The organism is Methylobacterium sp. 174MFSha1.1, assembly GCF_900116815.1.
GTDB lineage: Bacteria > Pseudomonadota > Alphaproteobacteria > Rhizobiales > Beijerinckiaceae > Methylobacterium.
In genome coordinates this window covers 112552-170222 of record NZ_FPCB01000012.1, presented here as the reverse complement: position 1 = coordinate 170222, position 57671 = coordinate 112552, and the positions used below count along the sequence as shown (strand labels likewise).

39 protein-coding genes (2 of these 39 only partly in view) are annotated in these 57671 nt (G+C 70.5%); 17 read left to right on the top strand and 22 right to left on the bottom strand.

Going from position 1 to position 57671, the window contains the following annotated elements:
- The 4 genes from BM430_RS11650 to BM430_RS11635 form a co-directional block, all read right to left on the bottom strand.
- Positions 1-224: the 5' portion of a hypothetical protein gene (locus tag BM430_RS11650; protein ID WP_093567421.1), read on the bottom strand. The gene continues 403 nt to the left of window position 1, outside the view; 224 of the gene's 627 nt are visible here — the first part of the coding sequence; the start codon lies at positions 222-224; its stop codon lies beyond the left edge, outside the window.
- Positions 202-726, bottom strand: a complete 525-nt coding sequence (locus BM430_RS11645) for a c-type cytochrome (protein WP_093567420.1) — start codon at positions 724-726, stop codon at positions 202-204. Before BM430_RS11645 ends, BM430_RS11650 begins: the two co-directional genes overlap by 23 nt.
- Positions 727-801: 75 nt before the next feature.
- The gene (locus BM430_RS11640) at positions 802-2571 is read right to left on the bottom strand and encodes a PQQ-dependent dehydrogenase, methanol/ethanol family (protein WP_093567419.1); all 1770 of its coding nucleotides are present in this window, start codon (positions 2569-2571) and stop codon (positions 802-804) included.
- A gap of 100 nt (positions 2572-2671) precedes the next feature.
- Positions 2672-3025: a copper chaperone PCu(A)C gene (locus BM430_RS11635; protein ID WP_177303023.1), complete on the bottom strand. Its 354-nt coding sequence runs from the start codon at positions 3023-3025 to the stop codon at positions 2672-2674.
- Between the two features lie 352 nt (positions 3026-3377).
- Between BM430_RS11635 and BM430_RS11630 the strand changes: the two genes are divergently transcribed.
- The 3 genes from BM430_RS11630 (at position 3378) to BM430_RS11620 (ending at position 6966) form a co-directional block, all read left to right on the top strand.
- Positions 3378-3824, top strand: a complete 447-nt coding sequence (locus BM430_RS11630; protein ID WP_093567417.1) for a cupin domain-containing protein — start codon at positions 3378-3380, stop codon at positions 3822-3824.
- Between the two features lie 68 nt (positions 3825-3892).
- Positions 3893-4678 carry an SDR family NAD(P)-dependent oxidoreductase gene (locus tag BM430_RS11625; protein ID WP_093567416.1) on the top strand — a complete coding sequence of 262 codons (786 nt, stop codon included), beginning with the start codon at positions 3893-3895 and terminating at the stop codon, positions 4676-4678.
- Positions 4679-4827: 149 nt separating this feature from the next.
- On the top strand, positions 4828-6966 hold the full coding sequence (locus tag BM430_RS11620; RefSeq protein WP_093567415.1) for a TonB-dependent receptor: 2139 nt from the start codon (positions 4828-4830) through the stop codon (positions 6964-6966).
- A gap of 241 nt (positions 6967-7207) precedes the next feature.
- Here the strand turns inward: BM430_RS11620 and BM430_RS11615 are convergent, their stop codons facing one another.
- The 8 genes from BM430_RS11615 to BM430_RS11575 form a co-directional block, all read right to left on the bottom strand.
- Positions 7208-7450 carry a hypothetical protein gene (locus tag BM430_RS11615; protein WP_093567414.1) on the bottom strand — a complete coding sequence of 81 codons (243 nt, stop codon included), beginning with the start codon at positions 7448-7450 and terminating at the stop codon, positions 7208-7210.
- Between the two features lie 111 nt (positions 7451-7561).
- Positions 7562-8206 carry a TetR/AcrR family transcriptional regulator gene (locus tag BM430_RS11610; protein ID WP_093567413.1) on the bottom strand — a complete coding sequence of 215 codons (645 nt, stop codon included), beginning with the start codon at positions 8204-8206 and terminating at the stop codon, positions 7562-7564.
- Positions 8207-8271: 65 nt separating this feature from the next.
- Positions 8272-9453, bottom strand: coding sequence for a bifunctional 3-oxoadipate enol-lactonase/4-carboxymuconolactone decarboxylase PcaDC (pcaD, locus tag BM430_RS11605; RefSeq protein ID WP_093567412.1), 1182 nt, complete (start codon positions 9451-9453; stop codon positions 8272-8274).
- 14 nt (positions 9454-9467) lie between these two features.
- A complete protein-coding gene (locus BM430_RS11600; protein WP_093567411.1) occupies positions 9468-10826 on the bottom strand; it encodes a class-II fumarase/aspartase family protein in 1359 nt (452 codons plus the stop codon).
- Positions 10827-10830: 4 nt separating this feature from the next.
- The gene (locus tag BM430_RS11595) at positions 10831-11664 is read right to left on the bottom strand and encodes a 3-oxoadipate:acetyl-CoA acetyltransferase (RefSeq protein WP_093567410.1); all 834 of its coding nucleotides are present in this window, start codon (positions 11662-11664) and stop codon (positions 10831-10833) included.
- Positions 11665-11911: 247 nt separating this feature from the next.
- Positions 11912-12547 carry a protocatechuate 3,4-dioxygenase subunit alpha gene (pcaG, locus tag BM430_RS11585; RefSeq protein ID WP_093567408.1) on the bottom strand — a complete coding sequence of 212 codons (636 nt, stop codon included), beginning with the start codon at positions 12545-12547 and terminating at the stop codon, positions 11912-11914.
- A gap of 2 nt (positions 12548-12549) precedes the next feature.
- A complete protein-coding gene (gene pcaH, locus BM430_RS11580; protein WP_093567407.1) occupies positions 12550-13278 on the bottom strand; it encodes a protocatechuate 3,4-dioxygenase subunit beta in 729 nt (242 codons plus the stop codon).
- Positions 13279-13424: 146 nt separating this feature from the next.
- The gene (locus BM430_RS11575; RefSeq protein ID WP_093567406.1) at positions 13425-14237 is read right to left on the bottom strand and encodes an IclR family transcriptional regulator; all 813 of its coding nucleotides are present in this window, start codon (positions 14235-14237) and stop codon (positions 13425-13427) included.
- Positions 14238-14342: 105 nt separating this feature from the next.
- On the opposite strand from BM430_RS11575, the gene BM430_RS11570 reads away from it, so the two are divergent.
- A complete protein-coding gene (locus BM430_RS11570) occupies positions 14343-15278 on the top strand; it encodes a DMT family transporter (RefSeq protein WP_093567405.1) in 936 nt (311 codons plus the stop codon).
- 415 nt (positions 15279-15693) lie between these two features.
- Here BM430_RS11570 and BM430_RS11565 read toward each other — a convergent pair whose 3' ends face one another.
- From BM430_RS11565 to gltB, 4 genes are all read right to left on the bottom strand, one after another.
- Complete coding sequence (locus BM430_RS11565) at positions 15694-17736, bottom strand: TonB-dependent siderophore receptor (protein WP_244539450.1); 2043 nt, start codon at positions 17734-17736, stop codon at positions 15694-15696.
- Positions 17737-18274: 538 nt separating this feature from the next.
- Entirely contained in the window at positions 18275-19699 is a 1425-nt protein-coding gene (locus BM430_RS11560) for a glutamate synthase subunit beta (RefSeq protein ID WP_093567404.1), read from the bottom strand.
- Between the two features lie 45 nt (positions 19700-19744).
- Positions 19745-20347: a glutathione S-transferase family protein gene (locus tag BM430_RS11555; protein ID WP_093567403.1), complete on the bottom strand. Its 603-nt coding sequence runs from the start codon at positions 20345-20347 to the stop codon at positions 19745-19747.
- Between the two features lie 252 nt (positions 20348-20599).
- Positions 20600-25291 carry a glutamate synthase large subunit gene (gene gltB, locus BM430_RS11550; RefSeq protein WP_093567402.1) on the bottom strand — a complete coding sequence of 1564 codons (4692 nt, stop codon included), beginning with the start codon at positions 25289-25291 and terminating at the stop codon, positions 20600-20602.
- A gap of 707 nt (positions 25292-25998) precedes the next feature.
- Between gltB and BM430_RS11545 the strand changes: the two genes are divergently transcribed.
- Positions 25999-27063 (top strand): threonine aldolase family protein, encoded by a 1065-nt coding sequence (locus BM430_RS11545; protein ID WP_093567471.1) that lies wholly within the window; start codon positions 25999-26001, stop codon positions 27061-27063.
- Between the two features lie 343 nt (positions 27064-27406).
- Here BM430_RS11545 and parE read toward each other — a convergent pair whose 3' ends face one another.
- Positions 27407-29479 carry a DNA topoisomerase IV subunit B gene (parE, locus tag BM430_RS11540; RefSeq protein WP_093567401.1) on the bottom strand — a complete coding sequence of 691 codons (2073 nt, stop codon included), beginning with the start codon at positions 29477-29479 and terminating at the stop codon, positions 27407-27409.
- Between the two features lie 303 nt (positions 29480-29782).
- On the opposite strand from parE, the gene BM430_RS11535 reads away from it, so the two are divergent.
- The 7 genes from BM430_RS11535 (at position 29783) to BM430_RS11505 (ending at position 47705) form a co-directional block, all read left to right on the top strand.
- The gene (locus tag BM430_RS11535; RefSeq protein ID WP_093567400.1) at positions 29783-29971 is read left to right on the top strand and encodes a hypothetical protein; all 189 of its coding nucleotides are present in this window, start codon (positions 29783-29785) and stop codon (positions 29969-29971) included.
- A 194-nt stretch (positions 29972-30165) separates the two neighbouring features.
- Entirely contained in the window at positions 30166-31986 is a 1821-nt protein-coding gene (treZ, locus tag BM430_RS11530) for a malto-oligosyltrehalose trehalohydrolase (RefSeq protein ID WP_093567399.1), read from the top strand.
- A 1-nt stretch (position 31987) separates the two neighbouring features.
- Positions 31988-36922, top strand: a complete 4935-nt coding sequence (locus tag BM430_RS11525; RefSeq protein ID WP_093567398.1) for a malto-oligosyltrehalose synthase — start codon at positions 31988-31990, stop codon at positions 36920-36922.
- An 80-nt stretch (positions 36923-37002) separates the two neighbouring features.
- Positions 37003-40410, top strand: coding sequence for a maltotransferase domain-containing protein (locus BM430_RS11520; RefSeq protein ID WP_093567397.1), 3408 nt, complete (start codon positions 37003-37005; stop codon positions 40408-40410).
- Between the two features lie 147 nt (positions 40411-40557).
- Complete coding sequence (gene treS / locus BM430_RS11515) at positions 40558-43821, top strand: maltose alpha-D-glucosyltransferase (protein WP_093567396.1); 3264 nt, start codon at positions 40558-40560, stop codon at positions 43819-43821.
- Between the two features lie 372 nt (positions 43822-44193).
- On the top strand, positions 44194-46347 hold the full coding sequence (gene glgB / locus BM430_RS11510; protein WP_244539449.1) for a 1,4-alpha-glucan branching protein GlgB: 2154 nt from the start codon (positions 44194-44196) through the stop codon (positions 46345-46347).
- A gap of 149 nt (positions 46348-46496) precedes the next feature.
- Positions 46497-47705, top strand: a complete 1209-nt coding sequence (locus BM430_RS11505) for a pyridoxal phosphate-dependent aminotransferase (protein ID WP_093567395.1) — start codon at positions 46497-46499, stop codon at positions 47703-47705.
- 220 nt (positions 47706-47925) lie between these two features.
- Here BM430_RS11505 and BM430_RS11500 read toward each other — a convergent pair whose 3' ends face one another.
- Entirely contained in the window at positions 47926-48222 is a 297-nt protein-coding gene (locus BM430_RS11500; RefSeq protein WP_093567394.1) for an alkylphosphonate utilization protein, read from the bottom strand.
- Between the two features lie 67 nt (positions 48223-48289).
- Entirely contained in the window at positions 48290-49177 is an 888-nt protein-coding gene (locus BM430_RS11495) for a cation diffusion facilitator family transporter (protein ID WP_093567393.1), read from the bottom strand.
- Positions 49178-49347: 170 nt separating this feature from the next.
- On the opposite strand from BM430_RS11495, the gene greA reads away from it, so the two are divergent.
- Positions 49348-49809 carry a transcription elongation factor GreA gene (gene greA / locus BM430_RS11490; RefSeq protein ID WP_093567392.1) on the top strand — a complete coding sequence of 154 codons (462 nt, stop codon included), beginning with the start codon at positions 49348-49350 and terminating at the stop codon, positions 49807-49809.
- Here the strand turns inward: greA and BM430_RS11485 are convergent.
- Positions 49779-50696, bottom strand: a complete 918-nt coding sequence (locus BM430_RS11485; protein ID WP_093567391.1) for a LysR family transcriptional regulator — start codon at positions 50694-50696, stop codon at positions 49779-49781. The genes greA and BM430_RS11485 overlap by 31 nt on opposite strands.
- 112 nt (positions 50697-50808) lie before the next feature.
- On the opposite strand from BM430_RS11485, the gene wrbA reads away from it, so the two are divergent.
- Positions 50809-51408, top strand: a complete 600-nt coding sequence (wrbA, locus tag BM430_RS11480) for an NAD(P)H:quinone oxidoreductase (protein WP_093567390.1) — start codon at positions 50809-50811, stop codon at positions 51406-51408.
- Between the two features lie 435 nt (positions 51409-51843).
- Here the strand turns inward: wrbA and BM430_RS11475 are convergent, their stop codons facing one another.
- Complete coding sequence (locus tag BM430_RS11475; protein WP_093567389.1) at positions 51844-52857, bottom strand: L-threonylcarbamoyladenylate synthase; 1014 nt, start codon at positions 52855-52857, stop codon at positions 51844-51846.
- A gap of 107 nt (positions 52858-52964) precedes the next feature.
- Between BM430_RS11475 and BM430_RS11470 the strand changes: the two genes are divergently transcribed.
- The 3 genes from BM430_RS11470 (at position 52965) to BM430_RS11460 (ending at position 56609) form a co-directional block, all read left to right on the top strand.
- Positions 52965-54734: an acyl-CoA dehydrogenase family protein gene (locus BM430_RS11470; RefSeq protein ID WP_093567388.1), complete on the top strand. Its 1770-nt coding sequence runs from the start codon at positions 52965-52967 to the stop codon at positions 54732-54734.
- A 265-nt stretch (positions 54735-54999) separates the two neighbouring features.
- On the top strand, positions 55000-55758 hold the full coding sequence (locus BM430_RS11465; RefSeq protein ID WP_093567387.1) for an enoyl-CoA hydratase-related protein: 759 nt from the start codon (positions 55000-55002) through the stop codon (positions 55756-55758).
- The gene (locus BM430_RS11460) at positions 55755-56609 is read left to right on the top strand and encodes an SDR family NAD(P)-dependent oxidoreductase (RefSeq protein ID WP_093567386.1); all 855 of its coding nucleotides are present in this window, start codon (positions 55755-55757) and stop codon (positions 56607-56609) included. Before BM430_RS11465 ends, BM430_RS11460 begins: the two co-directional genes overlap by 4 nt.
- Before the next feature lie 172 nt (positions 56610-56781).
- On the opposite strand, the gene BM430_RS11455 is transcribed toward BM430_RS11460, so the two are convergent.
- On the bottom strand, positions 56782-57671 hold the 3' portion of the coding sequence (locus BM430_RS11455) for a sensor domain-containing diguanylate cyclase (protein WP_093567385.1). The gene runs 640 nt beyond the window's last position; 890 of the gene's 1530 nt are visible here — the last part of the coding sequence; its start codon lies off the right edge, out of view; it ends in the stop codon at positions 56782-56784.

Sequence of the window (57671 nt, the reverse complement as noted above, 5' to 3'; positions counted from 1 at the left end):
GAGGCGTCCGCCGGGCAGGCGCGCCAGTCGCTCCAGGCCGCCAGCGTACGGGGCGGGCCCTCGCGGCAGGCGAGGTCGCCGTAGCCGTGGGCGGCGATCTCCGAGACCGGCATTCCGACCCGGAGGTCGCGCAGGTCCGCGACCTCGGGGCCGGCGGCGAGCGCCGGCCCGGCGCAGAGGAGAGCGGCGAGAACCGCAAGTTCAATGCGAGACGGCCGGGGCATCGGAGCCCTCCTTCTTGCGGTAGATGTCGCAGGCCCGGGACGTCGCACCGAAGAAGGCGGTGCATTCCTCGATCGTCGGGTCGCCCTTGCCCTTGAGCTGGGTGGTGACGTAGGTGGCGACCGCGTCGATCTCCGCCGGGCGCAGGAACACCGCGGTTTCGGGCGGCATGCTGCTGCCCATGTCGGCCTTGAGCGAATCGTAGCACTTCACCGAATCGTAGGCGCCGCGCAGGTGGTAGGGCATCCCGGTCCCGGGCCGGCCGCAGCGCACCACCTCGGCGACCTGCTCCTTGTCGAGCTGCGTCTTGCGCAGGGACAGGGCCTCGCCGCCATAGCCGCCCCCGCCGCCGCCGTGCCACTTGTGGCAGCCCGAGCAGGCCTTCTTGAACACCGCGAGATCGCCCTCGGCCGCGCCGGTCCGGGCCGATTGGGCCCAGGCCGAATTCAGCGACGCCGCACCCGAGGCGAGCGCGAGGCCGGCGACCAGCGCCGGCAACACCATTTTACGCATCCGCATCCGCATGAACCCCGTGAGCGGCGGGGCGCGTCGAGCGCCCCGCCTTGCAAGGACGCCCGGTCAGAGCGCGAAGACGTAGAGCATCGAGCCGGTCTGGATGTTCTTCAGCTCCGGGGTCGAATCGATGAACCACTTGTCCCAGGCGCCGCCGAGGCCGACCAGGATCGCGAGGTACTGCTTGCCGTCGACCGTGAAGGTCATCGGGGGCGCATTGACGCCGCCGCCGGTGCGGAACTCCCACATCTTGTCGAGGGTCTTGGCGTCGAGGGCCATCACGCCGCCCGAGGGCTCGCCGGTGAAGACGAGGTCCGGCGTCGCCAGCATGCCGCCGAGCAGCGGGAACTGGGTCTCGTGCTTGCCGGCGACCTTGCCGGTCTTCACGTCGATCGCCGTCACGCTGCCGGTGATCCGGAACGGCTGGCTCGGTCCGCCGCCGGTGAAGAACTCCCGCGGCTTCAGGTTGGCCTGCGTCATCGCCTCGTGGGTGACGCGGTTGCAGCTCTCGATGACCGGGATGTACCAGTATTGCAGGTTCGGGTTGTAGGCGGTCGGCGGCCAGTTCTTGCCGCCCATGTTGCCCGGGCAGAAATCGGCGTTCTTGTTCTCGGCGCTCGGCGTCGCCGCCGGGTTGTAGCGCTGCACGTCCTTGTTCGGATCGTACTCGAACGGCTTGCCGGTATCGGGGTTGATGCCCTTGGTCCAGGTCACCTTCTTGACGAAAGGCGTCGCCCAGACGAACTGGCCGGTGGTGCGGTCGACGGCGTAGCCGAAGCCGTTGCGGTCGGCCTCGATCGCGAGCTTGCGCCCGCCGACATCGACCAGGAGGTTCTCCGACACGCTGTCATAATCGTAGGGATCGTTCGGCGTGTGCTGGAAGTGCCACTTGATCTTGCCGGTCTTGGCGTCGAGGCCGAGCGTCGAGTCGGTGTAGAGGTTGTCGCCCGGGCGGTAGGCGTTGTCCCAGTCCGGGCCCGGATTGCCGACGCCCCACACGATCGTGTCGGTGTCGGGGTCGTAGGTGCCGGTGACCCAGGTCGAGCCGCCGCCGCTGACGGCCGCGTTGTTGTTGCCCTTCCAGGTCTCGTAGCCCGGCTCGCCCTTGCCCGGGATGGTGTGGGTGCGCCAGACCTCCTTCTCGGTCTTCAGGTCGGTGGCGGCGATCCAGCCGCGGATGCCGTACTCGGCGCCGCCGACGCCCGAGATCGCCATGCCCTTCACGATCAGCGGCGCGCCGGTGATCGTCTCGCCCTTGTCCGGATCGGCGACCTGGCGCTGCCAGGCGACCTGGCCGGTCTCCTTGTTGGTGGCGATCAGGCGCCCGTCGAGGGTGTGGCTGACCACGAGGTCGCCCCAGAGCGCGACGCCACGGTTGTTGACGCCGCAGCAGGCGACCGCGCCGGCCCATTCCCGGTCGGTCTTGGGGTCCATCTTCCAGAGGAGCTTGCCCTCGCCGCCGCGGGTGTCGATCTTGTAGACCGAGCCCCACCCGTCGGTGACGAACATCATGCCGTTCTCGACGATCGGCGTGCCCTCGAGTCCGCCATGGCTCCAGATGCCGCCGCCCTCGATGCCGCCGAGATGCAGCGTCCAGGCGACCTTCAGGTTCTTGACGTTGTCCTTGTTGATCTGGGTCAGCGTCGAGTAGCGGTGTCCGGCGAAATTCTTGTGGTGCTGGATCCAGTTGCCCTCCTCCTTGTCGGCGTTCAGCAGGCGCTCCTGCGTGACGCCGCCCTCGGCCGCGAGCGCCGGGGAGAGGGGCAGGGTGGTGGCCGCGAGGGCGGCGAGCGAGGTCGCGGCGAGGATGCGCCGCGCCGTACGGGACGTCGTCATGGGGTTTCCTCCTGGCGGCCTTTTGGTCTGTCCTCGCCTCGGCGCGGGCCGTCTCGCGGCCGGGCGTGTTAGGAAACTGTGCCTACTCGCGGCCTTGGTCTCAGGGGCCGGCGCGGACCTCCACCGGCACCTCGACGGAACCGGCCTTGCGGAAGCTCGCCGAGCAGGTGAAGCGCTCGCCCGCGGCCAGGGGCTGGCGGGTCTGGAGCAGCATCACGTGCATGCCCTCCGGGGTCAGCGCGGTCTCGCCCGATGCCTTGACGGCGATGGTCTGGACCGGGCGCTTCGAGGGCGGCCCCTCGCCGCCCTTGTCGACCGTCACGCGCTCGCTGAAATTCGCGAAGGGGCAGCGGAAGCGCACGAGGGAATCGGCTTCCGCGGCGCGGTTCATCACCGTCAGATGGAGGGGGATGTCCGACCCGACCTTCTCGGTGGGGGCGACGGAGGCGTGCACGACGTCGATGTCGCCGGCGATGGCCGGGACACAGCCTAGACACAAGGCAACGGCCGCGCCGTTCATCCAGTCAAAGGCGCGCCTCTTTAGCGGCATGGCGTTGCCGCCTCGGCGTCAAGGCGCGACATGGATGCTGACATCCACTCTCCTCCTCTATGATCAGCTTCGCCTTTTGGCGGCGAATTGCCCATGAGGGTAGCCGGCACCGGTGCTCCGTCAAGATCCGGGATTAATGCGCAACGGAAAATCGTCCGCGACCGATGCACACGGACCTGGCGTCGAGCCCCCTCCCGCCGGGGTGCGGACCGCGCTAGCTTGGACGGTTGACGCGAACGAACCGGGAGGGAGAACGATGGCCGAGACCGAAAATCCGGCGCGGGAGCGGGGCCGCTTCGACATCGGGGCGATCGCCGCCGCCCTGCCGGGAAGCGCCACCACGATGCTCGTCGACACCTACCTGACCGACCGGCCGGCGGCGAGCGCCCGGGTCTTTCGCGTCTACCGCCCGACGCCGGCCCATTACCACGCGGGCTGCGACGAGTACCTCTACGTGCTCTCCGGCCGCGGCACGTTCTGGATCGGCGATGCCTCCGACGAGGCGGAGTTCGGCCCGGGCCAGCTCCTGTTCTTCGAGCGCGGCGTGGTCCATGCCCTGCCGCAGCTCCTGGAGGAGCCGGTGGTCTTCCTCTCCGTCGACACGCCCCGGCGCGCGCCGGCCGACGTGATCTTCGTCGATCCCGCCGCCGGCTCGGCGCAGAGCTTCATGGCCCGCAACGCCCCGGGCGCCGATCCGGCTTGACCTCCTCGGACCTTGACCTTCTGGACCCCTGCCGCGATGCACGGGGCACAATGACGGGAGGATCCATGATGGCGGACGAGAGCAAGGTCGCGCTGGTCACCGGCGCGGCGCGGGGCATCGGTCTGGCGACGGCGCAGCTTTTCCTCGAAGAGGGCTGGCGGGTCGCGCTCCTCGACATCGACGGCGCGGCACAGGAGAAGGCCGTGGCCGCGCTCGGCCGGCCCGACGCCACCCTGGCGCTCACCGCCGACGTCGCCGACCCGGAGGCCGTGGCGGCGGCGGTCGCCGCCGTCGAGGCCCGGTTCGGCCGGCTCGACGCCCTCGTCAACAATGCCGGCACCGCGGTGTTCAAGCCGCTCCTCGACACCAGCCCCGCCGAATGGGCCCGGGTGCTCGCCGTCAACCTCACCGGCCCGTTCCTGTGCGTGCAGCAGGCGGCTCCCGTGATGGCGCGGGGCGGCGGCGGGGCGGTCGTCAACATCACGTCGATCTCCGGCCAGCGCGCCTCGACCCTGCGGGTCGCCTACGGCACCAGCAAGGCCGCGCTCAAGCACTTGACCAAGCAGCAGGCGGTCGAGCTCGCCCACCTGAACATCCGGGTCAACGCCGTGGCGCCGGGCCCGGTCGATACCGCGATGGCGAAGGAGGTCCACAGCCCGGCGATCCGCGCCGATTACCACGACGCCGTGCCGCTCAACCGCTACGGCCTGGAGCGCGAGATCGCCGACGCCATCGTCTACCTGTGCGGCCCGCGGGCGAGCTACGTCACCGGCCAGACGCTCGCGGTCGACGGCGGCTTCGACGCCGCCGGGATCGGGCTGCCGACCCTTCGGCGGGATCTGGCCGCCCGCTGAGGCCGCCGGATTTCGCCGCGGGCCGATACTCTCCCGTGTTGTAATAACGTTACGCTCGGCGCGCCTCATACGGGATGCGCCGAGTCTCCCCTTGCCAGCTCGCCGCGCGTCGCGTGAATGCAACGTTATACCATTCGTTGGGGGCGGGCATGGGCAAGGTAGGATCGTTCGGGGCGGGTCCGGTGCTGCTGGCGGCGGCCGTGACCCTCGCGGGGCCGGCCCGCGCCGAGGAGATCGCCCTCGACACAATCGACGTCGCCTCGCCGAGCCCGATCGCGGCGGCGCCGTCCGGCGGCGGGGCGGGGGTTCCGGGGACCTTCCCGGTCGGGGTGCTGCCGGTCGTCACGACCACCTTCTCGCCGGTCACGGTGGTGACCCGGGAGGACATCGTCCGCCAGCAGCCCCGGACCCTAGGCGACGCCCTGTTCGACCGGCCCGGCCTCTCCGCCACGACCTACGCCCCGGGGGCGGCGAGCCGGCCGATCATCCGCGGCCTCGACACCAGCCGGGTGCGGATCCAGGAGAACGGCATCGGCGTCCACGACGTCTCGGATCTCGGCGAGGATCACGCCGTGCCGATCAACCCGCTCGTCGCCAACCGCATCGAGGTGATCCGCGGCCCGGCCTCCCTGCGCTACGGCAGCCAGGCGATCGGCGGCGTGGTCTCGGCGGAGAACAACCGCATCCCGACGCTCGTGCCGCCGAACGGCATCGCCGGGCAGGTGACCACGGGCTATTCCTCGGTCGATAGCGGCCGCAACGCCGCCGCGACCGTGGACGCCGCCGGCCAGTCGGTCGCCTTCCACGCCGACGCGTTCAAGACAGCCGCCGACAGTTACGCGACGCCGCTCGGTATCCAGCGCAACTCGGCCAACGAGTCCCAGGGCGGCGCGGTCGGGATGTCGTACCTGTTCGATCGCGGCTTCGTCGGCCTGTCGTTCAGCCACTACGACGCGCTCTACCAGATCCCGGGCGGCGAGGCCGCGCAGAGCCGCACCCGCCTCGATCCGACCCAGGACAAGCTGCAAGCCAAGGGCGAGTACCGCCCGGTCGACGGGCCGATCGAGGCGGTCCGGTTCTGGCTCGGCGGCTCGACCTACAAGCACAACGAGATCGGCATCGGCGGCGACGGGATCGACGGCATCCAGGCGACCTTCAAGAGCCGCGAGGCTGAGGGGCGGCTCGAGATCCAGCACGTGCCGGTCCTCACCAGCCTCGGCACGCTGACCGGCGCGCTCGGACTCCAGGCCGACCGGCGGCTGATCGGCACCTCGGGCGAGGCCGGCGGCCTGCTCGCGCCGACCGATTCGCGCAGCAACGCCGTCTACCTGTTCGAGGAGCTGCGCCTGGAGCGGGGCCTGCGCCTCCAGGCGGCCGGCCGGATCGAGGGCGCGCGGTCCACCGGCACCGCGACGCTGTTTCCGGGCGATTACGTGCCGGTGGATGGCGAGGACCCGCTCGCCTACGGGCGCCGCCGCCGCTTCGCCCCGAAGAGCGCGAGCTTCGGCGTGCTGCAGGACCTGCCCGACGGCTTCGTCGCGAGTCTCACCGGCCAGTACGTCGAGCGCGCGCCCTCTGCCTTCGAGCTCTATTCCCGCGGGCCCCACGACGCGACCGAGACCTTCGAGATCGGCGATCCGAACCTGAAGAAGGAGCGCGCCCGCACCATCGAGGCCAGCATCCGCCGCGCCGTCGGCCCGTTCCGCCTCGATGCCACCGGCTACTACACGCGCTATACCGGCTTCATCTACAAGCGCTTGACGGGTCTGCGCTGCGGCGACGACTTTTCGAGCTGCGGCAGCGACGACGAGCTCGCCCAGGTCGTCTACTCGCAGCAGAACGCCACCTTTGCCGGCGCCGAGATCGGCTCGCAGCTCGATCTTCTCCCCATCGGCAACGGCTTCGCCGGCATCGAGGCGCAGTACGACTTCGTGCGCGCGACCTTCGACGACGGAACGTATGTGCCGCGCATCCCGCCGCACCGGGTCGGCGGCGGCGTCTTCCTGCGGGCGGAGGGCTGGTACGCGCGGGTGAACCTGCTCCACGCCTTCGCCCATACCGAGACCGCCCCCTACGAGACGCGCACGCCGGGCTACGACAACCTGCGGGCGGAGGTGAGCTACACCAAGGCATTCGATCCGGCGGTGACCGGCTGGAGCGAGGTGACGCTGGGCGTGCAGGGCACCAACCTGCTCAACGACGTGATCCGCAACTCGGCCTCGTTCAAGAAGGACGAGATCGTGCTGCCGGGGCGGAACGTGCGGGTATTTCTGACGGCGCGGTTCTGAAACTTATCGAGATGTCGTGACGCCCCTTTCCCGGACGACTGAAGCGTCAGCGGAAGGAGATCCGGGATCTAGCAGAAGAAGTGCCGCGAAGCGGCTCAGCATTCTGCAACGTTGCAGGGGGACGGACGCTTCGCGACTTCTTGTGCTGGATCCCGGGTCGCATTCCGCTGTCGCTGCATGCGCCCGGGAAAGGGCGTCGCGTTTAAACTTGCGGCCCTGCGGAAGGTCTTTCAGACCCTCCTCATCCCTTCTGCGGTCGCAACACCCCGTCGCTGGTCTTCGGATCCGGTGCCGGCGTCGTCGGCCGCACCGTGCCGGTCGAGTCCGCATCGCCCGGACGGACCTTCTCGGGCAGGGTCTCGTGGGGCGGCGGCATGTTGGGGGTCTGCTCGCGGCTGCGCTGCGGCGTGTCCGTGACCTGGGCCACGACCGGCGAGGCGGCCAGGACGGCGAGCAGGATGAGGCGGCTGGTGCCCCTGGTCATCGGGCTCTCCTCCAGAAGATGGCGTGTAGTCTTGGAAGAGTAATCGCCCTGCGCCGGATCCGGTTCCCGGCCGGGTCAGCGCCAGGATCAGCGCCAGGATCAGCGCCAGGATCAGCGCAACGCCAGCATCCCGATCACCGCATCGCCGACCATCCGCTTGTGGCGGGCGCGCAGGTCGGGCGCGTCGAGATCGACGGAAAAGATCGCCCCGAAGGTGTGGCGGTTCGAGACCCGGAAGAAGCAGAGCGCGCTGATCATCAGGTGCACGTCGAGGGGATCGACGTCGGCACGAAACAGCCCGTCGGCCTGCCCGCGGGCGATGATGTCGGTGATGGTCTGGATCACCCCGAGATTGAGCCCGCGGATCGTCTCTGAGCCCGACAGGTGCTCGGCCCGATGGATGTTCTCGATCGCCACGAGCCGGATGAAGTCCGGATGGGCGTCGTCGTACTCGAAGGTGAACTCGACGAGCCGGCGAATCGCCTCCGCGGGGCGTAAGTTGCCGAGGTCGAGGTCGGCCTCGACCTGGCGAATGTCGGCGTAGGCCTTCTCCAGCACCGCGAGGTACAGGCCCTCCTTGCCGCCGAAATAATAGTAGATCATCCGCTTCGAGGTGCGGGTGCGCTCCGCGATGGCGTCGACCCGGGCGCCGCTGAGCCCGAAGGCGGCGAATTCCTCGGTCGCCACCGCCAGGATGTCGGCCTTGGTCCGCTCGGGATCCTTGGTGCGGGAGGGGCGGGGCGTGACGGCGTCCATGATCTAACAATTAGGGGCGGCAGGATGAGCTTGCTCTATCATCCCGGCCGCCCCGGCGCATCGGCTCAGGCGAGTTCGTCGCCGAGTACCTCGCGGGCCCAGCGGAAGGCGCCGTTCGCCGCCGGCACGCCGGCATAGATCGCGGTCTGGATCAGCAGCGCCTGCAGCTCGGGAATGGTGACGCCGTTGCGCAGGGCCGGGCGGACATGGAGCTTGAACTCCTCCTCGCGGCCGAGCGCCACCATCATGGCCAGCGTCACGAAGGAGCGGGTCTTCCACGGGATGCGCGGATCGCCCCAGACTTCGCCCCAGGCGGTGCGGGTGATGAAGTCCTGCCACGGCCCGGCGAAGTCGCCCGCCGCGGCGAGCGAGCGCTCCACGTGGGCGTCGCCGAGCACGCTCTTGCGGTTCGAGAGCCCCGTCTCGAACGCCACCGCGCCGGTCGCCGTGTCCGGCGCCTCGCGGTGCCGGTCGAGGAAGCCGAGGAGGTGGGCGGCGGTGGCCGCCGGCTGCTCGACGGAGAGGAGGTGGGCGGCGTTCGGCAGCACCACCAGCTCAGCGTGGCGGATGCCGTCGCAGATCTCCTGCGCCATGGCCGGCGGCGTCGCCGGGTCGTCGCGCCCGGCGATCACCAGGGTCGGCGACGTGATGCGGTTCAGCACCGGGCGCAGGTCCATGCGGCCGATGGCGTTGCAGCAGACCGCGTAGCCCGCCGCATCCGTGTCGACGAATTGCTGGCGCACCGGCGCCACCGCGTCGGGGGAGGCGGTCGGGAAGTCGGGCGTGAACCAGCGGGTCATCGTCGCCTCGACGATCGCCGCCGTGCCCTTCGCCCGCACCAGCTCGGCGCGCTCGTTCCACGACGCCTCGCTCGGCATGAAGGCGGCGGTCGCCATCAGGGTCAGGCTGATGACGCGGTCCGGATGACGGCTCGCCGCCGCCTGGCCGGTCATGCCGCCGAGGGACAGCCCGACCACGTGGGCGCGGGGAATCTCAAGGGCATCGAGCAAGCCGACCAGGTCCTCGGCCAGATCCTCGACCTCGATGCGGGCGTCGCGCACCTGCGAGGCGCCGTGGCCGCGGGTGTCGTAGCGCAGCACCCGGTAGCGGCCGCGCAGGTGCGGCACGAGCGGGTCCCACATCGCCAGCGAGGTGCCGAGCGAGTTGGAGAAGACCACCACCGGCGCGCCGCTCGGGCCGGACAGCTCGTAGTTCAGAAGGGTACCGTTGGCCTCGATCTGGGGCATTGGGAACCTCGTGTTCAAGCGGAATGCAGGAAGGCGGCGAGGCGCGAGACCTCCGCCAGCGCCCGGTCGGCGGTGCGGGCCCCGGCGCGGATGGCGGGGGTCAAGTCGAAGGCGGGCTCAATGTCGGCGCCCGCCGCCTCGGGCCGGGCGCGCAACACCTCCCGGAGCGAGCCCTGGCCGTCGCGGACCGCGCCGGCGGCCTCCTCGACCAGGGCGTGGGCGGCCTTCGCGCCGATGACGGGACTGAGCCGGCTCGCGGCGGCGTCGGCGAAGAGCAGCCCTTGCGTGAGGTCGAGGTTGCGCTGCATCCGCGCCGGGTCGGGCACCAGCCCCTGCGCGAGGCCGCGCGCTTCACGGAGCGAGCCGGAGGCAAGGCCGAACAGGGTCGGCAGGGCGTGCCACTCGGCGTGCCAGGCGCCGGCCGGGCGCTCGTGGGCCGCCGCCATCCCGTCGAGGAGGGTCAGGCTCGTGCCCTTGGCGGCGCCGAAGGCCGAAAGAATCACCGTCGAGGAGACGGGGTTGCGCTTGTGCGGCATGGCCGAGGAGCCGCCGCGGCCCGGCACGTAGGGCTCGGCCACCTCACCGACCTCGGTGGTGGCCAGATGCGCGACGTCGGTGGCGAACTTGGCGAGCGCCCCCATCAGCAGGGTAAGCCACGAGCCGGTCTCGGCGATGCGGGCGCGCCGCGTGTGCCAGGGCGCGAGGTCCGGATGCAGACCGAGCGCGGCGGCGAAGCCGTCGCCGACCGCCTCCGCCGCCTCGCCGAGGCCGGCCAGCGTGCCGACTGGGCCGCCGAGGGAGGCGGTGAGCACCCGGTCGCGTAAGGAGGGCAGGAGCGCGGCCACCTCGGCGATGCCGAGCGCCCAGATCGCCGCCTTGAAGCCGAAGGTGACGGGTGCCGCGTGCTGGCCGTAGGTGCGCCCGACGCAGGGCGTCTCGCGATGCTGGCGGGCGAGGCCGGAGAGCCCGTCGAGGATCGCCTTCAGGTCGGCGGCGACGAGGTCGAGGGCGTCGTGGACCTGGAGCACCAGGGCGGTGTCGGCGATGTCCTGGGTGGTGGTCGCCTTGTGGAAGGCGGGCTCGAGTTCCGGCGGCAGCGCGCCCTGCACCGCCTTGACGAACGGGATCACCGGCACGCCCGACACGGCGGTGCGTCGGCCGAGGGCCGCCGGATCGAGGGCGGTCGACTTGACCGCCTCGATGGCGGAGCTGAGGGCGGCCGGCACGAGCCCGGCCTCCGCTTGCGCCCGGGCGAGGGCCGCCTCGGCCCGCAGCATCGCCGCCACCCGGGCCTCGTCGGCGAAGACGGCGCGCATGGCGTCCGTGGCGAAGAGGGGCCCGAGCAGGGCGGAGTCGAGGGCCGAGAGCGTCATCGGATCAGGCCGCGGGCTTGAGGTGGAGCAGCGCGCGCGCCTCCGCCGGGGTCGCGACCTTGCGGTTGTTCCGCGTCACCATCTCGGCGGCGAGCGAGACCAGCTCGGCGTTGCTCGCCGCCAGCCGGTCCTTGGTCACCCGGACGTTGTCCTCGAGGCCCGTGCGCACCGCGTCGGCCCCGCGGGCCAGCGCCCAGCCCATCACGCGGGCCTGCTCGCGGCCGATGCCGGCGGCGGTCCAGGTCGCGCCCGGGATCACCCGGCGGGTCTCGGCGAGCAGGATGTCGAGCAGGTGCTCGTCGGCCGGCATCGCGTTCTTCACGCCCATCACGAACTGCACGTGGGGATGGGCGTCCATCAGCCCCTCCTCGATCAGCCGCTTGGCGCCGTGGATGTGCGAGAGGTCGAAGATCTCGATCTCGGGCCGGATGCCGTGCTTGTGCATCGAGCCGGCGAGGTCGTTCACCAGGGTCGCGTGGTTCTCGTAGACGATGCTCGGGAAGTTGACCGAGCCGGTCGAGAGCGAGGCCATGTCCGGGCGGTGCACCAGCGAGAGGCCGCGCGCGCTCGGATCGCGGCCGCGGCCGCCGGTCGAGAACTGCACGATCATGCCGGGGCAGTGCTTGCGCACGCCCTCCTGCACCGCCGCGAACTTGTCGGGGTCGGAGGAGGGCGACTCGTCGTCGTTGCGGACGTGGATGTGGACGAGGGTGGCGCCGGCCTCGAAGGCCTGGTGCGTCGACTCGATCTGCTCGGCGACGGTGGTGGGCAACGCCGGGTTGTCCTTCTTGCGCGGCACCGAGCCGGTGATCGCGACGGCGATGACGACGGGGTTCATGGTGGTCTCCTCAATGATGCTGGTTGTGCTGACCGGGATAATCCACCCTCCGGGTCATTCCGGGGCCGCGAAAGCGGAGCCCGGAATCCAGAACCTCAGGTCTTCGAAACGTTCGCGGAACGCGATCCGCTCGCTTCGGCACCACCTGCAGTTCTGGATCCCGGGCTCCGCTGCGCGGCCCCGGGATGACGCGGAGGGCTTCAATATCGGTGGCGACTTGGTTCTTCGCGTTTGAGAGGGCGTTGCCTTACACGTCGAAGAAGACGGTCTCGTTCGGCCCCTGCAGGTAGATATCGAAGACGTAGACGACCTTGCCGTCCCGTTCCTCGCGCTTCGCCAGCAGACTGTCGCGCAGGGGACCGCGCTCGACGAGGTTCAGCACCGGGTCGTCGGCATTCGCCGCGGTCTCGTCGGCGAAGTAGAGCCGGGTCTGGAGGCCGATATTGATGCCGCGGGCGGCGATCCAGAGGTTGATGTGCGGCGCCATCGACCGATGGCCCTTCCGGCCGTCGACCGGGCCGGGCTTGACCGTCTCGAAGTGCCACACGCCCGTGTCGAAGTCCGAGCCGGTACGGCCCCAGCCTCGGAACGTCTCGTCGAGGGGCTTGCCCTCCTGGCGGTCGGCCGGGTGGTTGTAGCGGCCCGCCGCATTGGCCTGCCATATCTCGATGAAGGCGTCGCGCACCAGCGAACCGGCACCGTCGAAGACCCGGCCCTCGATGCGGATGCGCTCGCCCTTGGTGTCGGGGCCGGTCAGCACGTTGGAGAAGTTGGTCTCGAAGATGTCGAAGCCGGCCTGGTGCGGGATCAGCCCGATATGGACGTAGGGACCCGCGGTCTGGGACGGCGTCTCCTGGAGACGGACGGGAAGCGGCTGGACCATCGTCAGTTCCCCTGAAGCTTGTTCTCGAACAGCGTCTGCTGGCGGCCGCGCAGCACGATGTCGAACTTGTAGGCGAGCATGTCGAGGGGCACCGCGGCCCCGAGGTCGAGGGGGGCGATCAGCCGCTCGGCGGCCGAGCGGTCGGGAATCCCGAGCACCATCGGGTCGCGCCAGATCAGCGGGTCGCCCTCGAAATACATCTGGGTGATCAGGCGCTGGGCGAAGCCGGTGCCGAACACCGAGAAGTGGATATGGGCCGGGCGCCAGGAATTGAGGTTGTTGCGCCAGGGATAGGGCCCGGGCTTGATCGTGCGGAAGTAGTAGAAGCCGTGCTCGTCGGTGATCGTCCGGCCGCAGCCGCCGAAATTCGGGTCGATCGGCGCGAGGTAGCGGTCGTTGCGGTGGCGGTAGCGCCCGCCCGCATTGGCCTGCCAGAACTCGACCAGGGTGTGGGGGATGCCGCGGCCGTTCTCGTCGCGGACATGGCCGTGGACGAAGATCCGCTCGCCGATCGGCTCGCCCTCGCGGGCGTAGTTGAGGATCAGGTCGTTGTCGAGCGGGCCGAGCTCCGAATGGCCGAAGGCCGGGCCGGTCACCTCCGACAGGGAGGATTGCAGCGACAGCATGGCGCGACGCGGCGAGCGCAGCACGCTGGTCTTGTAGTCCGGCGTGAAGGCCGGCGGATGGATCGAGCGGTCCCTCTGCAGGAACTCGCTGTCGGCGTGGCTCATCGTTTCCTCCTGTGCGCTCCTTGGCGGAGGCGGGTCGTGCGAGGGGTGATCCTCGGTCGGGTCTCGATGGCCCGGTCGTTCGACGCGCCCGCGGGATTTACCACCGCCCCGGGGGCCGAGCCATGTCGGGGTGTCGTCTCAGGGTGTCATGCGGACGTGACCTTGGACCGGCCGCCGAGCGCCCCGAGATATTCGGAGAAGGCGCCGACCGAGGACAGGTCGGCGGCCGCCGCCAGCAGCTCCGGCGCGATGGCGTCGCGCTGCGCCTCACCGAGACGCAGGCTCGGGCCGGCGACGCTGAGGTTGCCGATCGCCCGGCCGGTCTGCGGATGGACGATGTTGGCCGCCATCGCGGCGGCGCCCGGCGTGTTGGTGTCCTGCACCCAGGCGTACCCGCGGGCGCGGGCCTCGTTCACCAGCGCCATCAGGCCGGCGACCGTGCGCGGCGCGTTGGGGCCGCATTCCTCCGGCGTGCCGAGGCCCTGGCGCATCACGAGGCTCAGGGCCTCCTCGTCGCTGAGGCTCGCCAGCCACGCGATGCCGGTGGAACTCGTGGAGAGCCGCGCCTCGGTGCCCATGTCGCCGTCGTAGCGCAGGCCCGTGCGCGCACCCTGCGCCTTCGCCACCCAGACGAGGCGCGGGTAATCGACGACCGCGAGCCGCGCCAGCTCGCCGCTGATCTCCGCCAGCCGGTTGAGCACCGATTGCGCCACGTCGACCACGCCGGTGCGCGAGAGATGCTTGAGGCCGAGCGTCGCGAACTTGGTGGTGAGGAGGTAGCGGCCGGTCTCGCCGTCCTGCACGACGTAAGAATGCTCGGCGAGTTCGGCGAGCAACCGGTGCGCGCCACTCTTCGGGATATCGAGCGTCTCGGCGATGGTCTGGAGCGGCAGCCCGCGCGGATGGTTCGCGAGGAGTTCCACCAGGTCCAGGGCGCGCCGCAGCAGGGAGCCGGCCATCTGTCGTGCTCGAGTCTCGCGCCCGCAAATCTGGAACGCGGTTCTGGATTTGAACGGAGTTCCGCTCTAAGTCAAGACTCGGCGACGCAAACGGGGAGGCGGGGCATGCGCGGCGGAAACGGCCTCCGGAAGACGGGCCTGCGGGAGACGGGCCAGCGGGAGACCCTGACCGGTATCGCCCTGATGGTGAGCGCGGTGGCGGGCTTCGCCTCCATCGACGCCTCGGCGAAGTTCCTGAGCGGGACGATGAGCCCGATGCTGATCGTCGCCGTGCGCTACCTCGTCAGCTTCGTGATCGTGGCCGCCTTCCTCGCCGCGCGACGCGACATCGTCGGGCTGATGCGCACGCGAAAGCCCGGGCTCCAGGTCTTGCGCTCCCTGTGCCTGGTGACGGCGACGATGTGCTCGTTCGTGGCGCTCCGCTACCTGCCGCTGGCGCAAGTGACCTCGATCACCTTCGCCTCGCCCCTGGTGGTGGCGCTGATCGCCGGGCCGCTTCTCGGCGAGCGGGTCGGCTGGCGGCGGGCGGTCGCGGTGCTGGTCGGCTTCTCGGGCGTGCTGGTGGTGAGCCGCCCGGGCGTCTCGGGGATGCACCCGGCGGCGTTGCTCGCGGTGGTCACCGCCCTCGTCAACGGGGTCTACATCGTGGTGACGCGGATGCTCGCGGCCCACGATCCGCCCGAGACCACGATGTTCTATACCGGCCTCGTCGGCTCGGTGCTGACGGCGCCGTTCCTGCCCTTCCTGTGGGAGACGCCGGCCGAGCCCTCGACATGGTTCGGCATCCTGTCGGTCGGCTTCTTCGGCGCGCTCGGGCACTGGCTGCTGATCCTGGCGCACCGCCGGGCGCCGGCCTCGACGCTCGCGCCCTTCGCCTATGCCCACCTGCTCTGGGCGGTGCTCCTCGGCTTCCTGATCTTCGGCCACCTGCCGGACCACTGGACCGTGATCGGCGGCGCGGTGGTCGCGGCTTCGGGGCTGTACCTGCTCTACCACGAGCGCCCGCGGGTCACGCCGCCGGGGGAGGAGGGGGCGGTGTGACGCCGCCCGCGGCATGGGGTTGTTCGGGGAGGGGAGCGAGCCCTGGCTTCTCCTCTTCCCGCGGGCGGCAGGGCTGTCCGAGGCAAGGAAATGGCGCATCTTCCCTCTCGCGTTCGGGGGAAGTGCGCTTGATCCTAGAAGGGACTTCCCGTCAAAAGCCCTGCGCGGGCGGGGAGAGGAGAAGATCGGAGGCTGTCACGGCAAAGGTAGGCTCGGGACTATCTTCGTATCGTCCGCAAGGGACCGGGACTCCGGCATGCAATTGACACCAGAGGCCGTTGGAAACGCCCCTTGGTTCCGTACTCGCATATCGCCGGGCCCAGGGTTCCGGACTTCCGGGCTCGGCATCGAACATTCCAGAGAACGCGTCGAGTCGATCTCGGGCCGCTGGTCTCAGTCGGAAGTCGCATGAGCGCTACATCCGGGCCGTGAGCGTCGCCAGCACCGAGAACGGCGCCCCCGGCAGATTGTTGAACTGGTTGAACGGCTGCTCGATGTAGCGCGCGTCGGTCAGGTTCTTCAGGTTCAGCGAGAACCGGGCATGCTCGTTGAGGTCGTAGAACACCGCCGCGTCGACGCGGGTATAGGCGCCGACCTTGTAGGTGTTGGAGATGTCGCCGAAGCGCGAGCCGACATAGGTCACGCCGACGCCGAGCCCGAGGCCGCGCCAGGCACCCTCCTGGACCTGATAGGTGGTCCAGAAGCTGCCGCTGAACAAAGGCGCCGCCTCCAGCCGGTTGCCGACCGGGATGGTGCTGTCGCGCGTCACCCGGGCATCGGTGTAGCCGACGCCGCCGATGATCTTCCAGCCCGGCAGGATCGTGCCGGCGAGATCGGCCTCGACGCCCTTCGAGCGCTGCTGGCCGGTGATGATCGAGAAGCCGGTATTGACCGGATCGTTGGCCGCGACGTTGTTGCGGGTGATGTCGAACACCGAGGCGGTCAGGCTGAGGTCGGGCGTGAAGTCGAACCGGGTGCCGACCTCGATCTGCTCGCCGGTCTCGGGCGCCGGGTTGACGGCGTTGAACACGTTCGCCGTCTGCGGCTTGAACGAGGTCGTGTAGCTCGCGTAGAGCGCCAGCGGCTCGGCCACCCGATAGATCAGGCCGACCCGCGGCGACACGCCCGACAGCTCCTGGTCCGGCGGGATCGTGCGCGAGGTCGGCGTGCGGCTGAAGTAGAACTGCGTGCCGGTGTCGTAGCGCACGCCGAGCAGGAGCTGCAGGCCGTAGCCGAGGTCGATCTGGTCCTGGGCGTAGAGCCCGGTCAGCTCGTTCTTCTGCTTCAGGTCGCTCTGGAGCGAGAGCGCGCCCGGCAGCGCGAGGCCGGCGACGGGATTGAGGAAGCTCACCGAGGCGAGCGCGCCCTGCGTGGTGACCGCCCGCCGGTAGCCGTTGAAATACTCGACGCCGAGGAGCGCGGTGTGGCGCAGGCCCAGGAAGTCGAACTTCGCCACGAGTTCCGTCTGGCTATCGACGGCGGCATAGGTCGAGGTGGCGGCAGTGGTGCGGCGCTGGACCGTCAGCCCGTTGGCCGAGACGCCGGTGGCGCGGGAGGCGATGGCGTCGAAGCTGCCGCTCTGGGCGTTGAGCACCTGGCGCAGCATGAGGTGCTCGTTGAAGTCGTGCTCGACTTTCAGCGTGCCGAAATTCGCGTTGGCGTTGTAGCGCGAGAACGGCTCGCCGTAGTAGCGCGAGATGTTGTCGAGCGGCACACGGCCGTTCCGGGCGATCAGGCCCTCGTCGTAGACCGTGTCCTGTCGGGTGAACTCGCCGATGAACGAGACCCGTGTGTCCGGACTCGGGTTCCAGGTCAGCGACGGGGCGATGAAGAAGCGGGAATTGTCGCGACCGGCAAGGTCGCGGAAGGTCGGGTCGACCTGCGTTCCGAAGCTCAGGCGGGCCGCCACCCCGTCGGCGCCGGGCACCGGGCCGGAGGCCGAACCCTGGACCCGCCGGAAGCCGAAGCTGCCGCCCTGGATGCTGGCATCGGCGGTGGGCACCAAGCTCGGCTGGCGGGTGACGATGTTGATGACGCCGCCCGGATCGCCGCGCCCGTAGAGAACCGAGGCCGGGCCCTTCAGCACCTCGATCCGCTCGACATCGGCGAGGTCGCGCTGGACGGGGTAGAAGTTGCTGGCCTGGTTCATGAACACGCCGTCTATGGCGTAGGTCTGAGTCCGGAAGCCGCGGATGATGAAGGTGTCGCTGCGGCCCTGGATGGTGCCGCCGGGCTGCACGTTGCTGACGTTGAACAGGGCGTCGGTGAGCCGCGTCTCCGCGCGGTCGACCAGGACTTCGCGCGGGACGACGTTGACGGTCTGGGGGATGTCGCGCAGCGGCGTGTCGGTCTTGGTTGCGGTGGCGCTGCGGGTCGCGCGGTAGCCCTGGACCGGGCCGTAAGCGGTCTCGGTGAAGGCCGGGACGCCCGGGCTCTGCGACGGGCCGGCGACCGTGATGGTGTCGAGGGCGATCTCGCCGGAGTCCTGGGCCCCGGCCCCACCGATCGCGAGGCCCGGCGCCGCGCCCGCGAGCAGGGCGAGGAGCAGCGGCGAGCGGCGCCGTTTCGCGGGGCGAGGGGTAGAGCGCACGGGAACCTCGGGCGGAAGATACGTCTCACCCGCGGGTAATCGCGCCGAACTTGGCAATCAATCGCTTCGTCCGTGCAAGCATTTGAACCGTTCCAGGCCCGGTCGCTATCGGTTCCGGTGTTGCGTCAGCGCATCTATCGCGGGGGCGGATGCTGCGTCAGGCCGGTGGATAACTCGGTCGGCATTCTGCGAATTGGAATAGATCTAATCCCCTGTCGTCACTGCGCGGAGTGCCACCTGCGGCTCTACCGCTCTCCTCGTCATCCTGGGCTCCGCGTCCCGGCCTCGGGATGACGCTCCGGGGCGGTTGCGACGCGGTCGAGATCCCCCGAACGCAAACAGGACCCGCTCCAGTCCGGAGCGGGTCCTGTCGATCGGTCACGACACTCTGTGGGCTCTCGCCGCCTCAGAGCGGCAGGGTCGTCGCGCCCATCAGCGCCTCGTCGATGGAGCGGGCGGCCTGCCGGCCCTCGCGGATCGCCCAGACCACCAGGGACTGGCCGCGGCGCATGTCGCCCGCCACCCAGACCTTGTCGGTCGAGGTGCGATACTGGCTGTCGTCGGCGAGCACGTTGCCGCGCTTGTCGCGGGCGACGCCGGATTCCTCAAGGAGCCCCTTGGCCACCGGGCCCGCGAAGCCGATCGCCATGAAGACGAGGTCGGCCGGCAGCAGGAACTCGGAACCGGCGATCGGCTTGCGGGACTCGTCGACGCGGGCGCAGACCACGCCCTTCACCTTGCCCTTCTTGCCCTCGATGCGCAGGGTCGCGGCCTGGAACTCGCGCTCGGCGCCCTCCGCTTGGCTCGACGAGGTGCGCATCTTGGTCGCCCAGTAGGGCCACACGGTCAGCTTGTCCTCGCGCTCCGGCGGGCGCGGGCGGATGTCGAGCTGGGTGACCGAGAGGGCGCCCTGGCGGAAGGCGGTGCCGACGCAGTCGGACGCCGTGTCGCCGCCGCCGATCACCACCACGTTCTTGCCGGCGGCGAGGATCGGGGTCTCTGGCGTCGCGGGCTCGTGGCCGACGCGGCGGTTCGATTGGACGAGGTAGGGCATGGCGAAATGCACGCCCTCGAGCTCCTGCCCGGGCAGGCCGGGGTCGCGCGGGGCCTCGGCGCCGCCGGCGAACAGCACGGCGTCGAACTCGTTGTGCAGGCTGGCGAAGGAGCGGTCGACGCCGACATTGACGCCGTAATGGAACTGCACGCCCTCGGCCTCCATCTGCCGCACCCGGCGGTCGATGTGGCGCTTCTCCATCTTGAAGTCGGGAATGCCGTAGCGGAGGAGCCCCCCGGCCTTCGGCTCGCGCTCGAAGACGTGGACGTCGTGGCCGACGCGGGCGAGCTGCTGGGCCGCAGCCATGCCGGCCGGACCCGAGCCGATCACCGCCACACTCTTGCCGGTCTTCGCCTCGGCCGGCTCCGGCACGACCCAGCCCATGCTCCAGGCCTTGTCGGCGATCGCCTGCTCGATGGTCTTGATCGCCACCGGCTGGTTCTCGAGGTTGAGGGTGCAGGCCTCCTCGCACGGCGCCGGGCAGATGCGTCCGGTGAACTCCGGAAAGTTGTTGGTGGAGTGCAGGTTGCGCGCCGCCTCCTCCCAATCCGCGTTGAAGACGAGGTCGTTCCAGTCCGGGATCTGGTTGTGGACCGGGCAGCCGGTCGGGCCGTGGCAGAACGGGATGCCGCAATCCATGCAGCGCGCCGCCTGCTTCTTCAGGTCGTGCTCGTCGAGCGGCAGGGTGAATTCGAGGAAGTGGCGCACGCGGTCGGCCGCGAGCTGATACTTCTGCTCCTGCCGGTCGAATTCGAGGAAGCCTGTGACCTTGCCCATCGGTGGAGTGCTCAGTTCGTGAAGTGATCGGGCCGGCGGCGGGTCTTAGGCGACCCCGGCGACGGTGGCGGATGTGGGGAGCGCCTCCCCGCAACGGGTGAGCCAGGCCCGGATGGCGGGCCGGGCCGAGAGATCGAATCCGCCCTCGTCGGCGAATTGCGTATAGGCGAAGAGTGCGACATCCGCGATGCTGACGGCGTCGCCGACGAACCACCGCGCAGTGGTCAAGTGTCGCTCCATCAGGTCGAGGGCGGCCTCGCCGCCCGCCACCTTCTTCGGGTCGCGGGTCTCGGCCGGTTCGCCGCGGTAGCGCATGTGGAAGCGGCAGACCGCGATGGTCGGCTCGTGGCTGTACTGCTCCCAGAACAGCCACTCGTCGATTCTAGCCTGGGTCCAGGGGTCGTCCGGCAGCAACGCGCTGCCACGGGCGAGATGGCGGATGATCGCGTTCGACTGGGCGAGCGTCCGGCCGTCCGGGAACGCGACGGCGGGCACCTGGCCCATGGGGAAGCGGGCGAGGTAGTCGGGGGTGCGGCTCTCACCCTTCATGATGTCGATGGGCACGAAGGTGTACGGAAGGCCGAGGGCTTCGGCGACGTAGATCACCTTGAGGCAGTTGCCCGACATCAGGTCGCCGTAGATCTGCACCGCGGTCCCTCCTTCGTCCCGATCGTCGATCCTAAGGCTCCACCCAACCCTCCCCCCCTCTGCGGGGGAGGGTGGTCCCTGCGTCAGCAGGGGCCGGGAGAGGGGCAGCGCGACGGTGATCCAGGGACCGCCCGTCATGACGCTCGCGACCTTTCCGGAAGCGGCGTCCCCTCTCCCGCCCCGCTCCGCGGAGCACCCTCCCCCGCAGAGGGGGGAGGGTTCACTCGCCGCGCCGCCCTTTGACCCCCCGGATTACTCCGCAGCCACCGGCATCCGGGCCCGCTCCATTTCGCGAAGCGCCCGCCGGTACTCGACCGGCATCACCTTCACGAACTTGGTGCGGTAGGTGTCCCAGTTGTCGATGATCGCCTTGGCGCGCACCGAGCCGGTGTACTTCAGGTGGTTGTTGATGAGGCCGACGAGCCGCTCCTCGTCATGGCCGGACATGTCGGCCAGGATGTCGATGCGCCCCTTGGTCTCGAGGTCGCCGTCCTGGTGGAAGCGGCGCATGAACTCGTCCTCCTCCTCGACGGGCTCGAGATCGACCATCGACAGGTTGCAGCGCTTGGCGAAGGACCCGTCCTCGTCCAGCACGTAGGCGATGCCACCCGACATGCCGGCCGCGAAGTTGCGCCCGGTCTCGCCGATCGACACGACGACGCCGCCGGTCATGTACTCGCAGCCATGGTCGCCCATGCCCTCGACCACCGCGATGGCGCCCGAGTTGCGCACGGCGAAGCGCTCGCCCGCCGAACCCCGGATGTAGGCCTCGCCGGCGATGGCGCCGTAGAGCACCGTGTTGCCGACCATGATGGTGCGGTCCGACGGCGAGCCGAGCGCGTCCGAGGGCCGGATGATCAGCTTGCCGCCCGACAGGCCCTTGCCGACATAGTCGTTGGCGTGGCCGGTCAGGCTGAGCGTCACGCCGGCGGCGAGCCACGCGCCGAAGCTCTGGCCGGCGGTGCCGGTGAGCTTCACCGTCAGGGTGTCGTCCGGCAGCCCCTCGTGGCCGTGCGCCTTGGCGACGGCGCCCGAGAGCATCGCGCCCGCCGCCCGGTCGGAGTTGCGGATCGTGTCCTCGACGGTCACCGCCACGCCGGTCTCGATCGCGTCGCCGACGGCTGCGATGAGCCGCCGGTCGAGGACTTGGTCGATCGGGTGCTTCTGGGTCTCGACGTGGCGGAGCGCCACCGTCTCCGGCACGTCCGGCTTGTGGAACAGCCGGGTGAAGTCGAGGCCCTTGGCCTTCCAGTGCGAGATCGCCGCGAGCTTGTCGAGGTATTCCGAGCGCCCGATCAGCTCGTCGAGCTTGGTGACGCCGAGGGACGCCATCAGCTCGCGCACCTCTTCCGCGACGAAGAAGAAGTAGTTGATGACGTGCTCAGGGGTGCCCTTGAAGCGCTTGCGCAGCACCGGATCCTGCGTCGCGACGCCGACCGGGCAGGTGTTGAGGTGGCACTTGCGCATCATGATGCAGCCGGCCGCGATCAGCGGCGCGGTCGAGAAGCCGAACTGGTCGGCGCCGAGAAGCGCCGCGATCAGCACGTCCCGGCCGGTGCGGATGCCGCCGTCGGCCTGGAGCGCGACCCGGCCGCGCAGGTGGTTGAGCACCAGCGTCTGCTGGGTCTCGGCCAGCCCGATCTCCCACGGCCCACCGGCATGCTTGATCGAGGTCAGCGGCGCCGCACCGGTGCCGCCGTCGAAGCCCGAGATCGTGATGTGGTCGGCGCGCGCCTTGGCGACGCCGGCCGCCACCGTGCCGACGCCGACCTCCGCCACCAGCTTGACCGAGACCTCGGCCGCCGGGTTGACGTTCTTAAGATCGAAGATCAGCTGGGCCAGATCCTCGATCGAGTAGATGTCGTGGTGCGGCGGCGGCGAGATCAGGCCGACGCCCGGGGTCGAGTGCCGAACCTTGGCGATCTTGGCGTCGACCTTGTGGCCGGGCAGCTGGCCGCCCTCGCCGGGCTTGGCACCCTGCGCCACCTTGATCTGCATCATGTCGGCGTTGACGAGGTACTCCGCCGTGACGCCGAAGCGGCCCGACGCCACCTGCTTGATCGCCGAGCGGCGCGAGCGGCCGTCCGGCAGCGGCCGGTAGCGCTCGCGCTCCTCGCCGCCCTCGCCCGAGTTCGAGCGGCCGCCGAAGGAGTTGACGGCGATCGCCAGAGTCTCGTGCGCCTCCTTCGAGATCGAGCCGTAGGACATCGCCCCGGTGGCGAAGCGCTTGACGATCTCGACCGCCGGCTCGACCGCGTCGATCTCGACCGGGGCCCGGCCGATCTCCGCCGCGCTCTTGATCCGGAACAGGCCGCGGATCGTCTTGAGGTGGTTCTCCTGCTCGTTCACCATCTTGGCGAAGGCCCGGTAGCGGTCGGGCAGGTTGAGCCGCACGGCGTGCTGGAGCGTGGCGACGGTGTCGGGCGTCCAGGTATGGGCCTCGCCGCGCAGGCGGTAGGCGTACTCGCCGCCGACGTCGAGGGCGGTGCGGTAGACGGGCGCGTCGCCGAAGGCGTCGCGGTGGCGGCGCACCGTCTCCTCGGCGATCTCGGCCATGCCGATGCCTTCGATGGTGGTCGCCGTGCCGAAGAAGTCGCGCTCGACGAAGGCCGAGTTGAGGCCGATCGCGTCGAAGATCTGCGCGCCGCAATAGGACTGGTAGGTCGAGATGCCCATCTTGGACATCACCTTGAGCAGGCCCTTGTCGATCGACTTGATGTAGCGATAGACGATCTCGTCGTCGGTGAGCTCGGGCGGCAGCTCGTCCTTCATCGCGATCAGCGTCTCGAAGGCGAGGTAGGGGTTGATCGCCTCGGCGCCGTAGCCGGCGAGGCACGCGAAGTGGTGCACCTCGCGCGGCTCACCCGATTCGAGCACGAGCCCGACCGAGGTGCGCAACCCCTTGCGGATCAGGTAGTTGTGCACCGCGGCGGTGGCCAGCAACGCCGGGATCGGGATCCGGTCCGGGCCGACGGCGCGGTCGGAGAGCACGATGATGTTGTACCCGCCGCGCACCGCGGCCTCGGCGCGGTCGCAGAGGCGGTCGAGCGCCCCCTCCATCGCCTGCGCGCCGGTCTCGGCCGCGTAGGTGATGTCGAGAGTCTTGGTGTCGAAGCGGTCCTCGAAATGGCCGATGCAGCGGATCTTCTCCAAGTCCGCGTTGGTCAGGATCGGTTGGCGCACCTCGAGGCGCTTCTTGCGCGAGGTGCCCTCGAGGTCGAGGATGTTCGGCCGCGGCCCGATGAACGAGACGAGGCTCATCACGGCCTCCTCGCGGATCGGGTCGATCGGCGGGTTCGTCACCTGCGCGAAGTTCTGCTTGAAGTAGGTGTAGAGCAGCTTCGGCTTGTCGGAGAGCGCCGAGAGCGGCGTGTCCGTGCCCATCGAGCCGACCGCCTCCTGGCCGGTGACGGCCATCGGCTGCATCAGGAGCTTCAGGTCTTCCTGGGTGTAGCCGAAGGCCTGCTGGCGATCGAGCAGCGACACGTCGGTGCGCGACTCGCGCGGCTGCACTGGGCGCAGGTCCTCGAGCACGATCTGGGTGCGCTTCAGCCACTCCTTGTAGGGGTGGGCGGCGGCGAGCTCGTTCTTGATCTCCTCGTTGGAGACGATGCGGCCCTTCTCCAGGTCGATCAGCAGCATCCGGCCCGGCTGGAGGCGCCAGGACGAGACGATCTTCTCGTCCGGGATCGGCAGCACGCCCATCTCGGAGGCGAGCACGACGAGCCCGTCATCGGTGACGAGGTAGCGGGCCGGGCGCAGGCCGTTGCGGTCGAGGGTGGCGCCGATCTGGCGGCCGTCGGTGAAGCAGAGCGCGGCCGGGCCGTCCCACGGCTCCATCAGGGCGGCGTGGTACTCGTAGAAGGCGCGCTGCTCCTCGCTCATCAGCGGGTTGCCGGCCCAGGCCTCGGGCACCAGCATCATCATCGCGTGGGCGAGCGGGTAGCCGCCCTGGACGAGGAATTCGAGCGCGTTGTCGAAGCAGGCGGTGTCGGACTGGCCCTCGTAGGAGATCGGCCAGAGCTTCGAGATGTCGTTGCCGAACAGCTCGGAATCGACGCTGGCCTGGCGCGCCGCCATCCAGTTCACGTTGCCGCGCAGCGTGTTGATCTCGCCGTTGTGGGCCACCATCCGGTAGGGGTGCGACAGGCGCCAGGTCGGGAAGGTGTTGGTGGCGAAGCGCTGGTGCACGAGCGCCAGGGCCGAGACGAAGCGCTCGTCCTTCAGGTCGAGGTAGTAGTGGCCGAGCTGGTTCACCAGCACCATGCCCTTGTAGACGATGGTGCGAGAGGACAGGGAGACCGGGTAGAACTCCTTCAGCCGTTCGTCCTTGAGGGTGTAGACGGCGTTCGAGATCACCTTGCGGACGAGGAACAGCCGGCGCTCGAAGGCGTCCTGGTCGGCGCTGGAGGCCGGGCGGCCGATGAACACCTGGCGGTGGCGCGGCTCGCTGGCCTTGACGCTCTCGCCGAGGTCGCTCGGATCGACCGGCACGTCGCGCCAGCCGAGCAGGGCCAGCCCCTCGTCGGCGATCGCCTTCTCGACGATCGCCTCGACGGTCCTGAAGCCCTCCTCGTCCCGCGGCATGTAGAGCTGGCCGACGCCGTAATGGCCGGCCTCCGGCAGCTTGATGCCGAGGCGCTCGGCCTCCGCCGCGAAAAAGCCGTGCGGGACCTGCACCAGGATGCCGCAGCCGTCGCCCATCTTCGGGTCGGCGCCGACGGCGCCGCGATGGTCGAGGTTCTCCAGGATCTGCAGGCCCTGCTGGACGATGGCGTGGCTCTGGCGGTTGTGCATGTCGGCGATGAAGCCGACGCCGCAGGCATCCTTCTCGTTGCCCGGGTTGTAGAGGCCCTGGCGCGCCGGCAGGGCCGGATCGCGCACGACGAGGGCGGGGACCGCCTGCCCGCGGGTGGGGTGCTGGGACTGGTCCGTGCCGCTCATGGTCTGGTCTCCCAAGGTCCGGTCTCGAGGGTGCGCGGGCGAGCGCGCGGGTTTCTGTCGATGGCGGCCGGTGCGCTCCTCCGCGCATGGCCGGTCAGGATTGCCTGCCGCAGGGGCGGGCTTGCCTGCCCCAGAGGCAGGCCCGCCGCCCCGGGCAGATATACCCGCATCATCGAGCGGGCGAAGTCGTGCGGACAGCCGCAGGGGCGCCGCGGGCGGGCTGGCCGAGGGCACGGCCGCCGCCTGTCTTGTTCAGTCCGCGGGAGGGTCGGTCGCGTCTCGCGAAGGGAGCGCCCGCACCTCGCGAGCGCCCGGCAGGCTGGTGTTCAGCCCGCGTGCGCCCGCACCGCCCGAATGGCGGCGCGTTTGGTATCTCGTTTGGCTATCGTGCAAGCCACAAGCCAGCGCCCTTGCGACCCGGGGGCGCGGGGCCCGACCGGGAAAATGGGACAGCGGTACTGTCCTAACTCGCGGAACCTGCCAGATTTCAACCGCTCCAGCAAGAGGCCATTCCGTCCAGGCTTGTGCTTTTCTTGCGTTTCGCGCGCCGGCCTCGCAACGAAACACCGAATCCGGGAGGGAGCGCGCATCTTTCCCCCGCGGGACACCGCCGGCGGCACATGCGAGGCATGAGCCGGCGCGCCTCGCTCTGGCCGGCCCTTCCCGTCATGATGCTCGGCCGGACCATGGCAGGGGCTTGGGTACGCATGAATTTCGCGAGCGACAACGTGGTGGGGGCGAGCGCTCCGATCCTGGAGGCGATCGTGCGCCACAATGGCGGGGCGATGCCGGCCTACGGCGCCGACCCGCTGACGCTCGGGCTCACCCCGCGCTTCCGCACCCTGTTCGACCACTCCGATCTCGCGGTCTTCCCGGTCGCCACCGGCACCGCGGCGAATGCGCTCGCGCTCTCCGTGATGGTGCCGCCCTTCGGCCTGTGCGTGTGCCACGAGGAGGCGCACGTGATGGAGGACGAGTGCGGCGCGCCGGAATTCTACACCCACGGCGCCAAGCTGCACGGCCTGCCGGGAGCCGGCGGCAAGATCGCGACCGAGACCCTCGACACTTTTCTCTCCGGCCTGACCCGGCACGTGAAGCAGATGCCGCCCCGGGCGCTCACCCTGTCGCAGCTCACCGAGAGCGGGCAGGCCTACACGGTCGAGGAGATCTCGGGCCTGTCCCGCATCGCCCAAGACCACGGGCTCGCCGTCCACATGGACGGGGCGCGCTTCGCCAACGCCCTCCAAGCCCTCGGCTGCTCGCCGGCCGAGATGACGTGGCGCGCCGGCATCGACATTCTCTCGTTCGGAGCGAGCAAGAACGGCGCGCTCGCCGCCGAGGCGATCGTGGTCTTCCGCCCTGAGCTCGCCGAGACCCTGGAGTTCCGCCGCAAGCGCGCCGGCCACATCCTGTCGAAGGGCCGCTTCCTCGCCGCCCAGCTCGACGCCTACCTGACCGACGATCATTGGCTGGCGAACGCCGCCCACGCCAACCGGATGGCGGCCCGGCTCGCCGCGGGGCTGTCCGAGATTTCCGGCGTGCGCCTGGCCTGGCCGGTCCAGGGCAACGAGCTCTTCCCGATCCTGCCGGTCCGGCTCGATGCCGCCCTGCGCCGGGGCGGCGCGGTCTATTACGACTGGACGAGCCGCAGCCTGCCGGCGGGCGAGAGGTTGCGCGAGGGCGAGCGGATGATCCGCCTGATCACCGCCTTCTCGACGAGTGAGGCGGAGGTGGAGGAATTTTTGGAATTGGCGCGGCGGATACACGGCTGACCGCCAGATGCGTGTCTCGGTACGAGCGAAACCCGGACCTCGGCCCCATGTCTGCGGCTCGAACAAACCCTGCCGCAGCGGGTCGACCGGGCGCGAGATCGGGACGCCCGGGCGGTGGCGCCGCAGCGCCAGACGCAGCAACGCGAGGGTGATCGTTGCCGCCGCCCGTTGCAGGCGCACGGCCTCCATGCCGTGCATGGCCCGGGACGCGGCGGATCACCTCCGGCGCGGCAGGGCATGCACCCAACGCAGATTGTGCCGGACGGCTCTGCCGCCCGCGGGGCGCGGGGATCCCGCGCCCCGAATCCGACCGTGAGATCAGTCGCTTGGAATGGGCCTCGATTTAGATATCGAGCTCGATCTCGTCGGCGAAGACCGCCCGCTCGGAGATGAAGGCGAAGCGGGCCTCGGGCTTGTTGCCCATCAGCCGCTCGACCGTGTCGCCGGTGGCGTCGCGCGCCTCCTCCACCACCTCGACCCGCAGGAGCGTGCGCTTCTTGGGGTCCATCGTGGTCTCCTTGAGCTGGCCGGGCATCATCTCGCCGAGGCCCTTGAAGCGCCCGATCTCGACCTTGCCAGACTTGAAGGTGGTCTTGAGCAGCTGCTCCTTGTGGCGGTCGTCGCGGGCATAGGCGCTCTTCGCCCCCTGCGTCAGCCGGTAGAGGGGAGGGACCGCGAGGTAGAGGTGGCCGCCCTCGATCAGTTCCGGCATCTGCCGGTAGAAGAAGGTGATCAGGAGCGAGGCGATGTGGGCGCCGTCGACGTCGGCGTCGGTCATGATGATGACCTTCTCGTAGCGAAGGTCATCGTGCCGGTACTGCTTGCCGATGCCGCAGCCGAGCGCCTGGATCAGGTCGGAGAGGAGCTGGTTCGCCCCGAGCTTGTCCCGGCTCGCCGAGGCGACGTTGAGGATCTTGCCGCGCAGCGGCAGGATCGCCTGGGTGGCGCGGTCGCGCGCCTGCTTGGCCGAGCCGCCGGCCGAATCGCCCTCGACGATGAAGATCTCGGAGCCGGCGGCCCCGGCCTTCGAGCAATCGGCGAGCTTGCCCGGCAGGCGCAGCTTGCGCGTCGCGGTCTTGCGGGCGACCTCCTTCTCCTGGCGCCGGCGCAGGCGCTCCTCGGCCCGGTCGATCACCCAGTCGAGGAGCTTGTTGGCCTGGGTCGGCGAGGCGGCGAGCCAGTGGTCGAAGGCGTCGCGGATCGCCGCCTCGACGATGCGGGAAGCCTCCAGCGTCGCCAGCTTGTCCTTGGTCTGGCCCTGGAACTCGGGCTCGCGGATGAAGACCGACAGCATCGCCGCGCAGGTCATCATCACGTCGTCGGCGGTGACCGAGGCCATCCGCTTGACCTGGCCGACCCGCTCGGCGTGGTCGCGCAATCCCCGCAGCAGGGCCACCCGCATCCCGCTCTCGTGGGTGCCGCCCTCCGGCGTCGGGATGGTGTTGCAGTAGGACGACGAGAAGCCGTCGTCGTTCGCGAGCCACGCCACCGCCCATTCGAGGGAGCCGTGGCTGCCGGGCCTGGTGATCTTGCCCGAGAAGACGTTGTCGGCGACGAGTTCCTTGCCGTCGATCTCGCGGGCGAGATAGTCCTTCAGGCCGGCCGGGAAGCGGTGCACGGCCTCGGCCGGCACGTTCTCGACGCCCTCCAGCAGACTGGGCGCGCAACGCCAGCGGATCTCGACCCCGCCGAACAGGTAGGCCTTCGAGCGAGCCATCTTGAACAGGCGGCGCGGATCGAACTTGTGCTCGCCGAAGATCTCGGCGTCGGGATGGAAGCGCACCTTGGTGCCGCGCCGGTTCTGCACCCGGCCGACGGTCTCGATCGGCCCCTGCGCGTGGCCGCGGGAGAAGGTCTGCCGGTACAGGGTCTGGTTGCGGGCGACCTCGACCTCGAGCACGTCCGAGAGCGCGTTCACCACCGAGATGCCGACGCCGTGCAGGCCGCCGGAGGTCTCGTAGACCTTCGAGTCGAACTTGCCGCCGGCATGCAGCGTGGTCATGATGACCTCGAGCGCCGACTTGCCCGGAAACTTCGGATGCGGGTCGATCGGGATGCCGCGGCCGTTATCGGTCACCGCGAGGCAGCCGCTCTCCTCTAGCTCCACCTCGATGAAGCTGGCGTGGCCCGCCACCGCCTCGTCCATGGAATTGTCGATCACCTCGGCGAAGAGGTGGTGCAGCGCCTTCTCGTCGGTGCCGCCGATATACATGCCGGGCCGGCGCCGGACCGGCTCCAGCCCCTCCAGCACCTCGATCGCCGAGGCGTCGTAGCCGGCCTCCGCCGCCTCGGCGGGAGCGGGCACGGCGACGGGCTTCGGCCGCTTGACGGCCTCCGCCTTGAGCGGGTCCGCCGGCGGCTTCGATCCCGGGGGCTTGCCCCCCGGCCCGAACAGGTCTCGTGCGGCCTCGCTCACGCGACGGCCTCGCGGTGGGGGAAGGGCTCTGGCAGCATTCGAGGTCATCCTTTCCCTATACCGGAACAAACGCGGAACAAAAAGAGCCTTTGCGCGGCTGCGGGGTGTGGCGAACGGGCGTGGCCGGGCGGCGGGGAATCGCCGCGCCGCAGAACCCGTACCAGAGTCACCGAGACGTAAACAAATTCCCTTAAAGCCTGGTGACGCGCGCGATACCCCCCGGAACCTCGGCCGTGACCGCCCGTTGTCCGGGTGGCCGCTCCCGACGCCGGACGGGCGGCGCGCCGCAGGAGCGTTCCGACGATGAAGACCGTCAACCGCCACGCCCGCCATCTCTCCCTCGCCCGCGCCGAGCAGGCCGCCGGCCAGGCCTTCGGCTTCGCCGAGGAGGGCGTCGCCGCGGCCGCCGTCGGGATCGGCCGCGTGGCAATGACGGCGACCGGCGCGGCCGTCGCGGCGGCCTTTGCGGCGACCCTCGCCTGGGCGTTCTGAGACCCCGACGCGGACCATCCCCGGCGACCACAGGGTCCTGCCATTGCCGCGGGCGGGGAGCGCCTTAGCTCCCGCTTCGCGATGCAGCTCCCGCAATGCGGGAACGGCCCGCGGAACCTGCGCAATCGACCCGAATTTCCTGAGCGGCACCCCACGCCGCTCGCATACTCTTGCTCTCGAAGGATGGTGGCCCGATGCGGCGCGCCCACAGCATGCCATTCGGTGCGGAAATCGGACCGGAGGGCGTGCGCTTCGCCCTCTGGGCGCCGACCGCGGCGAACGTCGCCCTGATGCTCGACGGGACCGAGCATCCGCTGGAGGACCAGGGCGAGGGCTGGCGGCGCGTGACGGTGCCGGGCGTGCGCGCCGGCGCGCGCTACGGCTACCGGATCGACGGCGACCTCGTGGTGCCCGATCCGGCCTCGCGCTTCCAGCCGGAGGACGTGTCGGGCTTAAGCGAGGTGGTCGATCCGTCCGCCTTCGCCTGGACCGACGGGGAATGGGCCGGGCGCCCGTTCGAGGAGACGGTGATCTACGAGTGCCATGTCGGCACCGCGACGCCCGAGGGGACCTACGCGGCGCTCGAGAACAAGCTCGAAGCCCTGCGCGACCTCGGCGTCACGGCGATCGAGCTGCTCCCGCTCGCCGACTTCAAGGGCAGCCGCAACTGGGGCTATGACGGCGTGCTGCCCTACGCGCCGGATTCCGCCTACGGCACCCCCGACGACCTGCGCCGCCTCGTCGACAAGGCGCATTCCCTCGGGCTGATGGTCTTCCTCGACGTCGTCTACAACCATTTCGGACCGGCCGGAAACTACCTCCACGCCTACGCCAAGTCGTTCTTCACCGAGCGGCACCAGACGCCGTGGGGCGCCGGCATCAACTTCGACGGCAAGACCAGCGGCGAGGTGGTGTGCGACTACTTCATCCACAATTCGCTGTACTGGCTCGAAGAATTTCACATCGACGGCCTGCGCTTCGACGCGGTCCACGCGATCCTGGACGATTCCGACAAGCACTTCCTCGGCGAGCTGGCCGAGCGGATCCGCGGGGCGTTCCCGGAGCGCCCGATCCACCTGATGCTGGAGAACGAGGCCAACCAAGCCTCGTGGCTGGAGCGCGACGGGGCGGGTCGGCCGCGCTACCACAGCGCGCAATGGGCCGACGACACCCATCACGGCTGGCACATCCTGCTGACGGGCGAGGATTCCGGCTACTACGAGAGCTTTTCCGACAAGCCGGCCGCCCACCTCGCCCGCAGCCTCGCGGAAGGGTTCGCCTATCAGGGCGAGCCGTTCAAGACGCTCGACAACCACCCCCGCGGCGAGCCCTCCGGTCACCTGCCGCCCTCGGCCTTCGTCACCTTCCTGCAGAACCACGACCAGGTCGGGAACCGGGCGCTCGGCGAGCGCCTGAGCCACCTCGCCGACCCCGACAAGCTGGCGCTCGCCCGCGCCGGGCTGCTGCTCAGCCCGCAGATCCCGATGCTGTGGATGGGCGAGGAATGGTCGGCCTCGACGCCGTTCCTGTTCTTCGTCGACTTCGCCCCCGACGAGGAGCTGAACAAGGCGGTGCGCGACGGACGGCGTCGCGAGTTCAAGAGCTTCGCTGCCTTCGCCGACGAGGAGAAGGCGAAGACGATCCCGGATCCCACCGCCGAGGAGACGTTCCGGCGCTCGAAGCTCGACTGGGCGGAGCGGGAGCGCTCGCCCCATCGCGAGGTCCTCGCCGACACGACCGCGCTGCTGGCGTTGCGCCAGCGCGAGGTGGTGCCGCTGACGAAGACCGCCTGGCAGGGCGGACGATACGCGCTGCCGCGGCCCGACGTGATCGACGTCACCTGGTCCTACGCCGGGGGCACGCTCCGCTTCGTCGGCGTGTTCGGCGGCGACGCGTACGAGCCCGGGCCGCTGCCCGGCCGCGTCGTCTGGCGCTCATCCACCGTCTCGCAGGACGAGGACGGTTCCCTGGTCCTGCCCGCCTGGTCGGGCGTGTTCGTGAAAGAGGTGCGTTGAGATGGCCGTGACCGAGGATGTCGTCGCGCGGCTCGCCGATGAGGCGGGCATCGCCGCGGACTACACCGACGCCTTCGGCCAGCGCGTCGAGACCCCGCTCGAAGTGCGCCAGGGGCTGCTCGCGGCTCTGGGCCTGCCGGCGGGGACCGACGCGGAGGCGCAAGCGAGCCTGGAGCGCATCCGCTCCTTGCGCCACGGCCTGATGCCGCCGCTGGTGCCGGTCGAGGCGCGCCGCGCCGCGCGAGTGTCGATCCGGCCGGGGCAAGGTCCTGGTCAAGCCTCCGGCACGGTGAGCTGGCGGATCGTCGACGAGCGCGGCACGGCCCGCGACGGGCGCGTGGCCCTCGGCTCGGAGACCGACGCGATCGAGTTGCCGCCGCTCACCCCCGGCTACCACCGCCTCACGGTGACGTTCGGCGATCGACGGGCCGAGGCGACCGTGATCGCCGCGCCGCAGCGCTGCTGGCGGCCCCGGGCACTCGGGGACGAGGGCGCGCGGGACTGGGGCCTGGCGGCCCAGCTCTACGGGCTGCGCTCGGAGACCAATCTCGGCATCGGCACCTACGCCGATGCCGGGCGCGCGGCCGCCGATGCCGGCGCGCGGGGCGCCGCCTTCTTGGGCTTGAGCCCGGTCCACGCCCTGTTCTCGACCGACCGGCAGAAGGTCTCGCCCTACTCGCCGTCCTCGCGGCTGTTCCTCGAGACGCTGTTCATCGATCCGGCCTCGCTCCCCGGCCTTCCCGGCAGCCGGGCCGCACTCATCTTGAAGGGCTCCGCCTCCGAGGTCGCGCGCCTGCGCGACGCCTCCCTGGTGGACCATGCCGGCGTCTGGCAGGTCTTGAGCCCCGTCCTCGAAGCGTTGTGGCAGGATTCGCCGGCCCGGGCCGGACGGGACACCGAGTTCCTGGCGTTCCGCGCCGCGGGAGCCGAGAACCTGGAGGCCCACGCCACCTTCGAGGCCCTGGCCGAGCATTTTGCCAGCGACGGCGCCAACTGGCTCGGCGACTGGCCGGAGGCCTACCGCCGCAACGGCACGCAGGAGGTCTCGGCCTTCGCGGCCGAGCACCAGGAGCGGGTCTCCTACCACGCCTGGCTGCAATTCCTCGCCGACCGGCAGCTCGCCCGCGCCGCCGCGCAGGGGCTCGCCTCCGGCATGCGGCTCGGGCTCTACCGCGACCTCGCGGTCGGCGCCGACCGCGGCGGCTCGGAGATCTGGTCGCATCCGGAGCGCTTCGCCGCCGGTCTGTCGATCGGCGCGCCGCCGGACATCCTGGCGCCGAACGGCCAGGATTGGGGCCTGCCGCCCTTCGATCCCCTGGAGCTGGAGCGCGACGGCCTCGCGGCCTTCCGGGCGCTGGTCCAGGCCAACATGCGCCATGCCGGCGCGATCCGCATCGACCACGCCTTCCAGCTCGCCCGGCTGTTCCTGATCCCGGTCGGGGTGGGGGCGAAGGGCGGCGCCTACGTGGCGATGCCGTTCGAGGCGATGCTGGCGGTGCTCCGCCTCGAGAGCCACCGGGCGAAGTGCCTCGTCATCGCCGAGGATCTCGGCACCGCGCCGGCCGGCTTCTCCGACGCGCTGATGCAGGCCGGCATCCTGAGCTACCGCATCCTGTCCTTCGAGAGGGGGGAGGGCGGCACGTTCAAGCGTCCGGCCGAGTATCCGCGCGACGCGCTCTGCGCCATCACCACCCACGACCTGCCGACCTTCGTCGGCTGGTGGCGCGGGGTCGACACGGAGCTGCGCCAGTCCCTCGGCCTCTACGACGCCGAGCGGGCCGGGGCCGAGCGCGAGGAGCGGGTGCACGAGCGCCGGCGCCTGGCGGAAGCCCTGAACCAGGAGGGCCTGATTCCGAGCGCGGACGTGCCCGGCGAGCCGCCCTTCGAGGCGGCGGTGCGCTTCCTCGCCCGCACCCCGTCGGTGCTGACGGCCGTGCAGTACGAGGACATCCTCGGCGAGGTGAGCCAGGCCAACATGCCGGGCGTCACCGAAGGCTACCCGAACTGGCGCCGCAAGCTCGACCGCGACCTCGCGGCCATCGCGGCGCCGGGTGGGCCGCTCGCCAAGCTCGCCTCGTCGCTCGCCGCGGAGGAGCGCGGGCCGCGCTCGGGCGCCGCGCGCCTCGCCTCGCCGCCGCCGCGGGCGACCTACCGGCTCCAGTTCCACAAGGACTTCACCTTCGACCACGCGGCGAAGATCGTCCCGTACCTCGCCAAGCTCGGCATCAGCCACGTCTACGCCTCACCGATCCACAAGGCGCGGCCGGGCTCGATGCACGGCTACGACATCGTCGACCACCGCGAGATCAACCCGGAGCTCGGCGGCGAGGAGGCGTTCATCCGCTTCAGCGACGGGCTGAAGGCGCACGGCCTCAAGTTCCTGCTCGACATCGTCCCCAACCACATGGGCGTCGGCGGCGCCGACAACCCGTGGTGGCTCTCGGTGCTCGAATGGGGCGCGCTCTCGCCGGCGGCCGACGCCTTCGATATCGACTGGGGCCGGTTGGGCGCCCGCAACAAGCTCGTCGTGCCGTTCCTCGGCGACCGCTACGGCGAGGCCCTGGAGAAGGGCGACCTGAAGCTCGCCTTCGATCCGGAGGAGGGCGGCTTCAGCGTCTGGCACTTCGAGCACCGCTTCCCGGTCAACCCGTTGAACTACCCGATCGTCCTCGACCGGGCGCTCGCGGCCCTGTCGGAGGTCGGCGACGAAGCCTCGGCGGAGGTGCTGTCGATCTCCGAGCGCCTGCGCCGGATGGGCGACGAGACCAATGCCGAGCGCCAGGCCGCCTTCCCGGAGGAGGCCGAGGGGCTGAAGCGGCGCCTCGCCCACGCGGTCGCCGGCTCACCGGACCTGAAGGCGGCGATCGACCGGGCGGTGACCCTCGTCAACGGCTTCAAGGGCCATCCCGACAGCTTCGGGGCGCTGCACCGCATCCTGGAGGCCCAGGCCTATCGCCTCGCCCATTGGCGGGTCGCGGCGAGCGACATCAACTACCGCCGCTTCTTCGACGTGAACTCGCTCGCCGGGCTCAAGGTCGAGGACAAGCGGGTGTTCGAGGGCGCCCACGCGATGCTCTTCCGGCAGATCCGCGAGGGGCGGATCGACGGCTTGCGCATCGACCACATCGACGGGCTGGCCGACCCGGCCGGCTACGCCCGCGCGCTCCAGGCGGCGCTCGGCCCGGGCTTCTACATCGTGGTGGAGAAGATCCTGGAGCCCGGCGAGAAGCTCAGGCCCTGGCCGATCGCCGGCACCACCGGCTACGACGTGCTCAACCAGATCGACGGGCTGTTCGTCGACCAGGGCAAGCGCGAGGCGGTCGCGAAGCTCTATGCCGGCGCGACCGGCATGGACGAGCCCTACGCTTATCTCCTGCGCAACGTGAAGGGCGAGATCCTGGAGACCAGCTTCGCCAGCGAGCTGGAAGTCCTGACCTCGGACCTGAAGCAGGTGGCGGACGCCGACCGGCGCACCCGCGACTTCTCGGTCAACGCGCTGCGTCAGGCGCTCTCCGAGATCATCGCCCGCTTCCCGGTCTATCGCAGCTACCTGGGCTCGGACCTCGACGAGAATGAGATCGAGCCGGAGGACCTGAAGCTCATCGGCGACACGGTCCGCAAGGCCAAGCGCCGCTCCAGCCTGCCCGACCGCTCGGTGCACGACTTTGCTGAGCGGGTCCTGCTCGGGCGCCTCGACACCGAGGGACCGGGACGGCCCGACCCGGAAGTGGTGCGCCGCTTCCGCCGCCGCTTCCAGCAGCTCACCGGCCCGGTGATGGCCAAGAGCCTGGAGGACACGCTGTTCTACCGCTTCGTCGAGCTCCTGGCGCTCAACGAGGTCGGCGGTGATCCGGGCGAGTACGGCCTGACGGCCGAGCATTTCCACGCGCTCCAGGCCGCCCGCGCCCGCGACTGGCCGAACGCGATGATCACCACGGCCACCCACGACACCAAGCGCGGCGAGGATGCCCGCACCCGGCTGCTGGCGCTCTCCGAGATCCCGGCGGAATGGGAAGAGGCCTGGGCGTTGTGGGGGCGGCTGGTGCAGCCGCACCTGGGCCACGTCGACGGCGAGGCGGCGCCCGACGCCAACGACCAGTGGATGTTCCTACAGGCGATCCTCGGCGCCTGGCCGCTGGAGCTGCTGACGGAGTCTCCCGAATCGAAGGACGTCGAGGAATTCCGCAAGCGGCTCGGCGCCTATGCCGAGAAGGCGATGCGCGAGGGCAAGCGCCGGTCGAGCTGGGTCAACGTCGACGAGGCCTATGAGGGCGCGGTCGCGAAGCTCTTCGACGCCCTGGTGGCGCCGGGCTCTGAGTTCCTCCAGGAATTCCGACCCTTCGCCGAGCGGCTGGCGCGGGTCGGGATGGTGACGGGCCTCGCCCGCTCGGCGCTGAAATGCACCCTGCCGGGCCTGCCCGACATCTATCAGGGCACGGAGTTCTGGGACTTCTCCTTCGTCGATCCCGACAACCGTCGCCCGGTCGACTACGCCGAGCGCGAGGCGGCGCTCGGGCAGGACGCGGCGGTCGAGGATCTGCTGGCATCCTGGCCGGACGGGCGGATCAAGCAGGCGGTCCTCGCCCGTCTGCTCGCCGACCGCGCCGCGTATCCCGGCTTCTACGCCGAGGCCGACTACACCCCGGTCGCGGCCGAGGGGGAGGGGGCGGAGCGCGTCGTCGCCTTCCTGCGCCAGGACGCGACGGCGGGCTCCGAGGCCGGCGACCTCCTGGTGGTCGTGCCGCGCCGGGTCGCCGCCGAGGACGGCCCGCACCTCGCCGGCGCCTTCGCCGGGACGAGCCTGCCGGTGCCCGAGGGCAGCGTGTGGCGCGACCTGGTGACGGGCGACGAGGTTCGTTCCGAGGGCGGACGCGTGAGCCTTGGGCGACTCTTCGCGCGCCTCCCCCTGGCGGTTCTGCGTCTCTCCGCCAGTTGAGACCTCGGGCCGGCCCGCACCCGACGGGTGCGGGCCGGCCCGCCTGAATGGATCGAGAAAGAGCAGGCAGGATCGGGCCGATGAACGTACCCCGCACCAGCACCAAGCCGGCGAAGCGCACCCGCGAGGTGACGCCCCTGCCGGCGACCCTGGCGCCGCTGGCGGCCGGACCGCGGATCTACAACCTGTTTCCCCTCCTGGTCGGCCGGGTCTCGGCCTGGACCGCCGAGTTGCCCCGCATCGCGGAGCTCGGCTTCGACTGGGTCTACCTCAACCCGTTCCACCAGGCCGGCGGCTCGGGCTCGCTCTACGCCGTCGCCGACCCGGATCGGCTCGACGAGCGCCTGCGCGACCTCGACGGCACGCCCGACGACGAGCAGATCCGCCGCTTCTGCGCGGCCGCTGCCGGGCACGGCCTGAAGATCATGACCGATCTGGTCGTGAACCACGCCGCCAATGACGGGAAGCTGGCCCATGAGCGCCCCGACCTGTTCGTGCGCGACGAATCCGGCGCGCCGGTGAGCCCCCACGCGGTCGATCCCGACGACCCGTCGAAGATCACCGTCTGGGGCGACCTCGCCGAATTCGACTACGTCACCCAGGGTCCGCGCACGGCGCTGACCGAGTTGTGGAACGGCTACATCGCCAAGCTGCAAGGGCTCGGGGTCGCCGGCTTCCGGTGCGATGCCGCCTACAAGGTGCCGCCGGACGTGTGGCGCAGCCTGATCGGCGCCGCCAAGGACCGCGACCACGCCGCGCTCTTCGCCGCCGAGACCTTAGGCTGCACCTTCGAGGAGGCCCGGGCCACGGCGGAAGCCGGATTCGACTACCTGTTCAACTCCTTCGCGTGGTGGGACCTGAAGGCGCCCTGGGCGCTGGAGCAGTACGAGCGCCTGCGCATCCTGGCGCCCTCGATCGCCTTCCCGGAGAACCACGACATGCAGCGACTCGCGGCGTCGCTGGACGGTGGGCCCGAGACGGTGGCGGCGGAACTCAAGAGCCGCTACGCGCTCGCCGCCTTCTTCTCCGCCGGCGTGCTGATGCCGATCGGCTACGAGTGGGGCTACGCCAAGCCGCTCCACGTGGTGGAGACCACCCCGGAGAGCCGCGAGCACCACACCGGCATCGACATCTCGGGCTTCATCGCGGCGATCAACCGCCTGCGCGCCGACCTGCCGGCGGCCAATGTCGAGGGCGCGCAGTGGCGCCTCTCGGCGCCGGACGCGTCGTACGTCGCGCTGATCCGGATCGATACCGGCCATCCCGGCTCTGCCGAGAACGCCGTGCTCGTGCTGCACAACCCGACCGACCGCCCGATCGCGGTCGATCCGGCGCCGCTGATCGCCGGCTCCGGCGGCGAGTTCGGCCCGTTCCAGGACCTGACGCCCGAGGCCGCGCCGCTGGTCTTCCGCGCCGACCAGTCGATCGGCCTGGAGCCGCGGGCCCTCCGCATCCTCGCCGCCCGCCGCATCGGCGCCGTGCGCCGGCCCCGCCGCACCACCCCGGGCGGGGAGGGGCGGGTGATCATCGAGGCGGTGAGCCCTGAGATCGACGGCGGCCGCTCGGCGATCAAGCGCGTCGTCGGCGATCAGGTCCATGTCGAGGCCGACATCTTCACCGACGGGCACGACGTCATCAACGCCGCGGTCCTCTCCCGGCTCGCCGGCGAGACCGAGTGGCGCCGCGACCCGATGCTGTTCGTCGACAACGACCGCTGGCACGGGCATTTCCCGCTCACCCGCAACGCCCGCTACGAGTACACGGTCGAGGCGTGGCGCGACGACTTCTCGTCCTGGCTGCGCGGCCTGGAGAAGAAGCGCAAGGCCGGCATCGACGTGCACCTCGAGACGCAGGAAGGCGTCGGCCTCGTCAGGAAGGCGGCCTCCCTCGCCGAGGGCAGCGACGCTACCGCGCTGAACGCCCTAGTGGCGGCTTTGGAGGCCGACGAGCCGGGATCGGCGGCGCAGCTGCACCGCCTGCTGGAGCAGACGGCGCTGATCCACCGCAACTCCGAGCGGGTGAACCTCTCTCGCTATCCCGTCGTGCTGGAGGTCTTCGCCGACCGGCTCGCGGCCCGGTTCTCGGCCTGGTACGAGATCTTCCCGCGCTCACAATCCGGCGACCCGAGCCGGCACGGCACCTTCGACGACGTGATCGCCCGGCTGCCGGAGATCCGCGAACTCGGCTTCGACGTGCTCTACTTCACGCCGATCCACCCGATCGGCCGCACCAACCGCAAGGGCAAGAACAACTCCCTGAAGGCGAAGGAGGGCGATGTCGGTTCGGTCTACGCCGTCGGCGCCGAGGAGGGCGGCCACGAGGCGGTGCATCCCGATCTCGGCACTCTCGACGACTTCCGGCGGCTCGTCGCGGCGAGCCACGCCCACGGCATGGAGGTGGCGCTCGATTTCGCCATCCAGTGCTCGCCGGACCATCCCTGGATCAAGCAGCATCCGGAATGGTTCGACTGGCGGCCCGACGGCACGATCAAGTTCGCCGAGAACCCGCCGAAGAAGTACGAGGATATCGTCAACGTCGATTTCTACCGCGAGGGCGCTTGTCCGTCACTGTGGCTCGAACTGCGCGACATCATCGTCGGCTGGGTCGAGCTGGGGGTGAAGATCTTCCGGGTCGACAACCCGCACACCAAGCCGATCCCGTTCTGGGACTGGATGATCCGCGACGTCAACGACCGCTACCCGGACGTGCTCTTCCTCGCCGAGGCCTTCACCCGGCCGAAGATGATGAAGAAGCTCGCCAAGGCCGGCTTCCAGCAGAGCTACACCTACTTCACCTGGCGCAACACCAAGGAGGAGCTGGCGACCTACGCGACGGAGCTGGCCGGCGAGATGGGCGAGTATTACCGCCCGAATTTCTTCGCCAACACGCCGGACATCAACCCGGTCTTCCTGCAGACCAGCGGCCGGCCGGGCTTCGTCATCCGCGGCACCCTGGCGGCCACCCTGTCGAGCGTCTACGGCATCTATAACGGCTTCGAATTGTGCGAGGCCGCCCCGGTGCCGGGCAAGGAGGATTACCTCGATTCCGAGAAGTACGAGCTGAAGGCCTGGGACTATTATCGGCCCGGCAACATCCGCGACCATATGATCGCGCTGAACCGCATCCGGCGCGAGAACCCGGCCCTGTGGGATTTTCGCAATGTCGTCTTCACCCCGGCCTGGAACGAGCAGATCCTGGCCTACCTGCGGATGACCACGTCCGGCGACAACGCGGTGTTCTGCATGGTCAACCTCGACCCGAGGAACCGCCAGGAATGCACCTACGAGGTGCCGCTCTGGCAGCTCGGGCTGCCCGACGACGGCGCGGTCGAGGTCGAGGACCTGCTGCTCGGCTACAAGTTCGAGCTGCGCGGCAAGACCCACCGCATCGCGCTCGACCCAGCCGAGCGCTCGGTGGTGATCTGGCGCCTTCGGCGTCCCGAGCGCCTTGCGGCGCCCGGCGGCACGTGGCAGCACGGCTCTGCCTAGCCGGGCCTCCCGGTGCGGACGGATCACCCGTCCGCACCGGCAGGCTTCAAGGTTCCCGAACTCTCCCCGGTGCCCCGCGTTGAGCCCAAGCCCGACGACAGGCCTTCCGCCCGGCGCCACGACCCGATCGAATGAGGCTCTGACGCGATGATCGATCGCAGCGATCCGCAATGGTACCGTGACGCCATCATCTACCAGGTGCACGTCAAGTCCTTCTTCGACGCGAACAACGACGGCATCGGCGATTTCGACGGCCTGACCGCGAAGCTGGACTACATCCGCGACCTCGGCGTCACGGCGATCTGGGTGATGCCGTTCTATCCGTCGCCCCTGCGCGACGACGGCTACGACATCGCGGATTATCGCGACATCAATGCCTCCTACGGCACGATGGACCAGTTCCGCACCTTCGTGGACGAGGCCCATGCCCGCGGCCTGCGGGTCATCACGGAGCTCGTCATCAACCACACCTCGGACCAGCATCCCTGGTTCCAGCAGGCCCGCAATTCCCCGAAGGGCTCGGAGTGGCGCGACTTCTACGTCTGGTCGGACACCGACGAGCTGTACACCGACACCCGCATCATCTTCCTCGACACCGAGGCCTCGAACTGGACCTGGGACCCGGTCGCCAAGGCGTATTACTGGCACCGCTTCTACTCGCACCAGCCCGACCTGAACTTCGACAACCCGAAGGTTCTGGAGGCGGTGATCGAGGTGATGCGCTACTGGCTCGACATGGGGGTGGACGGGTTGCGCCTCGACGCGATCCCCTACCTCATCGAGCGCGACGGCACGAACTGCGAGAATCTGCCCGAGACCCACACGGTCATCAAGAAGATCCGCGCCGCCCTCGATGAATCCTACCCCGACCGGATGCTGCTCGCCGAGGCCAACCAGTGGCCGGAGGAGACCGCGCAGTATTTCGGCGACGGCGACGAATGCCACATGGCGTTCCACTTCCCGCTGATGCCGCGGATGTACATGGCGATCGCGCAGGAGGACCGGCACCCGATCACCGACATCATGCGGCAGACGCCGGAGATCCCAGACGGCTGCCAATGGGCGATCTTCCTGCGCAACCATGACGAGCTGACGCTCGAGATGGTGACCGACAAGGAGCGCGACTACCTCTGGAGCTTCTACGCCGCTGACCGGCGCGCCCGCATCAATCTCGGCATCCGCCGCCGCCTCGCGCCGCTGCTCGAGAACGACCGGCGCAAGATCGAGCTGATGAAGTTCCTGGTCCTCTCGATGCCCGGCACCCCTGTGCTGTATTACGGCGACGAGATCGGCATGGGCGACAACATCTATCTCGGCGACCGCGACGGCGTGCGCACGCCTATGCAGTGGTCGCCGGACCGCAACGGCGGCTTCTCCCGCTCCGACCCGGCCCGCCTGTTCCTGCCGACGATCCAGGACCCGATCTACGGCTTCGACGCGGTCAACGTCGAGGCGCAGACGCGCGCCCAGACCAGCCTGCTCAACTGGACGCGGCGGATGATCGCGATCCGCAACAACCACGTCTCGCTCGGACGGGGCGCCCTGCGCTTCCTCTATCCGGACAACCGGAAGGTGCTCGCCTGGATTCGCGAGCACGACAACGAGCGGGTGCTTTGCGTCGCCAACCTGTCGCGGGCGCCGCAGGCGGTGCAGCTCGACCTCTCAGACCTGCGCACGGCGGTGCCGGTGGAGCTGACCGGCGGCACCTCGTTCCCGCCGATCGGCGACCTGCCGTACCTGCTGACCATGCCGGCCTACGGCTTCTACTGGTTCTCGCTCTCGACCGCGAATGCCGGCACGATGGGCCCGAGCCCCGAGACGCCGGAGCTGTTCACGCTGGTGCTCACCGGCGGCGTCGAGACCTTGATGCGGGGCCGCGAGCGCCAGGCCTTCGAGCGCACCGTGGCCCCGCGCTTCATCGGCTCGCGGCGCTGGTTCGGCGCCAAGGGCACCCGCATCCGCGGGGTCGAGGTGACGGACAGCGCGATCCTGCCGTCCTCGAGCGGCACCGGCGGCTTCCTCCTGCCGCGCATCGCGGTCTCGCTCGCCAACGGCGAGACGCAGGACTACTTCGTGCCGCTCGCCGTCGACGAGGGCCGCGAGGACGAGTCGCTGATGGATCACGCGGTCGCCCGGGTGCGCCGCGGCCCGCGGATGGGCCTCCTCTACGGCGCCGCCTCCTCGACCGACTTCGCGCTCGCGATGGTCGACGCGATGCGTCAGGGTCGCGAGATCGCGTCCGAGAAGGGCAGCATCCGCTTCAAGGCGACCTCGCTGTTCGATCCCGAGCTGGAGCTCGACCCGGCCGACATCCGCCGGCTCTCGGCGGAGCAGAGCAACACCTCGATCGCCTTCGGCTCGCGGCTGATGCTCAAGCTCCTGCGCCGGCTCCAGCCGGGCGCGCATCCGGAGGTCGAGGTCGGCCGCTTCCTCACCGAGGAGGCCGGGTTCAAGAACACCCCGGCTTTGCTCGGCGTGGTCGAGCATGTCGGGCCCGACGGCACGACGACGGCGCTCGGCCTGCTCCAGGCCTTCGTGCGCAACCAGGGCGACGCCTGGACCCTGATGCTCGAATACCTGCGGCGCGACCTCGACACGATCGTGCTCGTGCCCGAGAGCGAGGCGCATTCGCCGGAGGAGACTTTCGCCACGCACCTGCGCTGGGCCGGGCTCCTCGGCCAGCGCACCGCCGAGATGCACAAGGCGCTCGCCACCGAGACCGCCGATCCGGCCTTCGCCGCCGAGCCGTTCACGGCGGAGGATCTCTCGGCGCTCGCCGCCGACACGCGGCGCCAGGCCGAGAAGGCCTTGCGGGCCTGCGGCTCGCTCGGCTTCACGGCGCCCGAGAGCGCGCAGGAAGCCGCGTCCGCGATCGTCGCCGCCAAGGCGGAGATCGAGGCGCTGATCGCGTCCCTGAGCGAGGGTGCGCCGACGGGGGCCCACCGCACCCGCATCCACGGCGACTACCATCTCGGTCAGGTGCTGGCCTCGCAGGACGACCTCATTATCGTCGACTTCGAGGGCGAGCCGTCCCGGCCGGTGGACGAGCGCCGGGCGAAGTCGACGCCGCTCCGCGACGTCGCCGGCATCCTGCGCTCGTTCGCCTATGGCGGCGAGACCGTGACCCGCGAGGTCTCCTCGCGCTTCGCCGAGGCCGGCGAGCGGGCGAAGACCGCCGTCGCCGCCTGGCGGGCGATGGTGAGCGGGGCCTTCCTGGAGGCCTACGCCGCCACCGTGCAGGGCAGCCGCGCCGCGGTGACCGACGCGAGCACCCATGACCGCCTGCTGCGGCTCTGCCTGCTGCAGAAGGCGCTCTACGAGATCGATTACGAGGCCAACAACCGTCCGGACTGGATCGAGATTCCGGCCCGCGGCGTGCTGGCCATCCTGGCCGACCAGAAAGGGGCGTGACCCATGGACGACGAGACCAGCGCCCGGAAGCCGGCCGCTCGCCGGCGCCAGACCGACCGCAGCCTTGAGACGAGCGTGACCGAGAGCGTGAAGACCGGGAAGCCCGGCAAGGGCACCAAGGTGAAGGCGAGCCTGGTGGCGCCCGTGACCGTCAAGGCGAAGACCGCCAAGGACAAGTCCGGCAAGGACAAGTCCGGTAAGACGGGCAAAGGGACCGTCAAGAAGGGGACAATCAAGCACGTCTCGCTTCGGGTCGCCGCCATGCAGGCGGCGGCCTCGCCGCGGGTGTCCGGGCCGGCGCCGGGCCGCCCGGCGCGGCCGCCGGTGCCGGGCCGGGCCTACGCGGTCCATCCCGACGCCATCGAGGCGATCATGCGCGCCGAGCACGGCGACCCCTTCGGCGTCCTCGGGCCGCACGAGACGGCCGAGGGCCAGTGGGAGGTGCGCGCGGTGCTGCCGGAGGCCCGCGCCGCCACGGTGGTGATCGGCGAGACCCGCGTGCCGATGGAGCGGCGCCACCCCGCCGGCTTCTTCGTCGGGAGCTTCGCCCATCCGCAGCGGCCCGATTACCGCATCGCGGTGGAGGGCTGGGACAACACCGAGCGCACGCGCCGCGACCCCTACGAGTACGGCGCCACGCTCTCGCAAGCGGAGATCGGCCTCCTGCGCGACGTCGGCAACGACGCGGTGCACCGGGTGCTCGGCGCGCAGGCGGTCGAGATCGGCGGCACGCCGGGCTTCCGCTTCGCGGTCTGGGCGCCCAACGCCCGCCGGGTGTCGGTGGTCGGCGAGTTCAACGACTGGGACGGCCGGCGCCACCCGATGCGGCTGTGGCAGGATGGCGGCGTCTGGGAGCTGTTCATCCCCGAGCTGAAGAAGGGCGGCCACTACAAGTTCGAGATCCGCGGGCCCGACGGCGCGCTCCTGCCGCTCAAGGCCGATCCGGTGGCCTTCGCGGCGCAGCAGCCGCCCGAGACCGCCTCCAAGCTCGAAGGCCTGCCGAAGCCGGTCTGGCGCGACCAGGCCTGGATGCAGAGCCGGAACGCGCTGGACCACCGCCACGGCCCGATCTCGATCTACGAGGTCCATCTCGGCTCGTGGGCGCGGGTGCCGGAGGAGGGCAACCGCTACCTCACCTACCGCGAGCTCGCTGCCCGCCTCATCCCCTACGCCAAGGAGATGGGATTCACCCATATCGAGCTGCTGCCGATCACCGAGCACCCGTTCGACGGCTCCTGGGGCTACCAGCCGGTCTCGCTCTACGCGCCGACCAGCCGCTTCGGCTCGCCGGAAGACTTTTCCGAGTTCGTGAACGCCGCGCACGAGGCCGGCATCGGCATCCTGCTCGACTGGGTGCCGGGCCACTTCCCCCTCGACGCCCACGGCCTCGGCCAGTTCGACGGCACCCACCTCTACGAGCACGCCGACCCGCGCCAGGGCTTCCACCAGGACTGGGGCACCTACATCTACAATTTCGGGCGCACCGAGGTCTCGGCGTTCCTCGCCTCGAACGCCCGGTTCTGGCTCGAGCACTACCACCTCGACGGGCTACGGGTCGATGCGGTGGCGTCGATGCTGTACCTCGACTACTCGCGCCGGGCCGGCGAGTGGATCCCGAACCAGTATGGCGGGAACGAGAACCTGGAAGCCATCGACTTCCTGCGCAAGACCAACGAGGCGACCTACAGCCACGCCCCCGGCACGATGACGGTGGCGGAGGAATCGACCTCCTGGCCGGGCGTCTCGCACCCGACCTATACCGGGGGCTTGGGCTTCGGCTTCAAGTGGAACATGGGGTGGATGCACGACACCCTGCGCTTCATCTCGAAGGAGCCGGTGCATCGCCGCTACCACCACCACGACCTGACCTTCGGGCTGCTCTACGCCTTCTCCGAAAACTTCATCCTGCCGCTGTCCCACGACGAGGTGGTGCACGGGAAGGGCTCGCTGCTCGGCAAGATGCCGGGCGACCGCTGGCAGAAATTCGCCAATCTGCGCGCCTATTTCGGCTTCATGTGGGGCCATCCCGGCAAGAAGCTGCTGTTCATGGGCGGCGAGTTCGGCCAGGAGAAGGAGTGGAACCACAACCAGAGCCTCGACTGGCACCTGCTGGAGGATTCCTTCCACGCCGGCCTCAAAGCCCTGGTGCGCGACCTCAACCACCTCTACGCCGCGACCCCGGCGCTCTATGCGCGCGACACCGAGGCCGCCGGCTTCCAGTGGCTGGTCTCGGACGACGCCGAGAACAACGTCATCGCCTGGGCTCGCAAGGGGCGCCAGCCGGGCGAGATCGCGATCGTGGTGTCGAACTTTACCCCCGTCGTGCGCCACGGCTACCGCATCGGCGTGCCGATGGCCGGCCATTACCGCGAGGCGTTCAACTCGGATGCCGAGGGCTATGGCGGCAGCAATGTCGGCAATTACGGCGGGATCGACGCGGCGGCGGAGGCCTCGCACGGCCAGGAACACTCGCTGACCCTGTCGCTGCCGCCGCTCGCGACGCTGATCCTGGTGCGGCAGGGCTGAGGCCTGCACGGCGCGGCCCTGCGGGGCCGCGCCGGCTCCCATCGCTCCGGCTCGACCGGGGCGACCTTCTTGTGATTCCTTCCGGCTTGCGCCGCGGCTCGCCTCTTGCGAAGCCTTCAGCCCCCGATTCCCTTCGGTTGAGGCTCCGCATGACCGTCCCGCCCCTGCCCGACACGATGCCGCCGGTGAGCCGCGAGGCGGCCGGGGTGCTGCCGAGCGGCATCGGCGAACTCGTGGTCTACGGCGTCGAGCGGCCCGGGCTGATCCCGCTCTGGGTCGGGGAGGGCGACCGGCCGACGCCGGCCTTCATCGGCGAGGCGGCGCAGCGGGCCCTTCGCGACGGTGCCACCTTCTACACGCGGATGCTCGGCATCCCGCCCCTGCGCGAGGCCCTGGCGGAGTACGTCTCGCGGCTCTACGGCGATCCCGTCGGGCCGGGGCGGTTCTTCGTGACGGTGGGGGGCATGCACGCCTTCCACACCGCGATCCGCATCGCCGCCGAGCCCGGCGACGAGGTGGTGCTGCCGACCCCGACCTGGTCGAACTTCTTCGGCGCGGTCGCGATGCAGGGCGCGCGGCCCGTGCCCGTGCCGATGCAGTTCGACGCCGTGTCCGGCTGGAGCCTCGACATCGCCCGGATCGCGGCGGCGATCACCCCGCGCACCCGGGCCATCGTGCTCAACACCCCGGCGAACCCGACCGGCTGGGTCGCGACGAAGGCAGACCTCGAGGCGGTGCTGGCGATCGCCCGGGAGCACCGGCTCTGGATCGTCGTCGACGAGATCTACGGCCGGTTCTGCTTCGATCCGGCCCACGAGGCCGAGGGCCGGGCGCCGTCGATCCGCGACGTGTGGCAGCCCGAGGACCGCGACCGGGTGCTGTTCGTCCAGACCTTCTCGAAGAACTGGGCGATGACCGGCTGGCGGGTCGGCTGGCTGGAGGGACCGGAATCGATCGGCCGGATCGTCGACGGGCTCGTCCTCTACGGCACCTCCGGCGTCGCCACCTTCCTCCAGCACGCCGCCGTCACGGCGATCCGGGAGGGCGAGGCTTTGGTGGCCGAGCAGGTGGCGCAGGCCCGGGCCGGGCGCGAGATCGTCGGCAACGCCTTGAGCGCCGTGCCGGGCGTCGAGCTGCCGATGCCCCCCGGCGCCTTCTACGCCTTCCCTCGGGTGCCGGGCGAGCCGGACGACGTCCGCCTCGCCAAGCGCCTCGTCGACGAGGCCAATGTCGGCCTCGCCCCCGGCTCGGCCTTCGGGCCCGGCGGCGAGGGGTTCCTGCGGCTGTGCTTCGCCCGCTCGGCGGCGGATCTCACGGAGGCGATGCGCCGGATGGTGCCGGTGCTGACGCCGCGCTGAGAGTATGTTGGGTCGCCTCCGGCAATCTTGACACCCTCAGTGTCATTCCGGGGCCGCGAAGCGGAGCCCGGAATCCAGACGCTCAGGTTGTTCAGAACAGAGCGGCGCCCGTCCCGCTTTCTCCTGGACCATCTGCGGTTCTGGATTCCGGGCTCCGCTTCGCGGCCCCGGAATGACCCGGAGGGTGTCAGGACTGCCGGGGCGATCGGACCCGGGACACTCACCGCTTGCGCACGAATTCCGTGCGCAGCACCAGTCCCTTGATCGTGTCGTGGCGGCAATCGATCTCGTCGTCGTTGTCGGTGAGGCGGATCGAGCGGATCACCGTGCCCTGCTTGAGGGTCTGGTTGGCGCCCTTGACCTTCAGGTCCTTGATCAGGGTGACGGAGTCGCCGTCGCTGAGAACGTTGCCGGAGGCGTCGCGCACCTCGCGGATTGCGGCGGCCTTCATCTCGCCCGCGGGGCGCCACTCGCCCGTCGCCTCGTCGTACACGTAATCGTCGTCCGCACCCGTCACGCCTGCCCGTCCTCCGTTGCGCGGGCGTTGTCACCGGGCGGGGCGGCCTGCCGCAAGGGGCGGCACCTCAGATAACGGGTAAACCGCGCTGCTTGGCCTCCTCGGCAGGCTCGACGTGGATCGTCACCACGGCGCCCTCGACCGCGCCCTCGATCGCGGCTTCCAGCCGGTCGCAGATGGCGTGCGATTCCGCCACCGTCATCTCGCCCGGCACCACGAGGTGGAAATCGATGAAAGTGACCTGGCCGGCGTGCCGGGTGCGCACGTCGTGGGCCTCCAGCGCGCCCTCGCCGTGCTCGGAGATCAGCCGGCGGATCTGCCCCACCATCTCGGCCGGCGCCGCCTGGTCCATCAGGCCGCTGACGGAATCGCGCACCATGGCGCCGCCCGACCACAGGATGTTGAGGGCCACCACCACGGCGATGACCGGATCGAGGATCGCCCAGCCGGTCGCGGTGGCGAGCCCCAGCCCGATCAGCACGCCGCCGGAGGTGACCACGTCGGCCAGCACGTGCTTGCCGTCCGCCACCAGGGCGGGCGAGCGCCAGTCGCGCCCGCGCCGGACCAGCACCACGCCCCAGACGAGGTTGATCACCGTGGCGAGACCGTTCACCGCGACGCCGGCGAGCGGCGCGTCGAGCATCTTGGGCGCCTGGAGCGCGTCGTAGGCGTCGCGCAGGATCACCACCGCGGCGACGATGATCAGCGCCCCCTCGATCACCGCCGAGAAGTACTCGGCCTTGTGGTGGCCGTAGGGGTGGTCCTGGTCGGCGGGCCGGGCGGCGACGCGCAGGGCCACGAAGGCGGTCATCGCGGCCACGACGTTGATGATGCTCTCGAGCGCGTCCGAATAGAGCGCGAGGCTCCCGGTGATCCACCAGGCGCCGAACTTGAGGGCGAGCACCAGGAGGCCGACCCCGGCGCTGGCGAGGGCGGCGGCTTGCGCACGTTCCATGACGATGTTCCGAGACTGGTCGTGGCCGCATTGCGGGGGCACTCCGCTGCGGCGCGGTTCCCATAAGGCGGCGCATGACGGAAGGCCACGGCACAGGTCATAGCCCGAGCTAACCCGGCTTGCGGGCGTCGCGCGCGGAACCTTGGCGCGGGCTCCGCATTGCCCGTTTCATGAGCATCGCCTTCGTTCGCGAGAAGGAGGGCGGGGAGGCCTTCGAGGATCTTCCCGACCGTCCCGTCTCCCCGCACCCGAACTTCGTCACGCCGGAGGGCCTCGCCCTGATCGACGCGGAGCTGGACCGGCTGCACACCGAGCATGCCGGCCTGTCGCCCGACGACAAGGCGAACATGGCGCGGGTGAACCGCGACCTGCGCTACTGGACCGCCCGGCGCAACTCGGCCCAGGTGGTGGAGCAGCCGCCCGGCGACACGGTCCATTTCGGCTCCACCGTCACCCTCGCCCGCGAGGACGGCACCGAGCAGATCTTCCACATCGTCGGCGAAGACGAGGCCGACCCGGCCAAGGGCTCCCTCGCCTACGTGGCACCGCTCGCCCGGGCGCTGACCGGCAAGCAGGCCGGCGACACCGTCGAGGTGGCCGGTCACGAGGTCGAGATCGTCTCGGTGCGCTGAAGCGGGACGCGGCCCTCGATCAGGTCGCGCTCGCGGGCGATCGCGTCGCCGACGAAGTCGAGGAAGGCCCTCACCCGCGCGGCCCGGCGCAGGTCCGGATGGGTGAGGAGCCAGAGTCCGGCAGCCAGCTCGGGATCCGGCTCCGCGAGCCGCACGAGGCCGGGCCGGCGGTCGCCGATGACGCAGGGCAGGGGGCCGATGCCGATCCCGGCCTCCACCGCATCCGCCAGGCCCTGCACCGTGTCGAGGCGCAGCACGATGCGCTCGGGCGCCGTGCGCTCCTGGACGTAGCGCGCGACGGCGGCTGCCCCGAGCCGCGGCGCCGGCGAGACCCAGCGCTGCTCGGACAAGGGGACGGCCCGGTCGAGGTCGGCCCGGCCGTAGAGCGCCCAGGCGATGGTGGCGAGGCGCCGGCCGACCAGGGTGTCGGGCGGATCGTTGGTGGCGCGGAGCGCCACGTCGGCGTCGCGCTTGGCGAGGTTGAGCGCCTGCTCCGACACCACCACGTCGAGGCGCACGTCCGGGCAGCGGGCGCAGAACGCCGCGAGGATTGGGGTGAGCAGGCCGGTCAGCAGCGAGGCCGCAGTGGTGATGCGCAGTTCGCCCGCCGGGCTCAGACCCTGGCCCTCGATCCGGCGGGTGAAGGCCAGCACCTCCTCCTCCATCCGGGCGGCGATGCGGGCCATCTCCTCGGCGGCCGGGGTCGGCACGTAGCCGGTGCGGTGGCGCTCGAAGAGCGGCGTGCGCAGCGCCGCCTCGATCTGGCCGAGGCGCCGGAAGGCGGTGGAGTGGTTGATGCCGAGCCGCTCGGCCGCCTGGGTCAGGCCGCGCTGGTCGGAGATGGCCTTCACCAGCCGGAAATCGTCCCAGGCGAGGGCGGCTGTCACGTCGTGAGGCTCCTGACCTTGCGTCTCCGCAAGCGCGGATTTGCACCATAGGCCATTTCCGGCGGCCCCGCGATCCGCGAAGGTCCGCCCCCGAAACTCAAGGAGATCCCCGATGGCGAAGGTTCTGGTCCTCTATTACTCGACCTACGGCCATATCGAGCAGATGGCCCACGCGGTGGCCGAGGGCGTGCGCGAGGCCGGCGCCGAGGTCGTGGTCAAGCGGGTGCCCGAACTGGTGCCGGAGGAGATCGCGCGGACGTCGCACTACAAGCTCGATCAGGCGGCGCCGATCGCCACCGTCGACGAGCTGCCGTCCTACGACGCGATCATCTTCGGCACGCCGACCCGCTACGGCAACATGGCGTCGCAGATGAAGAACTTCATCGACCAGACCGGCGGCCTGTGGGCCAAGGGCGCCCTCGTCGGCAAGGTCGGGTCGGTGTTCACCTCGACCGCCTCGCAGCATGGCGGCCAGGAATCGACCATCCTGAGCTTCCACACCGTGCTCCTGCACCAGGGCATGGTGGTGGTCGGCCTGCCCTACAGCTTCCAGGGCCAGCTCGGCACGACCGAGGTGATGGGGAACTCGCCCTACGGCGCCTCGACCATCGCGGGCGGTGACGGCAGCCGCCAGCCGAGCGCGGTCGAGCTGGAGGGCGCCCGCTTCCAGGGACGCCACGTCGCCGGCATCGCGGCGAAGCTCGCCGGATGAGGCGTTCGGCCAAAGAAAAAGCCCGGATATGATCCGGGCCTCTGAGGCGGAAGGTCGATGGGGGCTTAGGTGACCTTCTAGGCCCTATCAACGCGGGTCCGGCGGGAGTGGTTCCGCGGGTTGCGCAAAAAAATTGGCCGATCCGCCGATGCCCGTCGGACCACCTTCGCGGATCCTCCTGCCCAGGCAGTCTCAACCGCGGAGCCTGATACTTGGGCGGGCCGCACTGCATCCTCTGCGTCATCCCGGGGCCGCGCGTAGCGGAACCCGGGATCCATAACCGCTGACGATGCTGAATGAGGCGGGTCCTGTTCCGCTTCATCCTGAAACGTCGGCGGTTATGGATCCCGGGTTCTCGCCTGCGGCGAGCCCCGGGATGACAGGGAGTGTGTTGGTCTTGGGGTGCCGGTCCTGTCGAGGGAAGCGACCGAACCCTCACCGCGGCGCCGCCGCCCGCGCCAGCCGGTCGCGGATCGCCTCGCCGAGCCCGTGCTCCGGGATCGGCGCCACCGCGATCGTCGCCGGGCAGGCGGCGTCGAGGCGGCGCAGATGGGCGAAGAGGTGGGACGCCGCCTCCGCGAGGTCGCCGGCCGGGCTGAGATTGAGCGAGAGCGCGGCATCGGCGAGCCCGTCCGGCGGGACCGGCCCGAACAGCAGGGCGGCCTCGCCGGGCCGGATCCCAGTCGCGTCGAGGCGGACCGCGGCGCGGGGGGCGTAATGCGACGCGAGCAGCCCCGGCGAGACCGGCGCCGCCCCCTCCGGCGCGCTCGGCAGGGCCAGGTCGCGGCCGAGAACCGCCTCGATCGCGTCCCGCGGCACGCCGCCGGGGCGCAGCAGCACCGGCGGGCCGTCGAGACAGGCGACGATGGTCGATTCGACGCCGACCGGGCAGGGCCCGCCGTCGAGGATCGCGGCGATCCGGCCGTCGAGGTCGCCGAGCACGTGGTCGACCTCGGTCGGGCTCACCCGCCCCGAGCGGTTGGCCGAGGGCGCCGCCACCGGGCACCCCGCCGCCGCCAGCACCGCCCGGGCGAGACGACTTCCCGGCACCCGGAGCGCGACGCTCGGCAGCCCCGCCCGGGCGAGGTCGCAGACGGTGCCCCCTACGGCCAAAGGCACCACCAGGGTGAGCGGTCCGGGCCAGAAGGCCTCCGCCAGCATCAGGGCGTCCGGACCGAAAACCCCCTCGCGCCTTGCCGCCGCGAGGTCGGGCAGGTGGGCGATCAGCGGGTTGAAGCGCGGCCGCTCCTTGGCGGCGTAGATCCCCGCCACCGCCGCCGGATCGCTCGCATTCGCCCCGAGGCCGTAGACGGTCTCGGTGGGGATCGCCACCAGCCGGCCGGCGCGCAGCAGGGCGCCGGCTTCGGCAATGCCCGCGGCATCGGCGGCGAGGCGGCGGGTCGGCATTGACCCGCGATCATCGTTCACGTCTAAACTATCCGTCACCATGCCGCCGGCCGTAGCGTCGGCGGCATCCGCACGTCAAATCCAAAGGGTGGTTCGCAAGGCAGCTCGCCCGGTGAAGCCGCCTGAAGCTCTGTCGGGAGGAGCCCTCGATGACCTATCGCGCGCCCGTGGCCGAGATGGCCTTCACCCTCCGGCATGTCGCCGGGCTCGACCGCGCAATCGCCGAGGGGCTGCACGGCGACCTCTCGGACGATCTCGTCGACACCATCCTGGAGGAGGCCGGCCGCTTCGCCAACGACGTGGTGGCGCCGTTGAACAAGGTCGGCGACCGCCACGGCACCCCGCTCAAGGACGGCGTCGTGACGATGCCGCCGGGCTACCGCGAGGCCTACCGCGCCTGGACCGAGGGCGGCTGGAACGCCTTGCCGGGCCCGGTCGAGTATGGCGGCCAGGGCCTGCCGATCCTGCTCAACGCCGCCTGCATCGAGATGTGGAACTCCGCCGCGATGGCCTTCGGCCTCGGGCCGCTGCTCACCGCCGGCGGCGTCGAAGCGCTGAGCCGGCACGGTAGCGAGGAGCTGCGCGCCCGCTACCTCGAGAAGCTGGTCTCGGGCGAGTGGACCGCCACCATGAACCTCACCGAGCCGCAGGCCGGCTCGGACCTCTCGGTGATGCGCACCCGCGCCGAACCCGCCGGCGACGGCAGTTTCCGGATCTCGGGCGAGAAGATCTACATCACCTGGGGCGAGCACGACCTCACCGACAACATCGTCCACCTGGTGCTCGCCCGGCTCCCCGACGCGCCGGCCGGCACCCGCGGCATCTCGCTGTTCCTGGTGCCGAAGGTGCTGCCGGACGGCGCGCGCAACGCGCTCAAATGCGCGGGCATCGAGCACAAGCTCGGCATCCACGGCTCGCCGACCTGCACCATGGTGTATGACGGCGCCACCGGCTGGCTCGTCGGCGAGCCGAACCGGGGCCTCGCCTGCATGTTCACGATGATGAACAACGCCCGCCTCGGCGTCGGCCTCCAGGGCGTCGCCATCGCCGAGCGCGCCTACCAGCAGGCGCTTCTGTACGCCCGCGACCGCCGCCAGGGCCGGGCGAGCGCCGCGGGCGAGGGTGCGAGCGCGATCATCGAGCATCCCGACGTGCAGCGGATGCTGCTCACCATGAAGGCGCTGACGGGCGCCTCCCGGGGCATCTGCTACCTCACCGCCGAGGCCATCGACCGCGCCCACCGGGCGCCGGACGAGGCCGGGCGCAAGGCGGCGCAGGCGCGGGCCTCGCTGCTGACCCCAGTAGCCAAGGCCTTCTCCACCGATATCGGCATCGAGGTCGCCTCGCTCGGCATCCAGGTCCATGGCGGCATGGGCTTCGTCGAGGAGACCGGCGCCGCCCAGCACCTGCGCGACGCCCGCATCGCGGCGATCTACGAAGGCACCAACGGCATCCAGGCGATCGACCTCGTCACCCGCAAGCTGCCGCTGGAGAACGGCGCGGTGGTGCGCGGCCAGATCGGCGCGCTGCGCCTCGTCGCCGAGCGGGTGCTGAAGGAGGGCGGGCCCGCCTTCGGCCACACCGCCCCGCGCCTGCGCGAGACGATCGAGTCCCTCGACCGGGCCACGAGCTCCCTGCTCAAGGCGCTGGGCTCGAACCGGCCCGAGGAGGCGCTCGCCGGCGCCACCCCGTACCTGCGCCTGTTCGGCCTCGCACAAGGCGGCACCTGCCTGGCGCAGGCGGCTTTGGCGGCGCATGCGGCGGCGCAAGCGGGTGAGAGCGACCCGGCGCACCCGGCCCGCATCGCGCTCGCCCGGTTCTTCGCCGAGAACCTCGCGACGGCCGCGCGCGGGCTTGAGGAGACGGTGACCGGGGGCGGCGGCTTCCTGCAGGACGGGGCGCTGGCGCTCGCAGGGTGAGGGGTCTTCGACGGTCGCGCCCGCCTCCAAACGGTGCGCAACCGCTCCTGACACCCACAGGGTCATCCCGGGGCCGCGCAGCGGAACCCGGGATCCATAACCGCCGACAGTGCCGGACCGGGCGGGACGCGTATCGCTTCGTCCTGAAGCGTCAGCGATTATGGATCCCGGGTTCTCGCCGTCAGTGAGCCCCGGGATGACGTAGAGGATATCATTCTGTTGATTGGGCCTTTCTTGCCCGTCTCATCATCCTGCTGGTGACACCATGACCGACCACGTCCGCATCACCGACCAACCCGGCGGCGTCCGCCTCGTCCAACTCGCGCGCCCCGAGAAGAAGAACGCCCTCACCGGCGCCATGTACGACGCCATGCGGGAGGCGCTGGAAACGGCGGATCGCGAGGGGTCGGGCGTCGGCGCCGTGGTCTTCGCCGGGGTCGAGGGCGTGTTCACCGCCGGCAACGACATCGCCGATTTCGTCGCCCGGGCGGAACAGTCCTTCGGCGAGGCGCCGTCCCTGCGCTTCATCCGCCAGTTGGCCGTGACCCGCACGCCGATGGTGGCGGCGGTGGACGGGCTCGCGGTCGGGGTCGGCACCACGCTCACGCTCCATTGCGACCTCGTCTACGTCGCGCCCGCCGCGACCTTCCGGATGCCGTTCGTCGATCTCGGCCTCGTGCCGGAGGCGGCGTCGAGCTACCTGCTCCCGCGCCGGGTCGGGCTGCCGAAGGCGACGGAGCTCCTGCTCCTCGGCGAGGCCTTCGGGGCCGACGAGGCGGTGCGGCTCGGCCTCGCCAACGCGGTCGTCCCGGCCGACGGACTGCTCGAACACGCGCTGGCTCAAGGCGCGAAGCTCGCCGCCAAGCCCCGCCAGGCGCTCGCCGCCGCCCGCCGGCTGATCCGCGGCGACCACGAGGCGGTGCGCGCCGCCATGGACGCCGAGGCCTCGGCCTTCGATGCGGCTTTGCGCTCGCCCGAGGCGCAGGCGGCGTTCCAGCGCTTCCTGTCCCGCGGCACCCGGTGAGGCCTGCGGGAATCCCGGATCTCTCGGGAAAGGTCTGCCTCGTCGCCGGCGCCTCGCGCGGGGTCGGGCGCGGCATCGCGCGGGCGCTGGCTGAGGCGGGGGCCACGGTGGTGGTCACCGCGCGCTCCAGCGAGACCGGCCGGCGCACCGACCAGCGCAACGAGGCTCTGGAGGACACCGCCCGGGAGGTCGACCTCGCGGGCGGGCGCGGCCACCACTACCTGTGCGACCACACCCGCGAGCCGGAGGTGGACGCGATGGTGCGCTGGGTCCTGCGCCGCTTCGGCCGCATCGACGTCGCGGTGTCGAGCGTCTGGGGCGGCAACGAGGGCTATGACGGCGTGCGCTACCCCGACGGCGCCACATGGGGCACCGCGTTCTGGCGCCGCGGCCTCGCGCCCTTGCGCCACAACCTCGAGACGGGCCCGCTCGCCGGCCTGATCCTCGCCCGGGCGGTGGCCCCTGCCATGGTCTCGGCCAAGGGCGGCCTGCTGGCGCTGGTCTCGTTCGACACCGACGCCTATCTCGGCGACCTGTTCTACGACCTCGCCAAGGCCGCCACCAACCGCCTCGCCTTCGCGATGGCGGAGGAACTGGCGCCCTACGGCGTGACGGCTCTGGCGCTGGCGCCCGGCCTGGTGCGGACCGAGCGGGTGGTGGAGGCCGGGATGGGGGGCGAGGCGGGGGAGAGCCCACTCTACGCGGGGAGGGCGCTGGCGGCGCTCGCGGGCGATCCCGGGGTGAAGGCCCTCGCGGGCCGGGTGCTGCATGCGGCCGACCTGGCGCGATCGTACGGGTTTACGGACGAGGACGGGACGCGGCCGGAGCGGTATCGGCCGGAGGTCGCGTAAGGCGACCAGAGCGTTTTCCGGCGAAGTGGATACCGGTTCGTCGCAGAAGATGCAGCAAAATCACAGTTCTAGAGAGCTTCGCGAGTGCACTGCGATCGTAAAGTGCTCCAGACCAACCCCTCACCGACGCCGCACTTGACGGGCGGCGCTGGTCATCGTGCTCGATCCTGGATCACAGGCCGGCCAGACGTAGGGTCACGGGTGGCGTCTCGAGGTCGATCGCGCCGGAGCGGGTGCAGTTGCGGCCGGCTCGTTTGGCCGCGTAGAGCGCGGCGTCGGCTCGCCGATAGAGGTCGTCACACGCCGCCTCGCCGGCAGCCGGCCCGACCGCGAGGCCGATGCTCACCGTGACGGCGCCGGCGGCGATGCCGGCCGCCTGCACGCTCAGCGTCGCGACGGCTTCGTGGATCTTGCCGGCGATGCGCAGCCCGCCGGCCACGTCGGTGCCGGGCAGAAGCACCACGAACTCCTCGCCGCCGATTCGCGCCACGATGTCGTCCGGCCGGTGGACGCTCGCCGAGAGGCAACGTGCGAGTCGCCTCAGCACCTCGTCGCCGACCGCGTGCCCGTAGCGGTCGTTGCAGCGCTTGAAGTGGTCGGCATCGACGGCGAGCAGGGCGAGCGGCTTGCCGGTCCGCCCCGCCTGTCGCCAGGCGCGGTCGAAGACCTGCTCGAAGCGGCGCCGGTTGGGCAGCCCCGTCAGGACGTCCGTCCGGGAGAGACGGGCGAGCTCGGCTTGCAACAGGGCCCGGCGGCGCAGGTCCCGCCCGTAAAGCAGCGAGAGAAGGCTCGTCAGGCCGCACAGGACGACGACGACCACCGTGATGACGAGCGCCTTGGCGCGCCAGGCCGCCTCGATCTCGCGCGTCGAGAGGGCGACGTTGAGCAGGAGCGGCCAGTGACCGATGCGCGCGAAGGCATAGTGCCGTTCCACCCGATCGCGCACCGAGACCCCGACGAAGCTGCCACGTCCTTCGCGCACGAAACGGTCGAAGTTCGGCGTGCCGGAAATGTTGATCCCGATGTCATCCTCATTGTACGGGTAGCGCATCAGGCGCGTTC

Excerpts from the sequence above, each read along its gene's own strand:
- BM430_RS11645 (WP_093567420.1), bottom strand. The coding sequence starts at position 726 with ATGGTGTTGCCGGCGCTGGTCGCCGGCCTCGCGCTCGCCTCGGGTGCG.
- BM430_RS11640 (WP_093567419.1), bottom strand. The coding sequence starts at position 2,571 with ATGACGACGTCCCGTACGGCGCGGCGCATCCTCGCCGCGACCTCGCTC.
- BM430_RS11630 (WP_093567417.1), top strand. The coding sequence starts at position 3,378 with ATGGCCGAGACCGAAAATCCGGCGCGGGAGCGGGGCCGCTTCGACATC.
- BM430_RS11625 (WP_093567416.1), top strand. The coding sequence starts at position 3,893 with ATGGCGGACGAGAGCAAGGTCGCGCTGGTCACCGGCGCGGCGCGGGGC.
- BM430_RS11620 (WP_093567415.1), top strand. The coding sequence starts at position 4,828 with ATGGGCAAGGTAGGATCGTTCGGGGCGGGTCCGGTGCTGCTGGCGGCG.
- BM430_RS11615 (WP_093567414.1), bottom strand. The coding sequence starts at position 7,450 with ATGACCAGGGGCACCAGCCGCCTCATCCTGCTCGCCGTCCTGGCCGCC.
- BM430_RS11610 (WP_093567413.1), bottom strand. The coding sequence starts at position 8,206 with ATGGACGCCGTCACGCCCCGCCCCTCCCGCACCAAGGATCCCGAGCGG.
- pcaD (WP_093567412.1), bottom strand. The coding sequence starts at position 9,453 with ATGCCCCAGATCGAGGCCAACGGTACCCTTCTGAACTACGAGCTGTCC.
- BM430_RS11600 (WP_093567411.1), bottom strand. The coding sequence starts at position 10,826 with ATGACGCTCTCGGCCCTCGACTCCGCCCTGCTCGGGCCCCTCTTCGCC.
- BM430_RS11595 (WP_093567410.1), bottom strand. The coding sequence starts at position 11,664 with ATGAACCCCGTCGTCATCGCCGTCGCGATCACCGGCTCGGTGCCGCGC.
- pcaG (WP_093567408.1), bottom strand. The coding sequence starts at position 12,547 with ATGGTCCAGCCGCTTCCCGTCCGTCTCCAGGAGACGCCGTCCCAGACC.
- pcaH (WP_093567407.1), bottom strand. The coding sequence starts at position 13,278 with ATGAGCCACGCCGACAGCGAGTTCCTGCAGAGGGACCGCTCGATCCAT.
- BM430_RS11575 (WP_093567406.1), bottom strand. The coding sequence starts at position 14,237 with ATGGCCGGCTCCCTGCTGCGGCGCGCCCTGGACCTGGTGGAACTCCTC.
- BM430_RS11570 (WP_093567405.1), top strand. The coding sequence starts at position 14,343 with ATGCGCGGCGGAAACGGCCTCCGGAAGACGGGCCTGCGGGAGACGGGC.
- BM430_RS11560 (WP_093567404.1), bottom strand. The coding sequence starts at position 19,699 with ATGGGCAAGGTCACAGGCTTCCTCGAATTCGACCGGCAGGAGCAGAAG.
- gltB (WP_093567402.1), bottom strand. The coding sequence starts at position 25,291 with ATGAGCGGCACGGACCAGTCCCAGCACCCCACCCGCGGGCAGGCGGTC.
- BM430_RS11545 (WP_093567471.1), top strand. The coding sequence starts at position 25,999 with ATGAATTTCGCGAGCGACAACGTGGTGGGGGCGAGCGCTCCGATCCTG.
- BM430_RS11535 (WP_093567400.1), top strand. The coding sequence starts at position 29,783 with ATGAAGACCGTCAACCGCCACGCCCGCCATCTCTCCCTCGCCCGCGCC.
- treZ (WP_093567399.1), top strand. The coding sequence starts at position 30,166 with ATGCGGCGCGCCCACAGCATGCCATTCGGTGCGGAAATCGGACCGGAG.
- BM430_RS11525 (WP_093567398.1), top strand. The coding sequence starts at position 31,988 with ATGGCCGTGACCGAGGATGTCGTCGCGCGGCTCGCCGATGAGGCGGGC.
- BM430_RS11520 (WP_093567397.1), top strand. The coding sequence starts at position 37,003 with ATGAACGTACCCCGCACCAGCACCAAGCCGGCGAAGCGCACCCGCGAG.
- treS (WP_093567396.1), top strand. The coding sequence starts at position 40,558 with ATGATCGATCGCAGCGATCCGCAATGGTACCGTGACGCCATCATCTAC.
- glgB (WP_244539449.1), top strand. The coding sequence starts at position 44,194 with ATGCGCGCCGAGCACGGCGACCCCTTCGGCGTCCTCGGGCCGCACGAG.
- BM430_RS11505 (WP_093567395.1), top strand. The coding sequence starts at position 46,497 with ATGACCGTCCCGCCCCTGCCCGACACGATGCCGCCGGTGAGCCGCGAG.
- BM430_RS11495 (WP_093567393.1), bottom strand. The coding sequence starts at position 49,177 with ATGGAACGTGCGCAAGCCGCCGCCCTCGCCAGCGCCGGGGTCGGCCTC.
- greA (WP_093567392.1), top strand. The coding sequence starts at position 49,348 with ATGAGCATCGCCTTCGTTCGCGAGAAGGAGGGCGGGGAGGCCTTCGAG.
- wrbA (WP_093567390.1), top strand. The coding sequence starts at position 50,809 with ATGGCGAAGGTTCTGGTCCTCTATTACTCGACCTACGGCCATATCGAG.
- BM430_RS11475 (WP_093567389.1), bottom strand. The coding sequence starts at position 52,857 with ATGGTGACGGATAGTTTAGACGTGAACGATGATCGCGGGTCAATGCCG.
- BM430_RS11470 (WP_093567388.1), top strand. The coding sequence starts at position 52,965 with ATGACCTATCGCGCGCCCGTGGCCGAGATGGCCTTCACCCTCCGGCAT.
- BM430_RS11465 (WP_093567387.1), top strand. The coding sequence starts at position 55,000 with ATGACCGACCACGTCCGCATCACCGACCAACCCGGCGGCGTCCGCCTC.